The sequence below is a fragment of the Ligilactobacillus sp. LYQ135 genome, from assembly GCF_053711055.1.
Genome location: NZ_JBSJYT010000011.1, coordinates 1 through 57,671, shown reverse-complemented (window position 1 = coordinate 57,671; position 57,671 = coordinate 1). Strand labels below are relative to the sequence as shown.

General features: G+C 30.3%; 67 protein-coding genes and 1 pseudogene (1 of these 68 running past the window's edge). 38 read left to right on the top strand and 30 right to left on the bottom strand.

The genetic code is table 11. The features are described from left to right. The 21 genes and pseudogenes from ACWCL1_RS08360 to ACWCL1_RS08260 form a co-directional block, all read right to left on the bottom strand. A pseudogene (locus ACWCL1_RS08360) lies at nt 1–109 on the bottom strand (DNA-entry nuclease); its annotated part reaches 141 nt to the left of the window's first position; the annotation flags it as partial. Between the two features lie 71 nt (nt 110–180). Further along, the gene (locus ACWCL1_RS08355) at nt 181–408 is read right to left on the bottom strand and encodes a hypothetical protein (protein ID WP_454546459.1); all 228 of its coding nucleotides are present in this window, start codon (nt 406–408) and stop codon (nt 181–183) included. Nucleotides 409–413: 5 nt separating this feature from the next. Continuing rightward, nucleotides 414–989 carry a hypothetical protein gene (locus ACWCL1_RS08350; protein WP_454546458.1) on the bottom strand — a complete coding sequence of 192 codons (576 nt, stop codon included), beginning with the start codon at nt 987–989 and terminating at the stop codon, nt 414–416. After that, a complete protein-coding gene (locus ACWCL1_RS08345; protein WP_454546457.1) occupies nt 990–1,289 on the bottom strand; it encodes a hypothetical protein in 300 nt (99 codons plus the stop codon). Next, on the bottom strand, nt 1,286–3,832 hold the full coding sequence (locus ACWCL1_RS08340) for an FtsK/SpoIIIE domain-containing protein (RefSeq protein ID WP_454546456.1): 2,547 nt from the start codon (nt 3,830–3,832) through the stop codon (nt 1,286–1,288). The genes ACWCL1_RS08345 and ACWCL1_RS08340 overlap by 4 nt, the downstream gene beginning before the upstream one ends. Beyond that, nucleotides 3,832–4,566: a hypothetical protein gene (locus ACWCL1_RS08335; protein ID WP_454546455.1), complete on the bottom strand. Its 735-nt coding sequence runs from the start codon at nt 4,564–4,566 to the stop codon at nt 3,832–3,834. The genes ACWCL1_RS08340 and ACWCL1_RS08335 overlap by 1 nt, the downstream gene beginning before the upstream one ends. A 14-nt stretch (nt 4,567–4,580) precedes the next feature. Then, a complete protein-coding gene (locus ACWCL1_RS08330) occupies nt 4,581–5,108 on the bottom strand; it encodes a hypothetical protein (RefSeq protein ID WP_454546454.1) in 528 nt (175 codons plus the stop codon). Nucleotides 5,109–5,177: 69 nt separating this feature from the next. Next, nucleotides 5,178–5,471, bottom strand: a complete 294-nt coding sequence (locus ACWCL1_RS08325) for a hypothetical protein (RefSeq protein ID WP_454546453.1) — start codon at nt 5,469–5,471, stop codon at nt 5,178–5,180. Between the two features lie 27 nt (nt 5,472–5,498). Next, nucleotides 5,499–6,011, bottom strand: a complete 513-nt coding sequence (locus ACWCL1_RS08320; RefSeq protein WP_454546452.1) for a hypothetical protein — start codon at nt 6,009–6,011, stop codon at nt 5,499–5,501. Between the two features lies 1 nt (nt 6,012). Beyond that, nucleotides 6,013–6,309 carry an HU family DNA-binding protein gene (locus ACWCL1_RS08315; protein WP_454546451.1) on the bottom strand — a complete coding sequence of 99 codons (297 nt, stop codon included), beginning with the start codon at nt 6,307–6,309 and terminating at the stop codon, nt 6,013–6,015. 85 nt (nt 6,310–6,394) lie between these two features. Next, nucleotides 6,395–7,069, bottom strand: a complete 675-nt coding sequence (locus ACWCL1_RS08310; protein WP_454546450.1) for a class A sortase — start codon at nt 7,067–7,069, stop codon at nt 6,395–6,397. 74 nt (nt 7,070–7,143) lie between these two features. After that, the gene (locus ACWCL1_RS08305) at nt 7,144–7,425 is read right to left on the bottom strand and encodes a hypothetical protein (protein ID WP_454546449.1); all 282 of its coding nucleotides are present in this window, start codon (nt 7,423–7,425) and stop codon (nt 7,144–7,146) included. Between the two features lie 25 nt (nt 7,426–7,450). After that, the gene (locus tag ACWCL1_RS08300; protein ID WP_454546448.1) at nt 7,451–7,993 is read right to left on the bottom strand and encodes a hypothetical protein; all 543 of its coding nucleotides are present in this window, start codon (nt 7,991–7,993) and stop codon (nt 7,451–7,453) included. 5 nt (nt 7,994–7,998) lie between these two features. Beyond that, nucleotides 7,999–8,277 carry a hypothetical protein gene (locus tag ACWCL1_RS08295; RefSeq protein WP_454546447.1) on the bottom strand — a complete coding sequence of 93 codons (279 nt, stop codon included), beginning with the start codon at nt 8,275–8,277 and terminating at the stop codon, nt 7,999–8,001. A gap of 334 nt (nt 8,278–8,611) precedes the next feature. Next, nucleotides 8,612–8,866: a hypothetical protein gene (locus ACWCL1_RS08290; protein ID WP_454546446.1), complete on the bottom strand. Its 255-nt coding sequence runs from the start codon at nt 8,864–8,866 to the stop codon at nt 8,612–8,614. A 139-nt stretch (nt 8,867–9,005) separates the two neighbouring features. After that, nucleotides 9,006–9,425: a YopX family protein gene (locus ACWCL1_RS08285; protein ID WP_454546445.1), complete on the bottom strand. Its 420-nt coding sequence runs from the start codon at nt 9,423–9,425 to the stop codon at nt 9,006–9,008. A gap of 180 nt (nt 9,426–9,605) precedes the next feature. Beyond that, entirely contained in the window at nt 9,606–10,331 is a 726-nt protein-coding gene (gene apf, locus ACWCL1_RS08280; RefSeq protein ID WP_454546444.1) for an aggregation-promoting factor, read from the bottom strand. A gap of 236 nt (nt 10,332–10,567) precedes the next feature. Beyond that, nucleotides 10,568–11,101 (bottom strand): hypothetical protein, encoded by a 534-nt coding sequence (locus ACWCL1_RS08275; protein WP_454546443.1) that lies wholly within the window; start codon nt 11,099–11,101, stop codon nt 10,568–10,570. A gap of 24 nt (nt 11,102–11,125) precedes the next feature. Next, nucleotides 11,126–11,293: a hypothetical protein gene (locus ACWCL1_RS08270; protein WP_454546442.1), complete on the bottom strand. Its 168-nt coding sequence runs from the start codon at nt 11,291–11,293 to the stop codon at nt 11,126–11,128. Between the two features lie 162 nt (nt 11,294–11,455). After that, entirely contained in the window at nt 11,456–11,752 is a 297-nt protein-coding gene (locus ACWCL1_RS08265; protein ID WP_454546441.1) for a hypothetical protein, read from the bottom strand. 1 nt (nt 11,753) lies between these two features. Further along, nucleotides 11,754–12,671, bottom strand: a complete 918-nt coding sequence (locus ACWCL1_RS08260) for a ParA family protein (protein ID WP_454546440.1) — start codon at nt 12,669–12,671, stop codon at nt 11,754–11,756. Between the two features lie 377 nt (nt 12,672–13,048). On the opposite strand from ACWCL1_RS08260, the gene ACWCL1_RS08255 reads away from it, so the two are divergent. From ACWCL1_RS08255 to ACWCL1_RS08215, 9 genes are all read left to right on the top strand, one after another. After that, complete coding sequence (locus ACWCL1_RS08255) at nt 13,049–13,285, top strand: hypothetical protein (protein WP_454546439.1); 237 nt, start codon at nt 13,049–13,051, stop codon at nt 13,283–13,285. Nucleotides 13,286–13,305: 20 nt separating this feature from the next. Beyond that, on the top strand, nt 13,306–14,490 hold the full coding sequence (locus ACWCL1_RS08250; RefSeq protein WP_454546438.1) for an LPXTG cell wall anchor domain-containing protein: 1,185 nt from the start codon (nt 13,306–13,308) through the stop codon (nt 14,488–14,490). A gap of 68 nt (nt 14,491–14,558) precedes the next feature. Beyond that, nucleotides 14,559–15,563 (top strand): family 20 glycosylhydrolase, encoded by a 1,005-nt coding sequence (locus ACWCL1_RS08245; protein ID WP_454546437.1) that lies wholly within the window; start codon nt 14,559–14,561, stop codon nt 15,561–15,563. A 131-nt stretch (nt 15,564–15,694) separates the two neighbouring features. After that, complete coding sequence (locus ACWCL1_RS08240; protein WP_454546436.1) at nt 15,695–16,450, top strand: class A sortase; 756 nt, start codon at nt 15,695–15,697, stop codon at nt 16,448–16,450. Further along, nucleotides 16,447–17,274, top strand: a complete 828-nt coding sequence (locus ACWCL1_RS08235; protein WP_454546435.1) for a hypothetical protein — start codon at nt 16,447–16,449, stop codon at nt 17,272–17,274. The genes ACWCL1_RS08240 and ACWCL1_RS08235 overlap by 4 nt, the downstream gene beginning before the upstream one ends. Then, complete coding sequence (locus ACWCL1_RS08230) at nt 17,216–18,346, top strand: hypothetical protein (RefSeq protein ID WP_454546434.1); 1,131 nt, start codon at nt 17,216–17,218, stop codon at nt 18,344–18,346. The genes ACWCL1_RS08235 and ACWCL1_RS08230 overlap by 59 nt, the downstream gene beginning before the upstream one ends. Then, on the top strand, nt 18,336–18,608 hold the full coding sequence (locus tag ACWCL1_RS08225; protein ID WP_454546433.1) for a hypothetical protein: 273 nt from the start codon (nt 18,336–18,338) through the stop codon (nt 18,606–18,608). Before ACWCL1_RS08230 ends, ACWCL1_RS08225 begins: the two co-directional genes overlap by 11 nt. A 203-nt stretch (nt 18,609–18,811) precedes the next feature. Next, nucleotides 18,812–21,556, top strand: coding sequence for an AAA family ATPase (locus ACWCL1_RS08220; RefSeq protein WP_454546432.1), 2,745 nt, complete (start codon nt 18,812–18,814; stop codon nt 21,554–21,556). A gap of 296 nt (nt 21,557–21,852) precedes the next feature. After that, the gene (locus ACWCL1_RS08215) at nt 21,853–22,278 is read left to right on the top strand and encodes a hypothetical protein (RefSeq protein ID WP_454546431.1); all 426 of its coding nucleotides are present in this window, start codon (nt 21,853–21,855) and stop codon (nt 22,276–22,278) included. A gap of 65 nt (nt 22,279–22,343) precedes the next feature. Here ACWCL1_RS08215 and ACWCL1_RS08210 read toward each other — a convergent pair whose 3' ends face one another. The 7 genes from ACWCL1_RS08210 to ACWCL1_RS08180 are packed head-to-tail and all read right to left on the bottom strand — an operon-like array spanning nt 22,344 to nt 25,616. After that, nucleotides 22,344–22,703 carry a hypothetical protein gene (locus tag ACWCL1_RS08210; protein WP_454546430.1) on the bottom strand — a complete coding sequence of 120 codons (360 nt, stop codon included), beginning with the start codon at nt 22,701–22,703 and terminating at the stop codon, nt 22,344–22,346. 43 nt (nt 22,704–22,746) lie between these two features. Continuing rightward, nucleotides 22,747–22,959 carry a hypothetical protein gene (locus ACWCL1_RS08205; RefSeq protein ID WP_454546429.1) on the bottom strand — a complete coding sequence of 71 codons (213 nt, stop codon included), beginning with the start codon at nt 22,957–22,959 and terminating at the stop codon, nt 22,747–22,749. An 18-nt stretch (nt 22,960–22,977) separates the two neighbouring features. Further along, nucleotides 22,978–23,445: a hypothetical protein gene (locus ACWCL1_RS08200; protein WP_454546428.1), complete on the bottom strand. Its 468-nt coding sequence runs from the start codon at nt 23,443–23,445 to the stop codon at nt 22,978–22,980. 51 nt (nt 23,446–23,496) lie between these two features. Then, nucleotides 23,497–23,865 carry a hypothetical protein gene (locus ACWCL1_RS08195; protein WP_454546427.1) on the bottom strand — a complete coding sequence of 123 codons (369 nt, stop codon included), beginning with the start codon at nt 23,863–23,865 and terminating at the stop codon, nt 23,497–23,499. 19 nt (nt 23,866–23,884) lie between these two features. Beyond that, entirely contained in the window at nt 23,885–24,934 is a 1,050-nt protein-coding gene (locus ACWCL1_RS08190) for a hypothetical protein (protein WP_454546426.1), read from the bottom strand. 32 nt (nt 24,935–24,966) lie between these two features. Next, nucleotides 24,967–25,284: a hypothetical protein gene (locus ACWCL1_RS08185; protein WP_454546425.1), complete on the bottom strand. Its 318-nt coding sequence runs from the start codon at nt 25,282–25,284 to the stop codon at nt 24,967–24,969. 2 nt (nt 25,285–25,286) lie between these two features. Next, nucleotides 25,287–25,616 carry a hypothetical protein gene (locus tag ACWCL1_RS08180; RefSeq protein ID WP_454546424.1) on the bottom strand — a complete coding sequence of 110 codons (330 nt, stop codon included), beginning with the start codon at nt 25,614–25,616 and terminating at the stop codon, nt 25,287–25,289. 135 nt (nt 25,617–25,751) lie between these two features. Here ACWCL1_RS08180 and ACWCL1_RS08175 point away from each other — a divergent pair, with 135 nt between their 5' ends. From ACWCL1_RS08175 to ACWCL1_RS08130, 10 genes are all read left to right on the top strand, one after another. After that, a complete protein-coding gene (locus ACWCL1_RS08175) occupies nt 25,752–26,378 on the top strand; it encodes a helix-turn-helix domain-containing protein (RefSeq protein WP_454546423.1) in 627 nt (208 codons plus the stop codon). 127 nt (nt 26,379–26,505) lie between these two features. Then, nucleotides 26,506–27,585, top strand: a complete 1,080-nt coding sequence (locus tag ACWCL1_RS08170; RefSeq protein ID WP_454546422.1) for an abortive infection family protein — start codon at nt 26,506–26,508, stop codon at nt 27,583–27,585. Nucleotides 27,586–27,805: 220 nt separating this feature from the next. Then, a complete protein-coding gene (locus ACWCL1_RS08165) occupies nt 27,806–28,366 on the top strand; it encodes a hypothetical protein (RefSeq protein ID WP_454546421.1) in 561 nt (186 codons plus the stop codon). 1 nt (nt 28,367) lies between these two features. After that, nucleotides 28,368–28,919, top strand: coding sequence for a hypothetical protein (locus tag ACWCL1_RS08160; RefSeq protein ID WP_454546420.1), 552 nt, complete (start codon nt 28,368–28,370; stop codon nt 28,917–28,919). A 484-nt stretch (nt 28,920–29,403) separates the two neighbouring features. Beyond that, complete coding sequence (locus ACWCL1_RS08155; protein WP_454546419.1) at nt 29,404–29,616, top strand: helix-turn-helix domain-containing protein; 213 nt, start codon at nt 29,404–29,406, stop codon at nt 29,614–29,616. A 68-nt stretch (nt 29,617–29,684) separates the two neighbouring features. Beyond that, nucleotides 29,685–30,080 carry a hypothetical protein gene (locus ACWCL1_RS08150; RefSeq protein WP_454546418.1) on the top strand — a complete coding sequence of 132 codons (396 nt, stop codon included), beginning with the start codon at nt 29,685–29,687 and terminating at the stop codon, nt 30,078–30,080. A gap of 38 nt (nt 30,081–30,118) precedes the next feature. After that, nucleotides 30,119–30,466 carry a hypothetical protein gene (locus ACWCL1_RS08145; RefSeq protein ID WP_454546417.1) on the top strand — a complete coding sequence of 116 codons (348 nt, stop codon included), beginning with the start codon at nt 30,119–30,121 and terminating at the stop codon, nt 30,464–30,466. After that, the gene (locus ACWCL1_RS08140; RefSeq protein WP_454546416.1) at nt 30,450–31,616 is read left to right on the top strand and encodes an SNF2-related protein; all 1,167 of its coding nucleotides are present in this window, start codon (nt 30,450–30,452) and stop codon (nt 31,614–31,616) included. The genes ACWCL1_RS08145 and ACWCL1_RS08140 overlap by 17 nt, the downstream gene beginning before the upstream one ends. Further along, nucleotides 31,609–32,907: a DUF3440 domain-containing protein gene (locus tag ACWCL1_RS08135; protein WP_454546415.1), complete on the top strand. Its 1,299-nt coding sequence runs from the start codon at nt 31,609–31,611 to the stop codon at nt 32,905–32,907. The genes ACWCL1_RS08140 and ACWCL1_RS08135 overlap by 8 nt, the downstream gene beginning before the upstream one ends. Continuing rightward, nucleotides 32,882–33,400: an IbrB-like domain-containing protein gene (locus ACWCL1_RS08130; protein WP_454546414.1), complete on the top strand. Its 519-nt coding sequence runs from the start codon at nt 32,882–32,884 to the stop codon at nt 33,398–33,400. Before ACWCL1_RS08135 ends, ACWCL1_RS08130 begins: the two co-directional genes overlap by 26 nt. Before the next feature lie 226 nt (nt 33,401–33,626). On the opposite strand, the gene ACWCL1_RS08125 is transcribed toward ACWCL1_RS08130, so the two are convergent. Together ACWCL1_RS08125 and ACWCL1_RS08120 are read right to left on the bottom strand one after the other, a co-directional pair. Further along, nucleotides 33,627–35,225 carry a hypothetical protein gene (locus ACWCL1_RS08125; protein WP_454546413.1) on the bottom strand — a complete coding sequence of 533 codons (1,599 nt, stop codon included), beginning with the start codon at nt 35,223–35,225 and terminating at the stop codon, nt 33,627–33,629. Between the two features lie 38 nt (nt 35,226–35,263). Continuing rightward, on the bottom strand, nt 35,264–35,845 hold the full coding sequence (locus ACWCL1_RS08120; protein ID WP_454546412.1) for a hypothetical protein: 582 nt from the start codon (nt 35,843–35,845) through the stop codon (nt 35,264–35,266). A gap of 192 nt (nt 35,846–36,037) precedes the next feature. Between ACWCL1_RS08120 and ACWCL1_RS08115 the strand changes: the two genes are divergently transcribed. From ACWCL1_RS08115 to ACWCL1_RS08025, 19 genes are all read left to right on the top strand, one after another. Next, nucleotides 36,038–39,844 carry a hypothetical protein gene (locus tag ACWCL1_RS08115; RefSeq protein WP_454546411.1) on the top strand — a complete coding sequence of 1,269 codons (3,807 nt, stop codon included), beginning with the start codon at nt 36,038–36,040 and terminating at the stop codon, nt 39,842–39,844. Nucleotides 39,845–39,937: 93 nt separating this feature from the next. Further along, on the top strand, nt 39,938–40,315 hold the full coding sequence (locus ACWCL1_RS08110) for a hypothetical protein (protein WP_454546410.1): 378 nt from the start codon (nt 39,938–39,940) through the stop codon (nt 40,313–40,315). A gap of 113 nt (nt 40,316–40,428) precedes the next feature. Next, nucleotides 40,429–40,611: a type II toxin-antitoxin system RelB/DinJ family antitoxin gene (locus ACWCL1_RS08105; RefSeq protein WP_454546409.1), complete on the top strand. Its 183-nt coding sequence runs from the start codon at nt 40,429–40,431 to the stop codon at nt 40,609–40,611. A gap of 14 nt (nt 40,612–40,625) precedes the next feature. Further along, on the top strand, nt 40,626–42,695 hold the full coding sequence (locus tag ACWCL1_RS08100) for a hypothetical protein (protein WP_454546408.1): 2,070 nt from the start codon (nt 40,626–40,628) through the stop codon (nt 42,693–42,695). Between the two features lie 13 nt (nt 42,696–42,708). Continuing rightward, a complete protein-coding gene (locus tag ACWCL1_RS08095) occupies nt 42,709–42,954 on the top strand; it encodes an LPXTG cell wall anchor domain-containing protein (protein ID WP_454546407.1) in 246 nt (81 codons plus the stop codon). Then, complete coding sequence (locus ACWCL1_RS08090) at nt 42,954–43,823, top strand: hypothetical protein (protein ID WP_454546406.1); 870 nt, start codon at nt 42,954–42,956, stop codon at nt 43,821–43,823. The genes ACWCL1_RS08095 and ACWCL1_RS08090 overlap by 1 nt, the downstream gene beginning before the upstream one ends. 18 nt (nt 43,824–43,841) lie before the next feature. After that, complete coding sequence (locus tag ACWCL1_RS08085; RefSeq protein WP_454546405.1) at nt 43,842–45,812, top strand: hypothetical protein; 1,971 nt, start codon at nt 43,842–43,844, stop codon at nt 45,810–45,812. A gap of 41 nt (nt 45,813–45,853) precedes the next feature. Beyond that, nucleotides 45,854–47,179: a glucosaminidase domain-containing protein gene (locus tag ACWCL1_RS08080; RefSeq protein WP_454546404.1), complete on the top strand. Its 1,326-nt coding sequence runs from the start codon at nt 45,854–45,856 to the stop codon at nt 47,177–47,179. A gap of 14 nt (nt 47,180–47,193) precedes the next feature. Next, nucleotides 47,194–47,817 (top strand): hypothetical protein, encoded by a 624-nt coding sequence (locus tag ACWCL1_RS08075; RefSeq protein ID WP_454546403.1) that lies wholly within the window; start codon nt 47,194–47,196, stop codon nt 47,815–47,817. Then, complete coding sequence (locus tag ACWCL1_RS08070; protein ID WP_454546402.1) at nt 47,810–48,463, top strand: hypothetical protein; 654 nt, start codon at nt 47,810–47,812, stop codon at nt 48,461–48,463. The genes ACWCL1_RS08075 and ACWCL1_RS08070 overlap by 8 nt, the downstream gene beginning before the upstream one ends. A 99-nt stretch (nt 48,464–48,562) precedes the next feature. Further along, nucleotides 48,563–51,913, top strand: coding sequence for an LPXTG cell wall anchor domain-containing protein (locus ACWCL1_RS08065; RefSeq protein WP_454546401.1), 3,351 nt, complete (start codon nt 48,563–48,565; stop codon nt 51,911–51,913). A gap of 107 nt (nt 51,914–52,020) precedes the next feature. Beyond that, the gene (locus tag ACWCL1_RS08060; RefSeq protein ID WP_454546400.1) at nt 52,021–52,689 is read left to right on the top strand and encodes a hypothetical protein; all 669 of its coding nucleotides are present in this window, start codon (nt 52,021–52,023) and stop codon (nt 52,687–52,689) included. Between the two features lie 53 nt (nt 52,690–52,742). Then, a complete protein-coding gene (locus ACWCL1_RS08055) occupies nt 52,743–53,246 on the top strand; it encodes a hypothetical protein (RefSeq protein WP_454546399.1) in 504 nt (167 codons plus the stop codon). Between the two features lie 23 nt (nt 53,247–53,269). Next, nucleotides 53,270–53,920, top strand: a complete 651-nt coding sequence (locus ACWCL1_RS08050) for a hypothetical protein (RefSeq protein ID WP_454546398.1) — start codon at nt 53,270–53,272, stop codon at nt 53,918–53,920. 10 nt (nt 53,921–53,930) lie between these two features. Next, nucleotides 53,931–54,470, top strand: a complete 540-nt coding sequence (locus ACWCL1_RS08045) for a hypothetical protein (RefSeq protein ID WP_454546397.1) — start codon at nt 53,931–53,933, stop codon at nt 54,468–54,470. 30 nt (nt 54,471–54,500) lie between these two features. Then, nucleotides 54,501–55,073 carry a hypothetical protein gene (locus ACWCL1_RS08040; RefSeq protein ID WP_454546396.1) on the top strand — a complete coding sequence of 191 codons (573 nt, stop codon included), beginning with the start codon at nt 54,501–54,503 and terminating at the stop codon, nt 55,071–55,073. Nucleotides 55,074–55,084: 11 nt separating this feature from the next. Further along, complete coding sequence (locus ACWCL1_RS08035; protein ID WP_454546395.1) at nt 55,085–55,771, top strand: hypothetical protein; 687 nt, start codon at nt 55,085–55,087, stop codon at nt 55,769–55,771. Nucleotides 55,772–55,813: 42 nt separating this feature from the next. Further along, nucleotides 55,814–56,932, top strand: coding sequence for an ImmA/IrrE family metallo-endopeptidase (locus ACWCL1_RS08030; RefSeq protein WP_454546394.1), 1,119 nt, complete (start codon nt 55,814–55,816; stop codon nt 56,930–56,932). An 80-nt stretch (nt 56,933–57,012) separates the two neighbouring features. After that, nucleotides 57,013–57,666, top strand: coding sequence for a hypothetical protein (locus tag ACWCL1_RS08025; protein ID WP_454546393.1), 654 nt, complete (start codon nt 57,013–57,015; stop codon nt 57,664–57,666). Nucleotides 57,667–57,671: the final 5 nt, after the last annotated feature.

The following is a 57,671-nucleotide window of genomic DNA, read 5'->3' as shown; positions in this document are numbered from 1 at the left end:
ATTCTCGTTTGACATAGGTAGCTCGAGATTGCTTTGAACTAGTGCATCCTACTAGTCCTATTGCTGTTAAAATAGTAATTGCTAAAGTTAGTATTTTATTTTTCTTCATCTTTAAATTTCTCCTTCATATTTCATCGAAAAATAAAAAAGATACTACCTAAAGTATCTTTTTTATTTAGTTTACGCCAACATTTTCTTTAAATATTTATCATCACCATCCAAGAATTGATTAAACGCATCTAAAAATCTAATCTCTTGATTATCAAATGTATCATCTAAATATTTATCTAAACGCTTTGAATTTGCAACAAAATCCGTATTTTGATCGTTTAAATATTTAAGCAAGTCCTTTTTCACTGTTTTTTTAATACTATTTATATCATAGCCAGAGAAATCAATCCCTGCCATTTTTATCACTCCGTTTCTTCAAAAGAAGAATTATAATCTTGTGTATATTGAGAATAATCATTATCTTCTTCATCAAGACTATCATCAGTGGCTTCTGATAAAACTTCATTGTTGAAAACTTGAATTACTGACAATAAATGTTTTAAATTTTTAGTATCCACACGATCAAGTGGCTCTATTGAATTATCTTTTAATTCCAAAGCTAAAATATCCCCATCGGTTTTACTGTGCTTAACAATCTTAAAGCCTAACGTTTCAACGGAATTAAAATCTCTAAATCGAGGGACACCATTTTTCAATTCATAATGAATCTTGACGTGCATATATGAGCGTTCACCACTACGGACACTTAATATTTTTGCAGTTCCAACTAACCCCACAGGCGTATCATTTTCTACCCATTCCCCAAGGATATTATCATAATCTTTATCCATTGCTAATGGCATAATCTGATCATATGCCTCACTTCCTGTTTCTAAAACTTCTTCTTTAAATAATTTTGTGTCTTTATCATAATATGTTACCTTAAACCGATTTGTAATTTTTTTATTAGCTTTTTTTGCAATATCCATTAAACTCATCTAAATCACCTTTCTATTGTTACATTGATTAATTTGTTTGTTCCATTGTCTGTTAAATTTATCTATACCATAATTAGTTAGAAAATATTCTTTAATATTTAAATTTGGATTTTTTAAATAATATTGTTCATATCTACTAATTGCATCCGATAAATTATCCCTGATGAGTTGATTAACTTCATTCTTAATCGAGTGTACATTTTCTTGATACCATTTTTGAGAAATGTTATTTATCGTAAGCCATTTTATTAATGTATTATTTAAATGTGTCCTGAATAGCCATTGAAAATCATCTCTCATAAATCTTTTCCATCCTTTCCTCCTGAAATAGTATAAGCATATTTACCAGTGTGTTTATGATTTTTTGGATTACTATCTTCTGGATTATTTTTTTGAGAAGGCAAAACTGGGGATTTGTAAAATGACATAGGTTTATCTTTTGTTTCATCCCTTTGAACAAATCCTTCCTCCTCCATAACTTCTTCACGCGTTTTGACATAAGTTGCTTGACCAAACTTTTCAGTCAATTTATCATTAAGTTTTTCGCAAGTTTTAGGGCTAAGATAAGGGCTGTTTCCATGTTCAGCATTATTTGCACCGTTCATGATAGAATAAAATTCACCAGGTTGATTGATCTGATTAACTTTAATTCCTGTTTCTGGTAATGCAATTTCAGCCTCAATAGGTTCAGATACCCCTAATGAAACACGCCCTGTAATATTAGCTGCAATTTTCCCTGGGACTAACTCTTTTCTAGCTGATTGATTGGCTAGTAATAATCTAATACCAACACTACGAGCCATCTTAGCTAAATATTCAAATTTATCAACTGTACCTTTCTTTACAGCTTCACTAGCCTTTAAATTATCATCTAATTTAGTAATTGCACTAAATTCATCAACTACTGCTAGAATTTCTGGTAGAGGATCGTCAGAATGTTTTTCGTTATACTCTGATAATTTCGCAACTGCATCTTTTTTGAATAAATCGATCCGTCTACGACACTCAGACTCTAAATGAGATATTAAAGCCCGCGCATATTCTATATCTCCAGATGCATCAGCTGGTGGTGCATATAGATATGGATTAGGATGTTCTCCATCTAATTTCATAAATTCAAATGAGTTACCTTTACCATCAATGTATGCGATACGTAAATGTTTAGGATCAGTTGCACTCATAATTGAATATATAATTGTGAAAATAGTAACCGTTTTACCTGTACCAGTTTTACCAAATAAAATTGCATGAGGATTTTTATCACCCAATTCAAAATAAATCGGTCTCTGCATAGCATCTACGCCTGCCATACCAGATATAATACAAGATACTCCTTTCTTGCGTTCTTTAATCATATTGGTAAATGAAACAGGAATATTTACGCCATTATTCATAGATAATGTTAAAATCCCTGCTTTCATTTGAATGATCGGTTTATCATCAATTCGCAAAATATTTCCAATTTGCATTTCTACTCTGGTTAAATCGCTAGGAATTTTTGGATCTGGTGGCATTGCAAAACTGTAAATTGCATTATTACCACCCACTTTTACATCAAGCATCTGCCCAGTTAGATGAAAACCATTTAAAGCTTTCTTTACATCTTCAGCACGCGCATTGGCAACTTGTAAAGCTTTTTCGCGTGCATCTTTAATATTTAAATGTGTTTTTGGATCTTCAGGAACAGGAATAATAGATAAGTCCAAATTCTGTTGTACTTTATAATCAGCTTTTTCTACGCTATTATCATAGTAATATTTAGTATTTGCAATTTGTATAATACGATCACGTAAACCACGTGGTGTTAAGTGGGTAATGTATTTAATTAAGTTTTTAATATCATTCATAAAAACAGCAAATGCACCCATTCCACCTAATTCTAATCGCGTATGTTGCTCAAACGGATTGTCGAAAATTACTTTGAAAGAACCTAATTCTTCAGCTGGATTATAACTAACAACACTGTCAAAAATAAATCCTTTTTCATTGCTTGAATAATATGGATCAGCTGGGAAATAAACTGAATCTCCACTTAATCTTTCCCCTAATCCTTGTAAAGTTCTTTCAATAGATTTATCTGTTTCAGTTTCTCGACTTTGATGTACTAAAATATGTGCTTTTCTTTGACCGCCAGCTGTTAGCACTCTAACATCAGTTCTTCTGATTGCTACCGCAGTAGCTTTCTTAGTCTGTGTACTTGCTGTACCACCAGCGCCATTTTCAAATTTTTGTCCATTGTCACTGTAACCTTGTACGGCTGCCTCATAACTATCATTTAAGTTTTCACGAATTTTAGCTTTCAAAACCCCTTTTAATAATAGATCTTTTACAGGGGTTTGATGTCCAGTAAAGTATTGAAAACATAAATATGGAAACTTAACGACAACTGGAATAATAATATTTAGTGCGCGTGCAAAATTAACACGCCATTTTAAACCAGCTAGGGCAACTAATGATCCGAAGAAAAAGACTAAAACAAAAGCTTTTAAGTATGGCAAATACCAAGTGGCGATAAAATTAAATATCCAATTTTTCCAATTAATTAAAGTGCTAGCGATAACACCAATGGCTGGTAAATTTTGTAAGAAAAGCATTAGTTGGTGTACCATATTAGCAATCCAGATCCCAATGCTTATTTTTGTAAAAAACCAATTAAGGAACATCAACACACTAACAACAATTGATACATTAAAGATAATGGATATAATTTTTTTGGGGGCATCATCTTCATTAGCTTTGCGATAACGTTCTTGGATAAAATTTATTAATGCCATTAAACAGCCTAATGCAGTGGCATAAGGTAAAGCATAGTAAAATAATATATGTTTAAATACCGAAAACATTAATTTTCCCCTTCCATCAAAGATTTTTTAAATACGTCTTGTCCTTTATCTAAAGTAAATGATTGAATATTATGTTGAGATATTTTAACAATGGATGGAGAGGCAGCTTCTTCTAAAGCCATATCATCAGTGTTAATATATTCTTTCAACTTACTAAGTTGAGTGTTATTAAAAATAGGAATCCACAAATCATTATTCTGCTTAATAACAAATAAATTATTATGATCTCTTTCAGCCTTACGAATTAATTTACGAAATATCAAGGCTGTTTTAGCTTGATGATCATTGGCTAGGTCATTTAATTTTTGCCTTGAATCAGCGCTTAAATTAGGCGTTACCTTAGCCTCTTCCTCCAATTTTTTAGCCTCCAAAACTTTATATTCATGACGTTTCTTATAATAGTGGTAAAGACCTGATAAAGTTAAAAATACATAGGCAATTACTATTGGTATTAAAATATATCCTATAATACCTTTTGGAATGAACTTCCAAACATAGTTTAAAAACGTATTAATAATGTTAAAGACATATGGCATTTTTGTATTTATAACCTTGTAAATAGACAAAACTAATAATGTCCAAATAATATCAATTAAAGTTGTTGTCAATAACGGAGCTAGTCTTTTCCAACCCACATTATTTTGCCAAATATTGTAACCAATTTGAGTTATCGTCACTGTTATTAGTAGCCAAAAAAAACCAAATATAATAAATGTCCACGGAATTGCTATCACTCTATATCACTTCCTTATTTAAGAATAATCTGTAACATTTTCTTTAAATTTCCTTCATTTTCACAAGCATTAACATCCCATTGATGTTTTGAGATATTATAAGATACTTCAAAGACCGAAGGCATTGTTAAATATTCACGATTCAATAATGCCCCCTTAAAATGTTTTTTCATCCATTGAATTTGATTATGATCCATCTTTCCAACATCAAGGACAATTATTTGTTTGCCAGTAAAACGTGCATATTTAATTGCTGGGACAATTTCCTTTTCAACTTTTTGACACTCTGGACATCCTGTTTTGTCTAAAAAAATAGTTACAGATTGGTTCTTTTTATTATTCTTTAGAAATCGGATACTACTATTAATTGAAGAATTAATAGAATCATACGTTTTATTTTCATCCCAGTAATTACGACAAATTGTTAATAAACCAGAACAGATAACAATTATTAATACCGTTATCATTGTCCCTTTAGGACGTTTTTTGATAAATTCATCAAATTTGTCTATAACTTTAATAATTGAATTAATTATTTTCACCTTCTTAAAAAGTATGATGAAATAAAAAAGACAGATAATTTTATATCTGTCTTAGTTAATTTGTGCAGATTACTTCTTTTCTTTTTTATCAGTAATAGCTGTAGATTCACCAGTAATAGCTGTAGGATTAACGCCAACATCTAAACAATCATATAACGCTACTGTTTTTCCACCGCTAGTAATTTGCAAAGTAACTGGACGAATTTTCTTATTATCAATTGCACGTTGCATCTCAATGGCTTTTAATACAGGTGTACCATTTTCACAGTTTGCTTCTTCAAGAAAGCTAGATCCATATTTAATAGCTTCCTCTGCTGTAATTAAGTATTGTCCATCATTAACTTTTTTTATAACTCGTAACATAGTTTAAATTCCTCCATAATTAACATTTTAATTATCAACGCGATAGTAATGATTATTAACTTTAATAACTTTTCTATCTTCTATTTCTCGATCTAGAAGCCATTTAGCATATCCTTCATAATCAAAAAATAAAACATAAGGACGATTATTAATAATACTTGCATCACTATCGGCCAGTTTATTTTCAGCAATGATACCTAAATCACTATCAATTTCTGTAATTTGTTCATTTAATGCAGCTCGAACAAATTCTCCTTCTGATGCACCATATGCTGTAAAAATATTTTGCAAAGATTCTGAAAAACCGATTTCGGCGACTTCATCAACGTATTTTAATGCACAGTTTACAGCGGATAAACCGTCATCATTAAAAAGATTAATCCAATAATCAGGACTGGTATATTTTCCAAACAATTCATCCACATCATCACTTACATCACAATCAATCATTTGGAACTCATCATTATCAGAGAGCAAACCTTGATAACTACTTACTTTACACGTTTCACCTGTTTGTAAGTCTTTTAAGGTAAATATCACATTAATTCCCCCTAAATTTGAATTTAGCTCTGAGCGGTTTTCCTACATGGAAACAAACACGGTTATGTTTAGGTAATACTAATGTTTCTCCTGTGCTTGGATTTCTTCCTTTTCTTTCTTTAGTTGAACTAATTGAGAAAGTACCAAATCCTACCAGTTTTACCTTATTGGTTCGTTCTAAGCCCACTTCAATACTCTCTAAAACAGCATTAATAGCTGATGAGGCTTGACTTTTATTTTTGAATTTTTGCTTTTCAACCAAATACTGAGCCATGTCTCTTTTATTGAATGCTCTCAAAAAATCACCACCTTTTATAATTGTAATTGTTTTACGATTACAATTATAAAATATTTTTATTGATAAAACAACCGCAAATGTTGATTTAATTGTATTTAAAGAGATTTGAGTTAGTTGAATCATATTGATTAGTAGATTGCAATATACCTCTAATAATAATTCTCCTGGTTTCTCCTTCTTGGCCTGATGCACACGTTACTAAAGTGATCAAATGTTGATCAGAATTACTGTCTAGCCATTGTGTTTGATGTTCATCAACCACTGTTTTTGTTTCTATTTTATAGACAAAAACTTGCTTACCATCAGTTAAGTAAATTAATTGTCCCTTTTTTGCATTCTGTAAAGGCCCAAAAAGTAAGTTGTTATCTAACATATGATGTCCAGCCAGTGTATAATTACCTAACATCCCCATTTGTTCATCAGCTCTCATAGTACAAGCTCCTCGAACCATATTACTATTAGACATGCCATAAAAAATTGGTAACTTTAATCCTATATCTGGAATTGCTATTTTACCTATTGAATCGGAAACAGGTTGTGTTGCAGCTTTAGCAACATCTTTTGAACTTACTGCTCCAACCTTAGTAGCATCAAATTGGCCATTTTTAGGTTTCTTTTGATTAATAGGCTGTTCCAAAGCATTTTCCTGCATATGATGGACTATGTATGTTTTAATTTGTTCATTGAATATCAAAGCTAGTCCCAAACATACTAGAAAAATCATAAAAAAACTATATAAGAACTTTTTTATTTTAGACATAACTAAAACCTACTATTCTTTCATTAACCATAAAACACACCTGCTCATCTTCATTTTTATAATCATCCATTTTATTAATTATCCATTTCTTCAATCTCAAATTTATACCCATCTTCTGAAACATATACATTTTCTGATTCCTTTTCAAAATTATTTAAAAATTCAGGATTATCATTGAGACTCATTTCCAGATCATTTACAAACGCCGGTTTTAATAATTCAGAAAATTCTTTACATTCTTTCATAATAATTTCTTGTGATGATTTATAATCAAATTTATATGCTAAATTATCTCTAATTGATTCTTTTACCGCATTTTCAAAACCAATAAGTTTAACTATTTTATATTTTTTCATCTGTTAATCCTCCATTAACTCTACTTTATTTTTCATCAAGCAATCCTTGAACTTGTTTAATTTGTTCTTCTGTGCCACAAAGAAATTGTTTAGTAATTTTTGAATTATGATCTAATATTCCTAGAACTGATAAATCTTTATGTTCTCGGCAAAAATCCGCAATCATTGATAATACTTGCTGTTCAAAAGAGCGATGGTATCGTTTATTCTTTAATAGTCCAAACATAATAGTTTGTTCTTGTTTGTCATACCAAAAACCATAACGGCTTCCTTTATTGCTTTTAGCATAGTAACGAAAGTTATTTCCGTTTAAAAAATCATGCTCAATGTTTGTTAAATCAACATCATCAATTACGTGTGGAATAAGCCATAAAATCTTTCCATTACCGATGTTAAAATGATGTTTAACTTTATCTTGATAACAATCTACGAAGGCTTGCATGGCTTTATTAAATGGATTTAAATCAACCGTATTATTAGCATCCATAATTACTGACGGATTACCGTCTTTCACTAATGCATAATCTCCACTTAAACAACGTTTTACAATTTGATAATTATCGTACATCCTAATCAATCCTTTTCTTCAATAGTAAGTTTAACTCCGGTATTAGATATATATACTCCATTTCCTTCATTTTTAAAATTTTTCTTCAAAATTTCAGGATTTTTATTAAATTCTTCTTGTAATTCATTTTTAAAAATTGGTTCGATAAATTTAATGAACTGCGCTTTTCTATTCTCTAGCATTTTCTTTGAAGAATTGTAATCAAATTCATTAGCTAAATTTTCTAAACAATCGTTGATAACATCATCGTAATTTTCAATTTTTAAAATTTTAATTTTCTTCATTTTATAATCCTCCAGTTTTAAAAAATTAATACCATTTATTTATGGCTAATGACTCAACAGCCTCTGACAACTGCTAAGCCTAGATCCTGACTTATATACCGTGAAGTCTCAAAGTCAAATTGTAAAACCTTGTTCTGAATTAATTATGGAATATGTTTTCCAAATTATATCTACCAACAAATTTAATATTTTTTAGTTGGTAATAACTCAGTAGCCTTTGATAACTACTTAGTTGAAACATTAAACATATAATTACTATATTATTAATTATTTTTACGAATGATTTGTCATCAATTCATTTGAACGTTGAACATATTTTCTTCCGTTTTAATATTTATAAATCTAGTTCTCTTAGTAATTTTTGTCCAGACACATAAAACCGAATTACTGTACTTGATTTTTTAATAAAAGGAGGTAAATCTTTATAATACGCAATATTAAACCTATTCCCTTCAAAACCTAAGAAACGAGCTGGTGCCTTATCTTTATATATTAAAGTTAAATCGGTACAATCGTTAATCACCGATAAATCTTCATTTATTTTCTGCATTTCACTATTCAATGTTTTTACAATTTCATCTTTAGTCATTTTCTTCACTCTCTTTTCAAGAATATTAATTTATATCTACCAACAAATTTAATATTTTTTAGTTGGTAATAACTCAGTAGCCTTTGATAACTACTAAGTTGAAATATTAAAGATAATTACTATATTAATAATTATCTATCTAACTACTAGATTTTAATTTTTTAGGCTTTAGTCGTTGATTTCTCATCTTTATTTTTAATTCTTTAATTTGATGGATATTACCCAAAACCTTTAAATTATATGTAGCTAACTGTGATAAAATAGTTCCATTTTTTATTTTCACAGCAAAAAAATTATCCTTGCGAATAATTTGTCCTTTAAATTTAAAACTATTAAGGGCAATACCCTCAACAATATCCCCCTCATATATGTTTTTACTTTGAATATCTAATAAACCTATGGATTGTTCTACTATGTAATCATCGTTTTTTAAATAATCAAAGAAACACATCCTACACTGCCAAGAATTATCTGGTAGTGTAAGACACTGTTGTACATGATAAATATATCGCTCTTCACGTTTATCCCATGCACGATAATCATTTATTAATGCTACCATTTGATTAAACCTCTAATTTGTTTTTTGAAAAAACATTGATATTACAGTTCTTTCTGTCGAATTTACATTCATTATAAACCACATTTAACAAATTTGTAAATGCTATTAATTAACTATTTTGTTTATTGTGTAAATAAATTGTTATTGGCAATAAAAAAAGCCCCAAAAGGGGCTTTTTAATTAATACCAACCGTTAGCTTGCCAGTGAGCTTGTGCGTTTGTCCAAGAGCCATAACGTTCTTGAACATATTGATCTGCACACTTTTCTTGATTAGCAGGTGAGTAATCACCATTTAAATATGAAGAACTTAATTGATATTTGCCAATGTATTGACCGTTACGTGCATTATAGTTATTACTTGATTCGCGTTGTGCAATCCACGCTTTAGCGGCTGCATCACTACCTGAAACATTACTTGTGTAGTTGTTTGATGTAGTAGCTGTTTGTGGCTTAGATGTTACAGTTTGCGCACGTTGCGTAGTATTACTTGAAACGCTAGATTCTTGAGTTTGTGGCGCTTTAACCTGAGTATTTTCAACTGATGTAGAGCTCGTTGTTTTTACTGGCGTCTTAATAGATGGCTGTGAAGCCTGAGTAGATTGCGAAACTTGAACAACTGGAGCATTAGTTGAATTTACAGATGCAGTAGTTGTTACAACTTGCTGTGTACCATTATCTTTGCCATTAACTTCTAATTGTTGACCAACATAAATTAAATTAGGGTTTGATAGATTATTTGCTCTTTGAATATCACTAATTGTTGTATCATACTTTTTAGCAATTGCTGAAACTGTATCTCCTGCTTGTACTGTGACAGTGTCAGCATTAGCACTAATTGAACCCAACGCTAAAGTTCCTCCTACCACACCTAATGTTGTTAAAAGCATTTGTTGAATTTTTTTCATTGAATAAACCTCCGTATTAATAATATGTATTGTTTATACTACCAACATTGTTTAACAACAACATTATCTCTATATTAAAAACGAATTTGTAATCGTAATATAGTAACAAAAATGAAAAATTTATAGAGCAGAAGTATTATATATTCTCTATTTTCTCATGTAAGGACTTGAAAGTAATAAGTGACTAATCAATAGCTAATTGTAAAAAGTGTTCCATATACTCCACGCTCCTTTCTCTATTTAACCTCCCCAAAGAACAATTTTTCGTAGTGCAAATTACGTAATTTACGATAAGCTCTGTAAATATATGCACCTAAAGGGATAATTAAAAACAACATCATTACCGCTGCAAATGCAGAAATTATACAATTAATGTACATAAAATGAGCAAAGCAATAAGAAACTCCGCAAAATATGATAATCGCAAAACATGCAACCAAAAACGTTCCTATAACAGAGAGATTTATGTACTCTTTAGTCAAGTCCATAGTAATGATATGTTTTTCCTCATTCTTAACACTGACATTTAACTTTAATTTTCTTGAGATAAACACAACATATTCACTTAATTTAATAACATTTCCATTAACATCTTTTGGAAGTTTTACGTTCAGAGATTCAAGATTTACAGATATTTTCTTAACATTTTGACTTTCTTCTCTCTTTTTGATTATGTATTGTAATTTATTTACCAAATCATTTAATAAAGTTAGGTTCTTCTTTTTATTTATTAATTTTCTGCATTCCATTCTTAAATCTTTGCCTCTCATGTGTTATTTACCTCCTTAACATTTTTATTCCTCGAACTCTTGTAATTCATTTTCAAAAATTTGAAGATTTTTCTCAATTATAGCTAATGGTTTCCGTAAACTTGTATTCTCTCCAATAAATTCTTTCATAATTTCTAGATGATTACTAATTTCAACAGCATGTCGTTTAAGTAAAGCTTTATCAGTTATCATAGATTAATCAAACTCCTTCTAGCGTTAATTTAAACTGTAAATTCAATATCTACGTTGTGATCAACTTCTTATTTCCCTGTACAATTTATAACACTTTAGTGATTGTAAAATAATAACTACAAATCCAAAAATAATAGGCAAATCAATGCCCTTTATTTTACATTAAAGATATTTTTTCAATGTCTCATATTTTTTGCGATCTTCCACAGATAAGCCACTGACATACTTATCTACTAACAATTGAATTGCCTCATAATCAAATTTAAATTCTTCCATAGATTTAATTATGTTGAGCTCTTTTTTTAAATCTTTTGGAATTTTAATAGATGCACGAGTATCAGCAGATGATTGCGTATTTTTCTTGATTTTCTCCTCTTTATTACTTTCATTATGCAATTTTGCACTTTGAGTAGCAGGAACTTGTCCTTGCATTCTTCTTTCCAAAAAATTTCTTCCCATTTTAATTATCCTCTCTTTCCATATCTATTAAACGTTCAATCAGTTCATGCGTGATTTTCTTGTATACATCAATAACCTTCTTATCATAAAAATCACTATCAGTAATTCCTTTAATTGGAAATCGTTTAATGCGTGCCATTTGTGGAACTATTGTTTTAAATAAAATATCTTCTCCAAATTCTTCTGCCGCAGATTTCAAAATCAATTTATCAACTGGACTTCTTTTTTCGCTTAAAACTGCTAAAATACCAATAACTTCCACCGGCAAATTATATTGCTCTTTCAATTTAACCAAAGTATTAATGTAACTTTCTGCTCCACTCATAGAATCTTCTTGCGTTTGCAATGAAATTAAAACATAATCGGAACAAACCACTGCGTTTTTGGTAATTTCAATATTCAATGGCGGAACATCAAGTAAAATCACATCGTAGTTTGCTTTTAATGGTTCAAGCAAAGGTTCTATTAAATGAGTTTCTTCATATTCACTATTAGTATTTTTGTATAAATATTTAGTAAAGTTTTCAAAGTCAATATACGAAGGTAATAAATCTAAGTTCTCTTTAATATTAACTGGTAAATCTGTAAAATCTCTCTCTTCAACACCTCTCATAATAGTTTTATCAATTGCATCAACAGTATTTTGATTTTCAGATTTTGTTAGCATTAATGTTTTTGTCGAATTACTTTGCGGATCAAGATCTACAACTAATGTTTTAATACCAAACTTAGCTAATACATAACTAATTAAATATACATTGGTGGTTTTCCCTACTCCCCCCTTCTGATTTCCAATTGTAATAACAGTAGCTTGAGATTTATTTTCAAAAAAAGCTTTTTCTTTAGAAATCAATTTTTGTTCCTCACGATGTTTTTTCATATCAGTTGTCATTTTTTTTACGTTATTTTTATCAGGCATGCTGCCCACCCTTTCTAATATCTATTATCATTATTTCACATTGTCTTAATTTATACAAGTAGAAATGTAGACAAATATACAATTAATAAATGCTTATTTTTTATAAAAAGTAATACGTGAATTTCCACAGAGGTTGAAAGTATGGCTTTTAATAAAAAGCCCCTTCTTTCTGTCTACTACCATTATTCCACATTGTCTTAATTTATACAAGTAGAAATGTAGACAAATATACAATTATTTTTGTATATTTGTCTACATTCAATAAAGTATATTGATTTCTCCTATCATAAAGGGAACAAATTCATTATTTTGTAACTAAATATAAATAACAATGATATAATATATATAAATTAATGAAGAGGGGAGGGGGGAACACAATGTCATTATCATTAATGGCCAATGCTAGCTATGAGAAACGTCAACAACGTATTATGCAAACGAGACGATGGTTTGATGACCGTGAGGCTATAACCGTTGCTTCTGTTAGTCAAAAGACTGGGTATGCTGAGAGCACTGTTATTAAATGGGCTAAGGACGGGAATATTCCATTGTTTCTAAATAATGATGAAACTGTCGTTCCATTAACTGAAGAAAACAAACCCAAATGGTGGTAAAAAATTAGAGGTGATTAAATATGAATAAAACCATTTCACATAGTTTATTAGCAGCAATGAGTTGCGCAGCAGTGCTTGGTACAAGCACTATAATTAATCAAAATATCATCAACGCCAACGATGTGCCAAGTGTTGTATATACACAATCAAAAACAAAAATTACATTTGATCCTAATAATCAATTTGTAAAAAGTGCATTAAATACAACACATAATAATTCTGATATAAAAAAAGTGACGTTGATTACACAAAATAACGACAATCACATTAATAAACGTGACATGTCAAAAGACAGTAAGTCTAAAGTTTATCAAACTACTTTATCTGGGAATCAGAAGGGGACTAAGTATCAATTTATCGTCACATTTAAAGATGGAAAAACATTATCATTGAACAATCCTTTAGTTGAGAATAAAAAAGGACAACCATATTCAGTGATTCCCCCTAAAGAAGCAAATAATCCTACTACAAAATCTAATATTACAATCACAACTCCAGATGGTACACGTATTGATATTAGTGAAACTGAAGAGGGAAAGGTATCAACTGACACTACTAACCAAAGTGATACTAGTTCAGTAGTGGCTTCGGTAGTATCGAGCTCTAAAGTAGATAATCAATCTTCCACAGACAATATGGAAGAAGTACCTGCAAATAGCGAATCTTCATCAAATTCCGAAAATAAGGATTCAAGTATTGTTGTATCAAGTTCGAGTGTAGAATCTTCTTCTAAAGAAAATGGAATGGAGGAAGTGCCTGCAACTAGTGATAAAAGTTCATCTGATGTAAGTCAAAATTCCAGCATATCAGAAAATTCTAAAGATACTGATAAATCTGCTGACAGTGGAGAGGTAGAAGATGTACCTGCTAATGATGCTTCTGATGCTTCTAATGAAGATAATAAACAATCTCAATCTACGTCAACTACTGATAAAAAAGACGTTGATGAAGTGCCAGCAGCTACTAACACTGATAAAGCAACTTCTACTGATGCTTATACATCAAGCAGTAGTAAAAATGGAAATAATTCATCTAGCTCTTTAAATAGCAGTTTAAATAATTCTACTGATGCTTCCTCACAAAATGATAATTCAATGCCACAAACAGGCGAACAAATTGCTAAAGGTTTGAGTGTATTAGGTGTAGCTCTTTTAACTGGCATTGGTATTTTTGCATATCAAAAACGAAAGCATTCTAAAAAATAAGCATTAATTAAGTAAATAAAAAAGAGATAACTTAAACTAGTTATCTCTTTTTTAGAAAGGAAAATACTATGAAATTTCATAAAATCGTTGTAGCAACATTAATTGCTTTTTCTTTTTGTTCAGTACCTAATAAGATTTTAGCCAATAATGTTAGTCCATATACAGTTTATAGTCAAAAAAAATCAAATGACGTAACTCAAAATAATATTTTAATGTTAGATGTTGCACGTAGAAAAATGACTAAATCACAAATTCTACAAGTCATCAAAAACGTTGATCCTCATAAGTTTCAATTTATTCAACTACATTTAAATGACAATGAGGGTTTTGCGGTAAAAACTAATATTTTGCATAATACAACTAACAAAAACGCATTATCTCTAGAAGAAATTAAAGATATTGTTAATTATGCCAATCAAAAAGGCATTAATATAATTCCAGATATTGATGTTCCTGCGCATTGTCAAGCGATTATTAATCAATTAAATAACTGCAATAGTCCCTGGTTAGATAAAGATATTATAATGTCAGATGATACGTTAGATTATACTAATCCTGAAACACTGAATTTTGTTAAACAATTGTATGCTGAAATTTTACCAGCATTTAACAATCAAAAGCACACATATTGGATGATCGGTGGAGATGAAGTTGTAGGTAATGGAAATTGTGCAATACAATTTAGTAATTTTATAAATAAATTAAATGACTATCTTAATCGTAAAGGTTTCCAAACCATCGTTTGGAATGATTGTATCAACCCTAAAGTATTAGCTAATTTAAATGATAACATCACGGTTAATTACTGGACGACCAGTGATGCAAATACTAGTGCACAACAAATAGCCAATCATGGAAATCCAGTTCGTAATACAAACCACTATGCTAACTACTATAATACCGTTGATTTGCATAATACAACTTTAAGAAAACAGAAAGTCGAAGCTATGTCTCAGCAAAAAAATGCTAAGTCAACGTATTTATGGGGAAGCAATAGCCAACAAGAAAAACAGATTAGTAATAAAGACGTTATTAGTTATATTAAACAAGTACAAAATTCAATTGATAAATAGTTATTTTCAAGAGCACTAAATTTTTAGTGCTCTTTTTGATATTAAAAAACGTTTACTATGATGTTTTTGTGTAAGATAAATGTTATAATAAATATTGTTATTTCAATCTTTAAAGGAGGTTTAGCTTTTGAGTGAATAATAAAAATAAAAGATTAAATTTGCTGATCTTTTTAGATCTAGTAGTTTTACTAGTCTCAGGAAGTGTGATTTTATACCAGCAAAATATTGGTAATTTTAAGCAATTTATTGCTATAAAATGCAGACAAAAAATGTCATACAATAACACACCTACAACGCCTCAAAAAATTGATGGTATCGCAGAAGGTGTTATTGATAATACAACTGATTTTACTAAATTAGGAGAAATAGCAATTCCCAAATTAGGGATATTGTTACCAATCTACAACCGTCCGTATGATCAAACCGCTCTTAATAAAGGAGCTCAACAAATGCCAACTAACAGTGGGGACATTGATACATTAGGACATGGTAACTTGGTGATTGTGGGACATAACTACAATGATGGACATAGTGATTTTAGTGCTCTTCAAGAATATATTAATAACAATCAACCATATTTAAAAAATAATCAGTGTCATATAAATAACTGGATAAATGGTCAAAAAATATATATTGCTACCTCACAAAAAATTTTTGAATATAGCATATCTAAGCAATATTTAATTAAGGAGGATAATACTGATGTACTCAATGATTCTAATGATGCTCAGATTAATTTAATAACGTGTTTAGAGCCTAATGATCAATATCGCATCATTACTACTGGTACATTAGAAGCTCAATGGGATTGGAAAACCGCTCCTGTATCAATAATTAATTATTTTAATCATCAAAAATTTAAATATAACTTGAAAGTAGGTGCATGATTATTAAAAAGAAAAACTTTGCCAATAGCAAATTTATTAAATTTATCTCTAAAATTTTTTGGGGAATTATATTTATTTTAACAATAGGACTTGAAGGGTGGTTAATTTCATCATTAATTTCTCCTTTCTTTCAGAAGCTAGATGTTTCACAATCATTTACGTTACTCAGGAAACCTGATGATTGGGTCTTACTGATTATTACTAATATATCTATGCTTACTGGAATTTATTTAATCCGATTAATGATTAAGCATAAACAGGAAACAGAATTAACTAAAAATAAATACCATTTTTGGCCACTATTTTTCGGAATGTTTGGTTGTATGCTAACTAGCAGCTCTTTTCTTGGTTTATTAGCAGAAGCAACTTATATGAAGAGTGATAAAATCACTGCTAAATTTATTAAAAGCGTGGCTATGATTACTAATGTAAATTATGTTGTAGGTTACCTCACAATGATTGTTACTATTTGCTTAATGCTTTGGTTAGTTCGTAATTGGATCAAACAAAATTATTGGTATGCAGTCGCTGTAATCGTGCCACCATTAATTTATATTCGTCAACTTTTAATTTTACAGATAAACTGGCAAAAATTTTTAAATGCTAAATCAACCACATATGAAATGTTAGCTAAAATGTTTACTGCTGCTCATGATAGTGGCAATATTTCGATTGATGTTGCATTAATGAATGGTGCAGTAGAACCAGCTTTGATTACATCTTGGATTGGACTATTTATATTAATAATGATTGGGGGACTAATTCTTGTTATTAAAATCAAAACAAAAACACAACAAAGAATCAGAGAAAAAATCAAAAAATAAACAGAAAAAAAAGAAATTAACTTCTATGCGAGTTAAAGAAAAAGAACATTATTTTTCAGATGTGAGACTTTTTAAGTGGATGCCCTGGCTTTTCGGATTCGCACTCTTATTACTTTTTATTGCTGGAGGATGGAGTTATAGCAATAATCATCAATATAATGTCGCACAAACTCGAAAGTCTATGAAAGAGGGCACTCAACTTCCAATATTAAATAAGGGTGCAGCCGATAAAGGAACATTAACTTTAGGAAACTCTATTCTTAGTAAGGATCATAAACAAATGGCTGTTACTATCAAATATGATGATAAAGCTCATCAAGCTTTAAGTTCATTTGGTACTGGGTATAGACTTTGGTTAGTTGCTACTGATGGCTACCCTGTTGAAGATATTCATGTAAAATATGGCATATTTGGTACAGATGGAAGTGGTGTATTACAAATTACCTCAGATAAGCCATTCAAAAATGAAGCTTTTGTAATTATGATTGTAGATACAGCTAAATTAACCACTACCGAACAGGCAGCCAATGGCTCAACAGTAGACGATAGTACAATTAATAAATCCATTACTGCACAATTATCAAATGGTACGCTAGACGGATCTGATGATATGAGCGATTCTAGCTCTAGCACAGCAAATTCTAATGTTCCACCAATTTATTATATGCGTTTAAATCCATATTCGGCTAAACAGACTGATGTTAATTGGGACAACAACGAAGTAGAATTAGTCGATACTTTGTTCATTCACAATAATTTAGAAAAAATTAAAGATCAAGTTGAGAAAAATAAAAAACAACTTAAAGAAGCCAAGAATACACTAGAAGAATATAATAAGCGATTGAAAATTAATCCTGATGATCAAATTGCACAACAAGGAAAACAAGATCAAGAAGGACAAATTGAACAATTGCAACAGAATGTAGAAAGCGCTAATAAGAAATATCAAAAAATTAAAAATACACGTTTAAGTAATAATATTTTAGGTGAAGAACAAACTAAAAATAAAGTTAAAGTCGTATCTCAAGCCAAATTCGATACATTACAGGGAGGCGATACGAGTGGAAACTAAGGAAGAAGTATATCCACAAATGCTATCATTATTTGAAAATAACCCTTCATTAACTATTGAAGAAATTATTAAAATTGTTAATGATGCATATAAAGAAGCTCAATTAAATTCGATTAAACCATATGAACCTATTAAGGTCGATCCGCTTGATGATGATAACTCATCATATCATGCTAATGTAGAAAAACATGAAACAAGCGGATTCCAAGATGCTGATTTACATTCTCCAACATTTGTAGACAGCGAAACTGAGATATTGTAATTAAACAAAAGAACGTGGTAAATATCACGTTCTTTTTGTTATCGTTAAATAATAACAAGTGTTGTATGTGTTATAATATAACACGTACAAATATATTAAAGAGGTGAAAAGTTATCAATTCAGTTAAATTATTTATTCCTTCAGAATTAAATGAAAAATATAATTACTCACTGACACAATTAGATGATAGTTATAATTTACTAGTGGGTTATGAAAATCAATTAGAGTTACTAGATTCAGCTCTATATGGGCTCAATACCCCTTCGGCCATGATTATTGGCGACCCAGGAGTGGGGAAAACATCAATGGTTAAACAACTCGCACATAATCGTTATTCTGCTGATCGACCTCTATGTGTAGTTGAATTAAATATCGAAAAACTAGGTGAACTAAATGACAATGTGTTTGTTTCACGCTGTCGAGAAATTTTAACAGACATGAATAAAATTAAAGAATATACTGCTAAACAAAATGACATTGAAAATAATAGTTACCAAATGGCACTATTTATTGATGAAATTCATAAGTTAAATAACTATGGTAAAGCTCATCGTGGTAAAGAAGGATCATCAGGAGCTATGAATGCTTTAAAGAATGATTTAGCCGCTGGAGTTTTCCCTGTAATTGGAGCAACTACCAAAGATGAATTTCGTAACAATATTGAACCTGACAAGGCCTTTAGTAGACGATTAACAAAAATTGTCATGGAAGAGCCACCAAAAAAGGTCATTGAAGATATAGCTAAACATTGGTTGAAATCAAAAAGTAATAATAATTATATTCCCTTTATTGATGATCAAGATTTAAGTAGATTAATTGATTATTCAAATGCTTATGTCCGTGATTCAGCTCAACCAGCACGTACACTAGCAATGTTAGACAAATGTGTCGGTATTTGTCGTAAAGCATATTTAAATCATAAAAATACAGCAGGAGCTGTACCTGGATTAATTATTGATGAAAATGTAATTGCTAAGGCTTTTGAAATTGAAGGCCATACTATCAATACTGATCCTAAACATGTTCAACTGGTTATTCCTAAAAATTTGGATAAAAAATATAATCATGCTTTGCAAGCTATGAAACCTGGTAAAAATACTTTAATTGGCTATCAAGATCAATTAGAAATGTTAGAAGCATGTTTATATCGCGTTTCTGAACCTGATGCGTTATTACTAGGTGATGCTGGTGTTGGTAAAACTGCTTTAATTGAACAAGCTATCTATAATCGTAGCTTAACTGATCGGCCATTATGTGTTGTATCATTAAGTATCGAAAAACTAGGGGAATTAAATGAAAATATGATGATCAGTAGAATGCGTACATTACTAACCGATTTAAATGAGATTCAAAAAGTCACTCGTGAAGCCAATCCTGATAAGAATTTCCAAATGGCTCTTTTTATTGACGAAATTCATAAACTAAATCATTATGGTAAGGTTGATAGTCAAGAAGGATCATCAGCTGCTATGAATGCTTTAAAAGAAGGCTTAGCTAGAGATGAATTTGCTTTAATTGGTGCAACTACTGATTATGAATATAGGCGCGATATTGTAAAAGATACCGCTTTTGATCGTAGATTTGGCAAAATTATTATGAAACAACCTGGATTAGAAGATACCATCACAATCATGAAAAGACGTTTAGCTTCATATAGCGAACAAGGATTATCTAATATCCCTCAATGTAGTGATGCTATGTATCGCCAAATTATTATGTACTCAGATGCATTTATTAGGAATCTTGTTAATCCTGCTAAGTCACTAAGTATTTTAAACAACTGTGTTGGCTTTTGTCGAAAGGAACATAAAAATGAGATTGATCATGAAATCATCGCTAAAGCGTTCCTTTCAGAAGGATATACTATTGATACAACCACAAATCCTGAGCATATTATTGAAGTTGTTAATAAAAAAGTAATTGGCCAACCGTTAGCATTGGATCAATTAGCCAACGTAGTGCGAAATAGTTTATATACGAGACGTGATTATAAAAAGCCCTTAATGACAGCGCTTTTTGTGGGTTCAACTGGTGTTGGTAAAACCGAAACTGCCAAAGCATTGGCTGAGGCATTTTTTGGTCGTAGAGATGCAATTATCACACTAAATGGTGGTGACTATGCTACTAAAAAGGATGCAGCCAAAGCTCAACATTTTGTAGGCGATTCAATGCAGACTGATAAGCGAAAAATCATTTTGTTGGATGAAATTGAAAAATCCAATAAGCAAGTAATGGATGCATATATGCGGATGATTGATGAAGGAATCGCACGCGACAGTCATGGTATTGAACGTTCACTAAACAGTACCATCATCATTGCAACTTCAAACTTAGGAGCTGATGTTTTTGGTCAATTGAAGGAAACTTTAAAACTTGATCGAGAAAGTAATCCTAATAAGTTAAATACTCAATTATTAACAGAGTGGGAACGCAGAAAAGAATCTGTTAAAACTGCTCTTCTTTCTGGAAATAGTGGTCGTGATGATGGAATTAAGCCAGAATTTTTGCAAAGATTTAGTTTAATGATTCCATTTATGCCATTAGCAACTAAATCATATGCAATGATTGCGCGAATGCAGTTAGAGGATTTTGTTGAAGATATGAAAAATAATATTGAATATCCTATCACTATTCAATTACCACAAAAGGAATCTCATGCATATTGGACTAGACAAATGAGTTCAAGTACAACCCCATTTGATAATGATGATCCAATATCTGTCATGATTGCTAAAGATAAAATCTCAAAAGAAGCAAATAAAACAGGTGCTCGTGAAATCACTAACTATATTAATAATACTGTTAAAACAGATGTAATTAAACTACTTGATTATCGCGTATCTCATCATTTGCCAATTAATGGAGCTTTTAGATTGTCCGTTAGTCATGCTTCATTTTTTGATAACAGTGGAAAATTGTCTGATATTAAAGTTGACTACATTTCCTAATGTATCTAAGTAGAAATGTAGACATAAATTGAAGAAAATAAAAAAACCGCCTACAGTTTGGACTCTTAGGGCGGTAGTAATACTATTAGCTTTAGCAACAACCAACAAATAGCTGTTATTGAAGAGTTTCATGTTAACGCATGGAACTCTTTTCGTTTATTATAATAACTTTTAAATTTTAATTTGTCAACGAAAATATTTCAACAAATGTTGTAATATCAACGTCTTTAATAAAAAATATATATGCATTGAAATTTATCTTTATGTACTTATAATAAAAATAGGAGGTAAAAAATGTGAACAAATTAGAATGGAAAATGTTTTTATATATGATAGTACCAGCAACTATATGTTATGAATTTGGAATGGAATATTTTTATCTTTATATGGCTATTTTTTTTGCTGGAGTACAATTTATTTTTAGTAATGATTTTTTAGAAAAATATAATATAAAAGATAATGAGAATATAATGAAACTATCGCGGATGGAAATAACCAAGTTGTCAATTAGTGTCCTCATTTCTAAACTAATACTAACTCCTGTAATTAATTTGATGGATTATTTAGCAATAAAAAATACTATCAATATCTGGCAGTTAATCGCATCTAGAGCATTTCAAGTTTTATTTATATTTCTTTGTGCATTACTTATTCAAGGTTTTGTTTTAGGAACAATAGAACCATGGATGGCTCAAAAAATAAAACAAAAAATTCAAAATTAAATAAATAGAAAAATCCACTCTTAATAGAGTGGATTTTTCTATATGCTATTTTTTGTTTAATAACTTTATGGATGTATTTTGATCCCATAAAATTGATTCATAGATTGAATTATCGTTTGATGTATATCGCTACTATAAAATATATATGCCATGAATAAAAACAGTAGAGTGAAAAAAGCTGGGAAAAATTTTAATGCATCTATTATTACTGGTTTAATTTTTTTTAAAAACTTTTTTATATTTGAACGCTTTATTTTAATTGATTCTACCCACGTATGATTTGCATGACGCATAGTATAGATATGCATAATATAACCTATCAAAGCAGCTATTACAAAAACACTAATAAGACATACTATTAGCAGTATTAACGAAACTATAATAGCAGCTAATATGAATAGGTGATTAAATTGAGTTTCAGACATTGACATATATTTCTCCTTTCAATCATTTCAAATATTTTTCAAGCTAGGAAATTTCAATCAATTCTAAATCATTAATGGTACATGTTTTATCATCTGCTAACATATCTTCTAATAATTTTTTAGTTTCTTCTAAAGTTGTTCCTTTACTTGGTGACATACAAGAGGCTTCCTTAGGATCATCGACCCACGAAATTAATTCTTCAATAACTTTTAAATACATTTCATTTTTTGTGTTTTTAATTTTATAAACAGACATAATTAGATTATCCTTCTTTCAATTAAAAAATTTTTTATTTAAGCGGTAACGTTTAATAAAATTGTTCCGACCAAATGAATAAACTAAAAGTAAGTTACCTAAAAATCCAGATACCAACACCAATCCCATACAAACAAACGGATCTGCAACATTATCTACAAATACATACCCATAGGGATCAGTTGTTCCTATATATCCAAAAAAAATAAAATAAAAAGCCATTAATGCCCATCCTAAAAATAACGCACCATCAGCTAAAAATGTTTTTTTGCGATAATTTTTATGATTAAGATCAATTTTTATTCCCTCATTATCAACCTGCACAATTCTTCCTAATTGTTTTGATAATATAACCGCATATTCTTTTTTCGATGGAGGCTTGATGTTTCGATCATTTAAACTAACTCTATGAATATGTAGGTCATTAAAAGATATATAAACTATCCCATCTTTGCTTGTTGTATTTTTTTTCAATGTATTTTTCAATATTATTAACATCTTCTTGTAACCATTTTTGATTATTAGTAATTCTTTTTGTCATTTAATTTTCATCTCCTCATTAGTCTCAATAGGGTTAATTTCAATTAAATAACCTAAGTATTCTTTAGCAATATTAATCAATTCAAAACCAATCGTATTTACAGTAAGTTGATAATTTTTAGCAATCATGAACTCTAGACTGTTAAGTGTAAGTCCTGTTAGTGTAAGCTTAAAAAAGCCCATATACTGTTTGTTAGACGAATCAGTAAGGCTAAATTTTATAATAATAAATTCATCATCACAGTTATATTTAATTTTATTAATTTTAAAGATCATGTTATTGAATATACAGTTATTCAGCGTTCTTTTAATATCCTTGTTCATTTTTTGAATTTGATAATATTTTTTTAATTTACTATATTGCATCATAAGTACCCCCTTGATATTAAGCTAAAGTAGGGGTTTTCTGATTGATTTTAGTCATTAACCTTTGAATTTCATTCATGGCAGGTTCATTGTCAGTTTTATTTACTTTAATTGACTGAATATCGGATTCATTAGCATTTTTTTCAGTATACCAAGATGGCATTTTTTCTTGAAAATGACCTTTGCGAGCGTAATATACAGGTTTGGCCACTTTTGTAGGATTAATAATTTCATCAAAAAAGTTAATAAGAGCTTGTTTAATGTACTTAGATTTATTTTTAGCTACTTTTTGAGCTTTATTAAAAATATACTTAATACGTTCACCTAAAGAACCTTGAACTTTCCCTGATTGTTCAAAGCGTAAAGTAGTATTGTTTTTCTTAGCAGCAATTGCTTTTGCTTGTAATACTAGACTAACATTTGCCTTAATTTCGTTTTCTTGATTGTTGGACACTTCAAATAAAGCAGTAACTGCATCTATAGGTAAATTAACATGATGAATTAGACTGTATTTTAATCCATTCAATGCTACTTGCTGATTATTTTGAGAATCAGTTTCAGATTCAACTACAGTTGATTGATTTACATGTTGATGTGACTTAACAGTATCTAAATAGTTATTAGTCTGTTTATTATTATTCTGATTACGGGACAAATTTGAGCCCTGCGCAAGGTTAGATTTTGTCTGTGTAGTGGTATTATCACAGATTTTATCTATACTAGAACAATCTTCTGTAGATGTGTTATAATTATCTTCAGAGAAAAATTTAATTTGTTTATCAGGGCTGATAAAAATTAAATTATTTCTATGAAAAACACGTTTAATAATTAACCAACCTTTCTTGGTTAGTGATTTTAAAACGTTTTTAACTGTTGAAGGTGAGGTTTCTAAAACCTCACTTAATTCTTTTATAGTATAAATGACATAATAATCATTTTGTGATTTGTCAAAAAATTCCTTACGTTTACGTGAGGATAGCATACGATCAAAGATTTCCATTAGGGCTAATTTTTCAATTGCAGATAGTTTGTGGTTATTAAATCCCATATAATATTTTTTAAATTGCATTATTAAAGTTCCTCTCTATTTTTGAATAATTATTAATCTAAATTTTGTTTGTCAGGGCTGATGAAAATTTTATTATTTTGACATACAGCTCGTTTAATGATTAGCCAACCATTTAGGGTTAAGGTTTTAAGGGCATTTTTAATAGTTGAAGGAGATACCTCTACAACTTCACTTAATTCATTAATAGGGTAGACTACATAATAGTCACCACGTTCGCTATCAAAGAAATCTTTACTTTTACGTGCAGATTTCATACGATCGTAGATCTCAACTAAAACAAGTTTTTCAACAGCCGATAAGTTTTTATGATTAAATCCTGTATAAAATTTTTTATATGGAATGGTAGACATAATTAATTTTCCTCCTCAATTAATTTATATAAATCTACATAATCGAAATCACTATACATTGCTAGTGATTCTAGAAATTGACTATGAACTTTTATGAAATGATTAATTCCATCAATGGAGGTTGGAAATGTAGTTCCTTTAATCATTTCAGGTAAAGATTTGAATTGCTTTAAAACAGGTTCAGTTGTTTTATCAACTACCGCTTTTAAGGCAATTTTTTTATTTGTAATAATAAATTTTAGACAAGCCTTGTCATCAACTAAGATGTTATTCACACTGCAATATGTATACAAATCTGTTTTTAAATCATCTATAATGTTTCTAAGAGACATTGTTATTTCAACCTCTTTCGTATTATTTGTTCAAGTATGATTTTAAGACATGATTCTATTTTTGTAAAGTTTTAATTTACAAAAATAGAATGGATTTTGTTAAAAATAAATTTACAAAATATAGAAGGAATATTTATGGATTTAAGTAAAAAAATACTAAAATTAAGAATTAATGCAAAACTTTCACAAACTGATGCAGCGAAAGGTATTGGAATTAGTAGACAATTATTAAACCAATATGAGCATGGAAAAGTTTTTCCTAGAAGAAACAATTTACAAAAAATAAGTGATTTTTATAATGTTCCTATCTCAGAACTATTATCTGAAAGTAACTCAAAAAAGGAGCTACCTGACAATGCTGTACCATTAGCTACATGGATAAAAGTCCCTGTTTTAGGAGAAATAGCTTGTGGTCAACCACTTTTAGCAGAACAAAACATCGAAACATATCAATCAATTCCTGCTAATATGTTGTCAAAAAATTTAACAGGTGTTTTTGGATTATATTGTCATGGTGACAGTATGTCTCCTAATATTGAAGATGGTGATTTAGTAATCATCCACAAACAATCATTTGTTGAAGATGGCGAAGTTGCTGCAATATTGATTAATGATGAAGCAACGTTGAAACGTATTAAACATGTTGGTAGCCAAATACTACTAATGCCTGATAACAGTGATTATGATCCAATTATCTTAAATCAACAGGATGATAATCGTATTTTAGGTAAAGTAATATTAAAAATAAGTAAATCCATCTAGAAAAACATTTGTTATCGTTTAACGTTTACAACGACGTTATTATGTTAACATTTATTCAATATAAATAAAAAGTATATTAAGTAAATTAGTAGTAGTTATTTTAAATTTTTTAAGGGAGAGTTTACTGTTGGTAAAACTTAAAACTAATAACGATAAGGTCAAAAATTTGCATACAAATGCAAAATCTAGTTATGAAAAGAAAGATTATCTTAACGTAATAACTAAATCACGCACTATGTTAGAACAATTTTTTATAGATACCTTAAAAGAAAATGGACGCGAAGAAGATGCTAAAAAAGCAGATGGAAATATTAATAGGCAATTTAAATCATTAAAGGAATTGTATAAAGATAAACTTTCTGATGAGTTAGATGAGAATATAACAAATTTGATTGGATCATTTACTAACATAGTTAATACTATTGGTTATATACGTAATAATAATAGTGATGCACATGCAAGCCTTCATAAAATTTTACCTTCAGAAATGAATGAGAGCTTAGCTAGTTTAACACTTGATTCAGCAGTAATTATTATTAACTTTTTAGAGGAATTAAATGCTAAGGTGTTGGATGCTAAGAGGTATAATCCTGAAAATTTATTATTACCTTTTTCTAAAATTAATTTAAGTAAAACGCTTTTGGACAATAACTATGAAAAAATATCTATTCCATCAGACTTTTCAATCTCAAATGTTAATATTTCAAAATCAACGTTAGATTATTTATCTTTAGATTATTTATCTAAAGAAGAGAATACAGATAATGATATAAACTCAGATTATTATGGTTTATTTATTCAAAGTGGTAAAGATTTTAGCAAAAGTGGAAAAGCAGAAATGGAATGGGATAGATCATTTAGGACAAATGAATATACAGATGAGCGGTTATTGAAGATGATTTATACAGATGAGGGTTATATATCGAATGATATTATCAATATTCCAATGATCTTTGGAGATGAATACATTCCTAGTAAAAATAATCAAGAAAATAATCAATTGTTTTATTATGGTAGGTTAAGGAATATCGAGCAGAATAGTAAATATGTAAGTATAGAATACGATATTTTAGGTAATATTCCAGCTGAAAAAATGTTACATTTTAGTAATACGTTAGATATTTATGATTTGGAATTTCATCGAACTCATTGGGCACTAAAACACGTTAATGCTATTAAAACTTTGGGTTTAGATTTTTCTGATTAAAAAATTGACTTTTCTCTATAAAAAGTACAATAATAGGCACTGTCAAATTAATGATTGTTAAAAGCGCAATTTAATAGGCGCTTTTATTTTTTGTGAAAGGAAAATTTGCATAAAACATTGATTCTACAATGTTTTGTATGTTTACAAAGTTGAAATTAAAGGTTATTATGATATTATTTAGTTAAAGAATTATATCAAATAAGGCATTGGGAGATTTTTCATGAAGCCTAATGAATTAAAGTTTCAAAAGAATGTTATTGAGTATATAAATACTATAGAGAATCCACCTGTGGTGGAAGCCTTTAAAAGCAAAGCTAAGAGTGGAAAAGGATTGATGATATTAGATATTATTATTTTTGTTATTAATATTATATGTTTTGCACTTTTATTAGGGAAAAAGTCAGTTATTTTACAAATATTACCGCTAATTAATTCAGCAGTAATTTTATGTTTTCAATTCTTTTTAAAATTGAGTACCTATGAAGAAATTTCTAAAGTAAGTTCACAGATTAAATTTATAGAAGATAATCATACTAAAATAATAAAATGTGTTAAACTTATTAAATTTTTAGGTTGGACTTTAAGTGCATTAACATTTAGCATATTGCTTTTGGGTCAAAAGTTAAATGGAGCATACTACTACTGTTTAAGTATCAGTTTAATTATAGTTTCAGTAATATATGGAGTTATGGATAAACTAATATGGCAGTTTTTTAATTCCAATAACACTGACTTACGTAATTTATTAAAAAACTCTTTAAGGACGGAGAAGGGACAATAAAATGAATATAATATCAATGGTACTGATTTCAATATCTATTTGCTTATTAGCTTTAATAGTTGCTTATGGAACAGTTGTTTTTTTAATTGGAGAATTTAAACTAACTAATAATATCTTAAAAGAATTGTTTTTGATGAGTTTTAGTGAAAAATACCAAAATAAAATAGTAAAAGAAGTATCAGACGAATTAAATAAACAATTAAAAGCACAATTAAATCAAATAATTTCCACTAAAAATAAGGAACTGATAACTGAGTTGGGAGAAGATGTAACCAACGAAGATATTAATATATTTAAAGATGTTCTCAAAGAGATTACGTCAAAGGATAGTATAGTAACTGAAAAATATGTTATGAAATTTTGTAAAGAAAATGATTTGTTTTCATTTATTGATAACTTAAATGAATTTATCAAATTAGCACCATTACTAAATGAAACTAAATATAGTGATGATAATATGATTAGTAGTTTTATGGATGATAAAATCAAACCACTCCTTGCATTGATAAATGTTAATATGCAGGATTTTTATCGCTCAACTTTTATCGCGTAGTTTACACATAAGTTATTTTGATAATATTTATAAAAAGCGTAATATGGTTTACGCTTTTATTTTTTTGTAAAAATTATATAAAAGATTAAATCATTCCATTGTTTGTAACAGTAAAATAATAACTTTTTTATTAAATGTACTTGACTTTAACACGATAAAGAGTTATGATTAATAATGTGCTAAGGAGGTGAGTAGATGAGATACAAACCTAAGCACAAAAAAAGCACTAAAATTAATTCTTTAGACTTAATACAAACCATCGTTTCAATCATTGCCATGATTATAAGTTTGCTAAGTTGGCTAGGAATTAAACCTTAGTGCTAGGACAAGAAAGGGCGAAATTGAAAGATTAAGCCCTTCTTTTCCTATACTAACTTATATAGGAGGATATATCAATGAGTAGTCGTAAATTGAAAATTATAACAATAATTTGCTTAGGTTTTACTATTTTATTTACTATATTAAATATATTGGGGATTAAGCCATGAAAAATATTAATTTAGATGATAAAAATATAATGACCTCACAAGAGGCTGCTAAAATATGGGGTTTAAATGCAGCTTATGTTAGGACTTCAATCAAGCAATCGCCAAATAAGTGGCCAAAAGGTAGTTATCGAAAATTTGGAAAAACATTGGTTGTTACTACGTATGGTATGGAACAAGCCACAGGCATCTCTGATCCAAGAGAAAATTAATTGAAACGAAGTAACAACATAAGATTTAATTGAATTTAAAAAATTATAGAATATTGGAGGAATCAACAATGGAATTTAATGGAAAGAAATATATTAAGGTGTTCAATGATAAAGCTCATGAAAGTGGTTGGGCTTTTAAAGAAAATGGTAAATACATTTTGGATAATGACTTAGGAAAATTAACGGCAGGTACGATAATTGAGATTGATAAAAGCCATAACATTATCAGTCATGAAAAAACTGCTGTTGAAAGACTTGAAATAGAAAAAGCTGAGGAACATAAAAATAATGCTCGGATTGCTAAGGAATCGATTGGAAAAAAGGTTAAGTTTAAAACTCAAGGAGTAGGTGTAATTGATGGATATGATGAAAAATTGAATCAAGTTAATGTTGTTTTCGATAATGGTACTCACAAAGGATATTATTTTACACCTAGAGCTTTTGAGGGTCATTGGGTGGATTAAGTAACAATAATTAAATTATTGGAAGTAGAAGAGTGATTATGAAAGCTTACATTATGAATAATCAAATTAAATATGATACAGGTAAGGCCAGTTTAATTACGTTGCCTAGCACTAATGGACAAAAGTTTTGGATAAGTAATAACCTTATTTATGATAAGAATGAATATTCTAAAATTATTTACTTACCAGAAGGGTACACATTTAATGCAGTAAGTGGCGCACGAGATAAAAATAAATTTAAAATATCATCCGAAAGAGTATATGAACTATTATCTAAAACGACCGCTCCTAATAAAAAAATAAAGCCAAAAGTTCGTATTGAGAAACATATTCCAGAACGAATTAAACCTAAAAAAGCGGTGATAGATAATGAACTTAAACGTTAACCAAATAAATGCAATCCAAAAGCTGGGAAATTTGAGGGTTGGTGCTTTATTTATGGAACCAGGAACTGGAAAAACTAGAACCGCAATTGAGTTAATTAAATCATCTCAAACAGATTTAGTGTTATTTCTAGTTCCGTTTCAAACTAAGGATAACTTACGCAAGGAATTTAATAAGTGGAATTTTAACTATAATTATCGCATTGAAGGGATTGAAAGTTTAAGTAATTCAGATCGTTTATATTTGGATTTATTAAAAATAGTTTCTCATTATGAGAAACCTTTTATAGTAGTGGATGAAAGTTTAAAAATTAAAAACAGAAAGGCTAAGCGAACTCAAAGAATTTTAGAAATTGGCAAACATTGTTATTATCGTTTGATTTTAAATGGTACGCCATTATCTAAAAACATTCTTGATTTATGGTCACAAATGCAGTTTTTAAGTCCTAAAATACTTAAAATGGGATTTAATCAATTTAAAGAAACATTTGTTGAATATGTTGTATTTCGTACCCCAAAGGGAAAACAAGAACAGATTAAAACGTATGCTAATATGGATTATTTGTATTCATTAATTAAGCCATATGTTTTTGATTCTAAGTTAGATTTAGGAATTACTGAACAAGATATTAAAGTAGAGTATATTATAGCTAATAAAGATCAATATATTGAAGCTAAAGAATGTTTTTTGAATGCATTGGCTAGTTTTGATAATGATGTTGAATTTTTGGCACATACTACTAGAATGCAAATGACATACTCAATGGATATAAACAAGATTAATGTGGGAAAACAATTGATCAGTAATTTAAATCAACCGTCCATTATTTTTTGCAAATATGTTGAAACTCAAAAAGAATTAACTAAAAGATTTCCACAATGCTTGGTAATTACATATGGTAAGGGTTCACTTGGTCTTAATCTTCAAAAATATAAAAATATTATCTTTTGGGATAAAACATGGGATTATGCACAATTAGAACAAGCCAAGAGAAGGATTTATCGCATCGGACAATCTAAAGATGTTCGTTATTATCATCTTACAGGAGATGTTGGATTAGAAAAAATGATGGATAAATGCATTGATAATAAAATTAGTTTATTAAATATGTTCAAGAATGTAAGTATGAAGGAAGTTGATAAACTTGTCTAAAATTTACTTAAAAGAGAATGTATTAGAAGCATCTCAGGAACGTTTAAAAAATATATTCAAGGAATTTGATAACGTTTTGGTCGCTTTTTCTGGTGGTAAAGATAGTGGTCTATTGCTAAATTTAGCTTATGATTATGCAAAAAAACATAATCAATTAAATAAACTAGCAATGTATTTTTTAGATTATGAAGCACAATATGAATTAACTATTGATTACGTTAAGAGTGAATTTGAACGTTTAAATGATATTAAGCGTTATTGGATTTGTTTGCCTAATGATGTTCCAACTGCCACATCAATGGCTAATGGAGTATGGACACCGTGGGATGAAACTAAAAAAGACATTTGGGTACGAGATATGCCAAGTGCTGACTATGTTATTAATGAAAACAATGTCTCTTGGACATATGAACCACATACAAGAGACTATCAAGCTCAAGAAGATTTTACAAAATGGTTTAGTTCAAAAAATGGTAAAACAGGAGTATTAATTGCAATTCGTGCAGAAGAGTCATTAGATCGGTATAGAGCTATCAAATCGCAACGGAAAATCAACGGATATAAAGATTACAATTATATGATAAAGAAAGATATTAATACAGTTAATTGTTATCCGATCTATGATTGGAAAGCTCAAGACATTTGGATATGTAATGCTAAATACGGATATAGATATAATCACTTGTATGATATATTTTATCAGGCTGGCATTCCATTAGATAAAATGAGGATTGCTAGTCCATTTTTAGCTCAAGGGCTCGATAATCTTAAATATTATCAAGTAATTGAACCTGACACTTGGGGTAAAATGCTTGGGAGAGTTAATGGAGTGAATTTTGCTAGTATTTATGGCGGAACAACAGCTATGGGATGGAAAAACATTAGATTGCCTAGAGGGTACACTTGGAAAAGTTATCTGAAATTTTTATTATCAACTTTACCTAAGGAAACACGGAAGAATTATGAGCGCATTTTTAAAACGTCAATTGAGTTTTGGCGTTCCAAAGGCGGAGTGCTGGATAACGAAACTATTCAAGAATTAAAAGATGCTGGTATACCATTAAAAGTTGGAAATAAAACTAATTACAAAACAGATAAGAAACCTGTCACTTTTGCTGAATATCCAGATGATGCACCAATTAAAAATTTTAGGCTAGTTCCTAGTTACAAAAGAATGTGCATTACAATTATGAAAAATGATCATACAGCTAAATATATGGGATTTAGTGCTACAAAAGCACAAAGAGAAAAGAGGAAAAAAGCGATTGAAAAATACAAGAAACTTCTGTAGTCCAGTATATAATGTAAAGGCGATTCCAATTGAAAAGATTCAGGCAAACAGTTATAATCCCAATCATGTTGCGCCGCCAGAAATGAAATTACTTTATGAATCTATTAAATCTGATGGGTATACTATGCCGATAGTTGTATATAAATTACCAAATGAAGATAAATATGAAATTGTTGACGGTTATCATAGGTATACTACTATGTTAAAACATAAAGACATCTATGAGCGCGAAGATGGGATGTTACCATGTTCAATTATAGATAAACCAATTGAAAATCGAATTGCATCCACAATTCGTCATAATCGTGCGCGTGGAACTCATGATGTTGATTTAATGGTTAATATCGTAGCAGAGTTAAAAGAAGCTGGTATGTCTGACAAATGGATTATGAAGAATATAGGAATGGATGCAGATGAATTATTAAGATTAAAACAAATTAGTGGACTAGCAAGTTTATTTAGAGACAAAGATTTTAGTAATGCTTGGAGATAATAAAAAAGAAATTAAGTTGCAAAACATGGCCAAACATGTATAATTAGTATTGTAAATTCATCTAGTGATATGCTAGAAATAAAGAGTTGGGATGATTCTCAACTCTTTATTTGTTATAAAATAGAATAAGTTTCAAAGTATCAAAGATTAATAAATTTAGCACATCTATTTACTAAACTAACTATAATTAAAAGACACCACGTTTTACGTGATGTCTTTTAATTATCTATTTTTTTCTAAATGCTTCATATCCTACAATTCCTAACAATGTAATCAATGAAATTATTTGTCCTATGCGTGCAAGTGTTGAATATTCGCTTGTTATTGTAATTTCCCCTGAATTTACATTTTTTAATTCCAATGTCCCTCGATTTGAGCGATAAACTTTTAATTCTTGATTTGAAGAATTGAAAACTTTTGTACCAGCATAATACACAACCGGAATATTTAAATCTTTACCATCAGCTTGTTTAGGAACAGTAATTGTCATTTTATCGTCATTTACTTTATATTTAATGTTAATTTTTTTATTATTTGCATAAAATTCATGGTTAGAAATTGTATTAGCCATTTTTTCTGATTCTTTAGGAAAATAGTCTAAATTATTCCAATTCAATAATTGACCGATCTTATTTTCAGAAATAAAGTTCTCACTTTTAGCAGTTGATTTTAACGCTACTACACTAGACAATTGCAGTCCGATCGCTAACACCACTAAGAAAGGCGCGATAAATTTATATCGTTTTGCATCTAATGTTATCGATACTCCATATAGTAATAAAAACACTCCTGCAAAGGTCATAAAACGCCAAGGAAATTGTAATAACGCAACCGAATCATTAATCAATCTCCATGGGAATAATTTTGTAGTTAAAATCGCAAAAATCAACCCCAAAATAAAGAATAGTTGTTGATCTTTAGTCTTATTTAGATTGACTAAACCAATGAATAAAAATACTATACAAATCAACCCTAAATTAGCAACTGTGATTTGAGAATTCCCCAAAGTATTATTCAGAGAATTATTAATCAACTCTGATACAGGAAAAGCAGAATTTTCTAAATTACCTAAGAAAGGCGAAGCTATACCCAATCTAGCTTGTTGTAAATATGGTAAAATAAAACCTAAACTTAACATCATTGAAAGGAAAGCCGCTTTTAATACTTCAACAACACTTTTCTTTACATCTACTATCCGAGTTACACATGCAATTGTCATAATTATACATACAACTAACATCAATATTGCAGTTAATAAATGTGAATATAAAATTAAAGTCATTCCAATTGCTAATTGAATACCATGTTTTTCATTTTTAATTAAAATGCTATATAAAGCTGAAATTACCAATGGAACAAAAGCCATTGCGATTAATTCTCCAATATCAAAACGGCGATAAACATTTAATATACGATAATTCAAAAACATATATAGCACCGCAAAAACCGTTGACTTCAATTCCGATCTATGTGTATAAATTTGCTTTCCAGCGTAATACGCAATTAAACCAGTAACAACATTTAAGCAATATAAAAATGCTACATATCCAAATGTTACGGAATGGAATAGTTTCATTAATATTACAACTGGATATAAAGTTAACCAGGGATAAAAATAATTTATTCCATATCCAATTTGATTAAACGTTTTAAAATTAATTGGATGCGTCAACACATTATCTAATCCAATCATTCGATTAATATGGAAAACTAAATCTGAATTACGATAATTTATAAGCGGATTTCTACCATTCAGTATAAATACCGTAGCTGCCAATAATATTACTAAGATCGGCATATATGTATTTAAGTTTCGTTTTTTCACAATATTTCTTCTTTCATTATTATTTAAAAATATCTTTGTTAGTCATCACTAACTGTATTTAGATCTGAAGCATTAAATGTTTTGACATCTTTACTGTCTTTGCCATTATCAAAATCTACTTTTTTGCTATCTGTTACAAGGTATTCATCTGAATGTAACGTTGGTTCAGAACCAGATGGGGTTTCTACAGTTTTGAAACCTGTAAGGACTTTCCCATTAACTTTTACTGTCGTACCTGCATCTTTTAAAGCTGTAAAACAGTCATTAGAATCAGATTCCATAATAGCTTCTTCTACGCCTTTGTTGTCATTGTCGACATAAACGTTGTAATCAATATCATAGGTTGTTGATTCAATATCATATTTTTTGGCAATTTTTTTAATTTCTTTTTCATTTTTTCCAATCAATTTTGCGGTGTAATCAGCATCTACTCCATAATAGTCGGTTACTGTATTACCATGAAAAACTACAATATTATCAATATAACCATCATCAATAAGATACCAGACTTGACCTTCACTTTTAGCAGGTGCTTTTGTTCCTAAGTTGCATCCAGCTAAAAAGAGCGGAATGCATAATATCATTAACATAGGAATTACAATCTTTTTAACTTTTTTCATCTAAAAAACTTCCTTCTATGTAATATACTTTTATAATTTATCATAAATTGAATATGATTTAAATATTTCTACGTATTACATTATAATACATAAAAACAAAAAGTAAATAAATTTCAATATCTATGATGTAATTCATTTTAAAAAATAGTAAAATGAAATAGTAAATATGAAAAGAAAGGACTGATTTTTCAATTGGAAGTTACAAGTCAACGAAAAACGATTGCACAAAGATTGACAAATATTGTCAAAAGTAAAGTGCTAGTTGTTTTGTCTTTAATAATGATTAGCTTTGGATTATTTAGCAATATTGGAAAAGCTAAAGCTGATGATAACTATAATTTATCAACGGTTTATCAATACTTTTTGCTAGATAATCGAAATGGGTATACTCCTAAAAAAGATAAGAGCTTTAAGGATGCTATTTCTGGAGCATTGGGTTCTGGAGGTAATCAAGGTACTTTCAGTTACGATGACATCGTTAATGGTGCAGGATCTAAAAATCGTAATAGTGCTAAAAAATTCTGTGGAATTATGTCCACTTTAAGTGGATATGGTTATATCAGCACCACTAATCAAGGGATTTTTGGAATTGGAGAAAAAGTATCACATGTTATTAATGGTTCAATACTATTAATTTTTGGGGTCATCCAAGATTTATTGGATTTAATGTGGGCAGCATTTGTTTTGGTAGTAACTCAATTTAACTTTTACTCATTTATAGCAGGAATTTTTGGACAAACAAATGCAGCTGATAAATTATCAAGCGCTTTAGGTATTAGTAAAGGTACAGTTGAACAAATAGTAGCATTAGCATTTGGAGTTTTAACAATGTTTTTATTGGTATTGCTAATCTACGCTTTACGTAAAGGTAATGATGTTGATAAATCGGCTATGAAAAATTTGGTAACTAGATTTATTGGTGCAGCTGCAATGCCATTAACTATGATGTTTTGTGGGTTACTAATTAGTGATTTTATTCCAGCAGATATGGCCAAACCTAGTAGCAAACCAATTTTTGCTAACTACTTAATTGATCAGCAAACCTGGGCTGAAAAAGAAAATTTTGATATGACTGTTGGGGGAATAAATCAAATTAGCGGTAGCAATGCCGATGGTACTTATTTAAACACTTCGTATAATCCTTATGCACAAAACAGTAAGGCTTATGCGATTGGACAAAAGTTATACAAAGACAGTGGTGTTAATAATGGTGCATTTCCTAATACAGCGATTGCTATGAGATATTTAAGTGGTAAAACATTTAACGCTCAAGATTATTTAGCAAGTATCCAAGAACCTGGTAAAATTAACAGTATTAATACTAGAGTTGCTAATTTTTCAAAAGATAATTATAAGGCTCTATATACTTTTGATGAGGGATATACAAGCACAGGTACAAAGATGGATGGTTGGGCAAATGATAAATCCCCTATGTCTCAAGCTAAAGATGATTATTATACAGGAAAACCTGGTACAAAAGATTTTAAAGCTTTACAAAATCAAGAGCAAACATGGATTGACAGATACATCTATGGTGCTAAAGCAACAGGTAACATCAAAGATTACTATGAAGCAGGGCCAAGTAAGGAACAGGTATTTGCTGGTGCTGGTGGAAGTAATGATCGTTTTAGTGATGCATCCATGTATTTAATCTTATGCACACAATTTAGCGAAAAGGGTGGAACATTCTCTATTGCAACTCCAGCACAAGGAGCTTATGGATCAATTGCTCAATTTGCATATCAATCACCAGTCTGGAGTGAAGTAAGTATGGTAGGTACACCAGTATTTACCATTCCAGCAATGATTAGTAATACTACTGTAGCATTGCTTATTGGTTTGGCAATGATTGTAGCTATTTGGTCAATCGGTATTCTGGAAATGAACTTATTGCCATTAAGAGCCTGGTTTAAAATCATTACAGTAGGATCTTTAGAGTATACTTATGCATCAATAGTATATGCGACAGGAGTTGCTGGAACATTAATGACCATGAGTATTTTCCCACGTTTATTAATGAATATATTAAATGTAATTTTAACCACTGTATTTACGCCATTAACGCAAGGATTGACGAGTGCAGCAGGTGGTGTTCCGACTGCTTCAGGTACAGAAATGCTAGGAATTTCTAACTGGATCACTATGTTGATCGGTATAGCTGGTGTGCTTATGTTTTTGAAGAATGCTAAATTCAGAGATTCGTTAATTCAATTAATGTGTATTCCCTGGCTTTGGGCAAAATCAGTCGGTGAAAAATTTGAAAATCAAGCAAGTGGTGGAACAGGTTCTAAAGTTCGCAATCTTATGAAAGGTGATGCTCAACGCAGAGAAAAACATAGACAATTTACTAATGATGCATTAGAACATCTATCTAAAGGTGATACTACTGTTGGTAGATTGGCCAATAAATTCACCAATGGTGCAATTGGTCGAGCTGCAAGAGCAGGATTAGCAGCTCAAGCTATGACTGGATCATATGGCAAAGATAAGTTTGATAAACTTGATGGCGGCTTAGGTAAGCATGATAATATTAAACGTGCATTACATCAACAAGGTGTCAATGAACGTTTAGAGAATGCTTTGAGCAAGGCAACGCCTAAGAACTTGAAGTCTAACTTTGATAAAATTGCTAAAGATTTACCTAATGAAGATGATCAATTCAAACCAATTAATGAAAATGGCGAGTTTGATGAGAACGGTAAATTAAATGCAGATGATCCACGTTTAACTGAAGAAGAGCGTCAAGAGGCTCAAGAAATTAATGATCAACAAGAACAATTAGATCAAGAACAACAAGAGTTGGATGAAGCACAAAAACAATTAGATGCTGAAAAAGAAGAGTTAGAACGTGCTCATAAAGCTGGCGAAATTTCTGATGATGAATATGAAAAACGTAAAGCTGAATTAGAAAAACGCCAAGCTGAACATGATGCTAAACAAGAAGCTCATAATAATGCTCAAAACGTATTAAATGCTCGTAAACGTGCATTAATGGATAAAGTTAATGGCACAGCTTCACTTGATGAAAATGGCAAGTTCGATCCTAATAATCCAAACTTAACGCCAATTCAAGCTCAACAAGCAAAACAACTCAACAGTGAGCAAGATGATTTAGATAGTGTTATGAATGATCTTGAAAAAGCTAAAGCAGATGGTTCATTGAATGATAAAGAATATGAACGATTGAAGGGACGATTGGATCAAGATAGTCAAGAATTAGCACAAAAACATCGAAATGGTGAAGTTACTGGTGACGAATATCTACGACAAAAGAATGCGTTGGATAAGAAGTACAAGGAATTGGCTCGTCAACATGAAAATGGCGAATTAGGAACAGATCAACATTATGAAGAACGTAAACAAGAGCTCAATAAACAACAAAATGAACTTGATTTACGTAAGCAAAAACTAATTAGTGATGTTGCTCAAACTGCACAAGGTAGACCAATTTCTGTCAGTCAATTACGGAACAAAACTAATGAGTTAGTAGAAAATGCGCGTGGCGCGGTTTCAGTTTACAAAAAGAATCCAAATGCGCAAACTGCACAAAATGTGGTACAAACCTTCCAAGATATGCAGAAGCAAGCTAAGCGATTGGGGACAACTACTAAAGAACTCTACGGATTTGATGTTCAACAACGTATTAATGATGTCGTTGATACACAATATCTACCAGATAAGATGGGAACAACTTCTGTTCAAGTAACTACTGATGATGATGGTAGTCAAACAATAGAAATGCAACGACCATTAGGTAGAAACAGTTACTCAAACAACTCATCAAATACTGTTGCAAACTCACGTACATCTCAAACAAGAAACAAATACAGACGTCAAACAATGCATTTTAGTGACACTCAATCACGCCCAACATCTGTTGATCCAGCATCTACAGCACAAAAAAATGCAACAAGACGCCCAAAGGTAAATACTACTTTGAGTAAATCTCCAAGAGGATTAAGTAGGAAAAAAGTGCATCATCTAAGTAGAAGAAAATAAATTCAAAAGAACTAGCAATGCTAGTTCTTTTTTATAAAAGCTAAAAATGATAATGTTTTGCAATAACTTTAGCATTTTTATGGTATAATCTAAATGTATATTTTATTATTTATTTTGAAAGGAGATCTGATAGAATTGAATGTTCTAAGCGGATTAAGTGCTAGTGTATTTAAACTAGCGATTAAATATCCCTGGTTAGGGGCAATGTTAGGCGTTGGTGAGGGTGCTATTAACTGGGGAAACACTATTATCGGTGGTGTGAGAAATGTTTTAATGGTACTTGGTGGCGGAGTCCTAATTATCTTTGGTGGAAAAGGCTTTATAAAAGCATGGATACCAGATAATAAAGATATAAAAGGTATTATTATTTCAATCGTTACGATCATCGTAGGGTTTGCCTGCGCTATAGGTGGCGGTGCTGGTCTTGCTCATCTCGCACAAGTGGTCGGTTCAGATTGGAACATCTTCTAAATTTAATAACTAATATCTAAGAAAAGACGGATTTATTCCGTCTTTTTTGTAATTGTTATATGATAACAAACGTGTTATAATGTAACACGTTAGTTAAAGTGAGGTGAGGTTAATTGGTCAAAAGAAACCAATGTCGAACAGAATCAGTGGTCGGCAGAGTAGATAAAAAAACGAAAAAACAAGGAGAAATTGTTTTGAGAAAGTTAGGATTAACATCCTCAGAATATATCTACATGTGTTACAGATATTTAGTTAATCAAAAAGGACTACCATTTAATAATCAAAAAATAGATTGAAAGAAGGATAAATCATGGAAAATGAATTTGAATTTGCTGTGACAGTGCACAAACCTGGTGATAAAGTTATCAATGCTTTGAAGGGTATTAATTTAAAAGAAGATGAAGATGGTTCAATAACATTTGCATATAACAAAAAAGATATTGAAAAATATGAGGAAGCTGAAGATTTAGTTGATGATCCTAGTACCCTTGAAACTCGTTTAACTTTAGGCGTGATTAATTTAAGTGATGACACTGTTTATCCAAGCGAATTAATGACTAAACGCCTCGCAGAATTAGCTGATCAAACTGAAGATGATATTACACTTGACAACCTATCTTCAATTGATCCAGATGAATTTAAAGATCTTTTTAATCAAGAAGTGAAACGAATCAAAGAAACATATTATTTTGTTACAAATAATGATGAAAAAGATACTAATAAATCATCGAGTTCAGAATCTTCTTCAGATAAGAATCCAGTGGATAAAGAAGATGAAAACGAAAGCGCGTCTGAAATTACTGAAGTTAAAAAAGAACAACCATCAGCAGTATCTATCAATCAATCTGAAAAATCAATGATCCCTCAAGATGATCGAGTAGAAGGTATGATTGATCAGATTGAAGAAGATCCGTTATTAGCGTTGGCGATCGAACGTTTTAAGAACGAATGTAAGGTTGACCTACCTAAGTTTGATGAATTCACTCATAAGCAGTTGCAATCAGAAATTATCAATAGTGAAGCTGAAGTTAATATAGCTCAAAATGATGCAGTGTATGCAATTTATAAAAAATTAAAAGATCAACAACCTATTTTTGAGCGTGCTTTTGATGAAAAATATCATGAAAATGAGGTAAAACATCAAGAGACTATTGATACACTACAACAAAATGAAACTATTGAAATTAAACGTGTAACTGAAAAGATGACTAATGAGTATGAGGTTGCAAAAGATGACTATGTAAAAGGTCAAAAGGCAACCTTAGAAGCTCATTATGATAAAGAGCATAAAGCAGATTTAGATGCTAACTTAGAGCATGCTAAAAATCAAATTCATCAAAAAACAATGAGACAAATTGATGAAGAAAATCAAAGATATGAATCAGCTCGAGAAGAAGCAGAAGATAAATTCTTGGATGTACAAATGCATAAAGTAAATATTCAAGACATTATTGAACACTTTGATAAAGAAAATCAACGTCAAATTAGTATTATTAAAGAAGCAGCTTCTAAATTTGCAGATCAAGTAGCAGTTGTTACTAAAGGTGCAATGGATGAACGTGATGCGTGGAAAGAAAAGTGTCAACAAGCCGAAGCAAGTAAAAAAGCAATGCAAGATACTATGAAAGAAAGTATTGCAACTGGTATTGAAAAAGGTGTTGATAAAAGAACACAAGAATTTAAGGCTAAAGAAAATGAAATGAATAAGCGTGATAGCGAAAATATTCAAGCAATGCGTGACTTAACTGTGAAATTTTCATCAAAAATGGAATCTCAAGAACATAAACACAGTGCAGAACTAAGGCGTGCACGCCAAGAAGCAGAGAAAGACAAGCAAAAGGCAGTAGCACAAAATGATGATGAATGGCGAAAGAAATATGATAATTTAGAACAATCAAAAGAAAAAGATTATCAGAAATATCAAAAAGATATTCAACAAATTCAATCAAAGAATACAGATTTAGAAAAACGAAATGCGGAATTGGAAGAACAAAATGCAGATTTAAGATTATTAAAAGGTCAAACTGCCGTTCAATCACCAGTAGTGCAACCAGCAGAAAATATTTCAGAAAACAAGCGCTCTGAAAGAAAACACAGTGGATCTAAATGGACGATTGCAGGATTATCAATCGTTTGTGCAGTTTTAGGGATGAATGTAGTATACAATGCTGGGCAAAATAGTCAAGCGAAAAAAGTGGATAGTCAAGAAGCCACAGTTTCATCAGCTGTTAGTTCTTCTCAAGCATATAAAAAAGGAGACCAACGTATTTATCAAGATCCTAAAAATGATAAATCTTACGTTGTCACAATGGATTCACCATCAAGTGGACATTATGTTGATGATAAGGGCGTAAAACATACTCTCACATACCAAAATTAAAGAGGTGATATATATGAGTAAAGAAAATATTATTGTTGACACACCAGATACAAATACTAGTAGTCAATCAAATACGCAGCGAAAAACTAAAGAAAAGCAACATTCGCAGAAAGAAGCAACTTATCATGCTAGTGAACAAACTTTGCCACAAACAGGCGTTAATAATCATGCAGCGTCATTAGGGATGTTCACTATTAGTGGATTAATATTAATGGGATTATTAATTGGAAAAAAACTCATTAAAGGTGATGAGGATTAATGGCAAATCGTAAAAAATCTGATTTTTGTGCAGGTAATAAGCTTTCGTTACGTTCCACTGCAATGAAGCAAATTAAGCGAATTAATTCAATTTCTAAAACTTTAGGTGGTCTAGGCGATTTACTGACATCAACGTTTGAAAGTATTATTTTATCAATTGTAGTGTTAGCGGTACTGATCATTGCAGGATTTTATAGTATTTTTGGCTCAACTCATTTTGGAAATGTAAAATCTAATATTTTTCCTTTTATACTGCTATGTATTGCGGCTGTGATTATAGCGCTTAATGTTTTAATGATTAATCCATCACAAGGTTCACAAGCCATTGTTAGTTTTAAGTATTGGGCAAAAGAAATTAGCGGAGAAAAGCATATTCAAGAGCTTCAAAAAATTAGTCCTTATCGCTTCTATAAACATTCTTTAGATAAATCTATTTTAGAATCTAGATATAAAAAGCATCGGCATTATATTGCTATCTTTCGTGTTCAAGGTTCAGTCTCACGTACTAGTTTTGACGAAGATTTAATTGCATTGCGTAATTTAAATGAAAGTGCTTTAGAATCAATGGATAGGAATACTACGCGGACTACTATTAATCTAATTGAAACCCCAAAGATTCAACCTAAAAAAGTAGCTGATAATGCTACTCCTAGTATGATTACCAGGAACAATAGATTGAATCAGATTATAGATCAATTAGGGGATGTACAAACCTTAGAAAGTTATATCATTTTAGATAGTCGAAATGTACATCAACTAAAAAAAGAAATTAATAATCATTTAAGCTACTTCAGTCAAGGGTTAGTGGTTACTGCTAAATTACTTAAAGGTAACGAATTAAAGCAAACTATAAATAAACTTTTTGGATAATGGAAAGGAGGAAGGATCTTGTTTAAAAAAAGAAAAAATAAAGACGAAAAAATAAAATTGACACGTGAACAGAAAAAACAATTAAAGCAACGAAAAAAACGCTTGGATAAAAAACGCAATAATTTTAAAGGACAAGAAGGTTTTTTATCTAAATATGGCTATGTAGAATATGAAGGTTATATTCATGTTTTAGATAAAGAAAAACGAGCAACAGAAGTTGAACGAAATAAAGATGGATACTATTTAGCAGCTTATGATGTATTGATTCAGTATGGGACACATAATCCAGCGAAGATTGGATGGCTAACAGAACTCATTCCTTCAATTCCAATTGAAGATGGAAATGTTTTCTTTGCATTAAGGGAAAAGAAAATGAGTAAAAATACAGAGAATGACGTTTTAGGAAAACAGTTGCATTCAAAAATTGTTACTATGGAGAATAGCAAAGATGAAAAAGATGAACGATTAAATAGTAAACGAGATATGCAAATTCTAGATGCTCATCTAGCAAGACAATTAGCAGGTATGGAAAAATCTATAATTGATTCTGATTTAACGTTATTTGTAAAAAGTCCAACTGTCGAAAAACTGAAATTAACGATGCAAAAACTTAATCAAAACTATCTTGATAATAGTATCAAAGGGATAATGTTGGTGCGTAAAACAGGCCAACAACTCGCAACACTTGTTGATTTATTCCATGATACTTCATCCGATGCTTGGCATAACTCAGATATGTCAACAGTGGATGCTGGACGCCTATTTTTACCGAGTTCAGGTTTTTCTGATAAATATGGTGTTAATGTTGGCGAGGATGTTTACTCATATCTAGCTGGAACACCTTCCATTATTGATTTTAGTGGAATTCGTAATGCTATTATTCATACAGGACATATTACAGGAATAGCTTCTTGTGATGGCATGGAAGGGAGCGTTTTGCTTCCTAATGGAACATACGGGTCGGCAATTGCTCATGTAATAGCTGAAAGTAATTATTTATATCACGGAACACGTACGCACTATATTAATTTAGTAGACTTTGCCTACTATTTTCCTGATAGTCAAATTTTTGATATGAGCAGACATTCTATTAATGCTTTAGAAACATATGGATCTAAAGAAACGGTGGCAGAAGATGCTAATAATAATTTTAATAAAGTGACTGAAATAGTCATGATGTTGTTAGAAGATGAAAAAACAGATCCAGCTATTAAAGCTTTATTCCGTGAACGTTTAGTAGATTGGATAATTAATCGTGCGAATGGAAATGGAATGTATACCACTGATCCATATAATGATCCAACTAAAGCATGGCAAATTTTGGCTAATAGCAATCATGAAAATTATCCTACTCTTCAAGATTTTATAACTGAACTACAAAGTTTAGTCCAAGAATCCGAACAGCAAGGAGAACGTGCGCGTGAAAAGGCACAGATGGTATTAAATGCAGTCAAAACAGCTTCTCGCATGCATCCGTCACTTTTTAGTGAGGCAACTGATATTCCTGATAAGTTAGACGCTACTGATCGAAATATCTATTATGATTTATCTCATATTTCAGATAACCCCACTATTAAAGGAGCAACCTTTTTAAATGTAATTGCATATGTGGTTAATCGTGCTCAAATGGGAGATATGATTGTGGTTAATGGCTTAGATCAAATTAATATCAATCCTAAAGTTTTAACTAAATATCGCGATAAAATGGATCTCAAAGGGATTGGATTAATTGCTACTTTTGAAGATAGTAATAACGAACAAATGAATTTTAGAACCTTAGAGGGTTTTGTAAAACCATTGTCAGTTCAAGATATGGTAATTTTAGGAGGATTAGATGAACAAGTTTTGCCACGAATTAAAGAATCATGGCATAGAGAGCTTCCAGAACGAGTTCAAAAAGAATTGTTAAAAAATGAAGATAATAATTTTTATTTTTATCGGAAAAGTGACTATCAAAATGCGATTATAGACATGCATTTAATTTTATAGTAAATATATTATGATAACAAATGTATTAGAGGTGATTTTGGTTGAAAAGAAAGCACAATAAAATTTTGATAGTAACTGCAATTACTATATTAACAACTGTTACACCTACATCATTACTTCGTGCTTCCCCTTTAGAAAAGGGGTATAAAACGGTTTGTATTCCTGATGATAGTTCAGATGATGAAACAGCTAGTGATAGCGATAGTTCTGGTTCAGTAACCAAATCTAATGGTAAATTTAAGCCTACTGATTTTAAAATTCCAGATTTAGGTGATGACAAAATTCAAGAAGGTGTTCCTGCTTATGATCTGTGTAAGAAAATTGCTAAAGCAGTAGGTGATGCAACAGGCATTGATCCCAAAATAATTTTTGCTCAAATGGGGCATGAAACATCTTGGGGAAGTGCACCAGGAGCTAAAGCGGCTCGTGATGGAGAGCATAATTTGACAGGGATTGGATATGTTTCTGGTACTCCTGGAGTTCAACAAGGCTCAGGACATGGAGAAGGTGATGGCTCATATGGATCGTATGACAGCTGGCAACATTATGCAATGGCCTATGCATCTATTTTGGCCAATATGTTAAATGGTCATGATGATGCCAAAAAAGACCCTAAAGCCTTTGTTCATGTATTAAAGGAAAAGGGATATTACACTGACAGCGAATCAAATTATTTAGCTGGATTTATGTCATGCATGAGTAAATGGGATTCAAGTGGCGGATCTAATCAAGCACTAGACCTTGCTAATGAAGGCAATGCTTCAGACAATAATAATACTTCCAGTTCATCTAATAACAGTTTTGAACCTCCTTATTGCTCATCTAACAGTAATCAATCTTCTAATAATGTGAGTGAAGCTAGTGGTTCAATTGTAGACAACGCCAGAAAAATGAATGGCTGGTTTCATTATTCCCAAACTAATAGATATAACTTTATGAAAGATGGTAAAAACTATAAAGATTTAAAATCTATTGATCAACTTAATAAGGATGGGAACACTGACTGTTCAGGTTTTGTATGGATAGTATTAAAAGTTAGTGGTTATAAAGTCCCTGATACTCCGTGGACAACTCCTTTACAAGAATCAGATGCAACAGGAGCTCATCAATATTTAAAAAAGATTGATCCTAAAGATGCAAAAGCAGGAGATGTTATTATCGTCAACGTAGGTGGCGGTAGCGGTAGTATGGGACATACTGCTATTTTGACTGAAAATTGGCATGGATATGATACAAAATGTATTAATGAAGGTGGCGATGATGAAACTGTTTTTCATCATGACGGTGTTTGTGAAGATACTATCCAACGACAATTTGGTTCATTAGTTGATAATGGGCGTGTGACTATTGCTCGCCCTATTAAATAGAAAGAGGAAAAAACATGAAGAAAATTCTAATTGGAGGATTACTTATTTTAAATTTATTGGTGGGCTTTCAAGTCTTTAAAGAATTAAAGAAACTTCCTGATACAACTCAAATACGGACTGAGTACCAAACAACAGCTAAGCAAGTTAGTAATCTAAAAAGTAATAAGAAAAAAATAAATACGCAAACAGTAGAAAAAAAGATTGCCGACCAAAATATTAATTTAAATAATATAGAAAATCAGACTAAGCAAAATATTAGCGATGCATTAGATAAGGCTTATAATCAAACGCATAATAAGCAAGATTTTACAGACTTAAAAAACAAATTGCCTAAATTAGTAGGTCAAAGTTTAGCTGATAATATTATTGCGCAAAGCACCCCAACAGTTACTTCTAAAGGTGAGCAGTACCCTAATTCAAAAATGAATAGTTATACTATTAATTTTGGTAAATATGATTTATTATCACAAACCATCCCAGTAGAAATAAATGTTGAATTTACAACTTTTGATAATAAAAGTGCATATGGTTTCTATACAGCGGTTTTAAATGCAAAAACTGGAAAAATCACTAATGCTAATTACATAGCGATGACTTCAGTTGAAGATTTAAATAAAGGAGCTCTCGATAATGGATAAGAAAAAAGAAAATATAGAGTTAGTTGTTTTAGGAGTGCTTTTGGTAATTTTGATCGTCACATGGTTAGGAGTAAGAATTTATAATGTGCAAGCTACCAATCAATTAAATACTATGCAAGATAAATTATCTGTTGAACAAGAAAAATATAATAATAAGCTAAAAAATGCTGAGAAGCAATATATTGTTAATTATGCAAATGATGATAATCATAAAGATCCTAATATATTAAGCATTAGTGATCAAATCAATAACTATAACACTTTAAATCAAGCTAATAACTCATTTTTTAAAGTTTATTTTAAATATGATAGTCAAAAAGAATATACACAACGCAAAGATAAATTATCTTATATGCTTACAGATAATGTAAAAAATGATACTAAAATATTTGATTCAGGCAAGACAAGTGGATTTAATACAGTTGATATATTAAATCAAGAGGTTACTTTTAGTAATGTTAATACGTATCTTACATCTGTAAATAACAATTCTATTCAAGGAGTTGCTAATGTTACATTTAAGGTAAATGGTAAAGATTGTTTGCGTGTTTATCAGGTAACCTATGATAAAACTATTCAGAAATTTACAGAAATAAAATTACTTCAAGTTTCAGGCCAAAACACAAATTTAAGTAATTATGATTAAAAAATATTGAAATAAAAACATTTGTAATCAAAAAACATTTACATATTTTTAGTAAATGTTATATAATAACAGTTGTATTAAATATCTAGGAGGATTTATATGTCTAAAGAAAATAAAGTAACTAAAATGACTATTGTTCATAAAAATGACTCTAAACAATCGGCTGTCCATTTGAACCCTTTTGCAGAAAATGGAAATAAAACAGTAGTTACAAAAAAACGAAGTAACATGTCAAAGAAATTCAAGCAATGTAAGTTTATCAAAGCTACTTCAACTGAAAAAGAACATTATAACTTGTATAAAGATGGTAAGCATTGGGTTGCTGCCAAGATTACAACTGGAGTAGCTGGAGCAGCATTATTTTCAACAATGATTTTAGGAGGAGCGGTTGGTGGAACTGCTAATGCTGATACTGTTCAATCAGCTAATGATTCGCCTACAGCTACAGTTCAATTAGCTACACAAAATTCTACAAATACTCAAGCAAATCAAACTGCTACCTCAACAACTAATAATGAAAATGCAAAAGCTACAAATACACAAAATGTAGCCCAAAATACTGAACAAGCTAAAGTTGGAACAGCTACACCAAATACACAAAATTCAACAAATGAACAAGTTAAGGCTGAAACTCCAACAACAAATAGTCAAACAGGTAGCACTGCTAATACTAGCTCAACTAATTCAGCTGCTACTAAAACAGCTGAACAAAGTTCAACAAATCAAAATGCTAAGTCTGCCGATAGTTCAAATTCAAATGGTGGGAATTCAACAGCTGCTCAATCTCAAGGGACAGATAATGGAATTAAAGTAGATGTTCCTCATCAAGATTTAACCAGCGCTGTTGACAAGGCTGAACAAGCTGGTGTGGAAGTTACTCAAGATCCAACACAACACGAAACCACTACGGCCGATAAGTCGAATGAAGTTCAAAATCAAATTAAACAAGATTATGCTGATCAAACTTCAAAAGTTGAAGATGCAACTAAAAAGCAAGAGGCTGTTAATGATGCCAAAGATACAGCCAACGATCATTCTAAGTTAGATCAAGCAGTTGAAGATGCTAAAAAGAATGGCGTTAATGTTGTAAAAGATGATGATAAAGTTATTAGTGGTTCAACAGATGATGCTGGTAAAGTAAAGGATGAAATCAATAAAGATTATCAATCTCAAATTGATGAAATCAATAAAGCTAATGAAGATTTCAAAGCAGCGCTTGATAAATATAATAAAGACATGGAGAAATACAATAATCAAGGTTTGGCCATGAATGGTGTTGATTCAAGTACCATTAAACAAAACTTGATTCTTAATAAGTCTCCAAATGCTGAAATCACTTACGAAAAATTAACAAATGATGGCAGTTTCGTTTATGATGACACTCCATATAAAGCTAATGGTACAGATTCAAAAGGTGCATTGATTGTTGTTGCCAATAACAAAAATGGTATTTCTGGAAACATTGCTAAAGTTACTTACACCAACATTAACGGATCATACAATGGTGTTAAGATCGGTAAAATTGTAGCAACATATTCTAATTTACAAAGCGGTTCAGGATTATTAACTACTGATACATCAGAAAATTCTAATGGAAATCCATTTTTAAGAATTTATACTGATCCAACAGACGGTTTTTGGTATAACAACAGTAATGGTGTAACTGTTACTTATCAATACTATGATGAAAATGGCAACTTAATCACATTAAATCCAGATGATGCTTATATGACAGTTGGTTCATTAAATAACAGTAACGGTAGCACACAAGCCAAAGAACACCAAGAAGAAGCTACTTTAGATTCTGATGGTAAAGCCATTGCCTTAAAAGGTTCATCAGTATCAGCTCATGATAAAACGTTATATTCTGACAAAAATAATGATGCTAACAAGAATGAGTGGGATACAACAGGTTCAGACAAAGCCTACTATGGATCAGGAGTATTTGCTTTAGGCGGAAATTCAGTAACAATGACATTTAGCACAAAAAATCAAGATAGTAAAAATCCTGATGTTTGGGTTCAAATGTCAACAACTATTCCACAAACACCAGAAAAGCCAAAAGCTCCAACTGTACATTATCACTACGATGTAGCTGATGTAGAAAATGCTAAGGTTAATTATCATTTAACAGATCTATCTGTTACTCCACAAAACCATAAAGACGTTGAAGCTGGAACGGTTGATGGAGATACAGATGCATCTATTAATGGTGGTACTGTAGTTGCTGGTGACAAAGTAACATTCCCTGTTACAAACTCTAAATTACCTGCTAATCGAACAGATGATATTAAATCCTATGTCATCACAGATACTTTAGATTCGGACTTTAAATATACTGGTTTTAAAGCTGTTTTAGATGGTAAGGACGTAAGTGATCAATTTATTCCTGAACTTACTCAAAATAGCGATGGCTCTTGGACTATTAAATTATCTGCTAGTCAAAGTCTTTTAGACCAGATGAACAAAGATAAGTCTAAAGAATTTGAAGTGCCAACAATTGATATTTACGGTGAAGCATTGAATGATAATGCTGAAATCGACAATAAAGTAACAACGTCAATCAATGGACATGATATTGTAAGTAATACGGTTGCAATTAAAACACCAGCAATGAATCCATCTAAAGATGTAGTTATTTCTATTGGCAACCAACACTCCATTAACAATCAAGATATTACTCTTGGTCAAGAGTATTATTACGAGTTAAATTCGCCAGAACGTCCTGCTGATTATAAAGGAACTACTACTCAATGGGGTGGGTCAGATAAATTAGATACTAGTCATGTTGAATTTACTGGTAACTGGCAAGTGTTCACTGACCATGATTTCCAACTAGCAGATGGAACAGTTGTTAAAAAGGGATCAGATATTACTAAATATTTCACTATGAATTACAATAGTGAAACTGGTGAGGTATCTATTGAAGCTAATAAAGACTTCTTGGATATTATGAATTTAGAAGTCAATAAAAAGACTGCTCAAAGTTGGTCAGCTTACATTCAATGTAAGGCTATTAAAGATGGTAAAGTAGTTAATACTTGGGTAGCAACTTACAATGGTAAAGCTCGCAAGAGTAACACAGTTGTAAATAAAATTGTAAGTCCTAAGAAAGAAACTCCTAAACAAGAGACTCCTCAAAAGGAAGCTCCTAAAGCAGTTACACAAAAAGAAACAGCTCCTCAAAAAGAAGCTCAACCTGTAACTCCTGCTCCTACAGTTGTTAAACAAGATGTGGCTACACCAGCTCCAGAAAAAGCTGTATCACCACAACCTGTTTTAGCTGTAGCTGCACCAGTTAAAGAAGCTGCGCCAGTTCGCACTGAAAAACAAACGATGCCTCAAACTGGTGAAAAAGCGAGTGATGAAGCTGCTCTTATTGGTTTAGCTATGTTAGGTGTGGTTGGAACTATGGGAATCGGTATGCGAAGAAAACGTTACGGTAAATAAAGACATTGAAAAAAGAGCCTTTTTTAAGGCTCTTTTTTGATATTGTAAAACAATTACAAGTATATTTTTGTTATAATAAAAGAGAGGTTATAGAAAGGATAAAATTTATGGAAAGACAAAAAAATGTAAGAAGAACCATCATTTTAAAAACGCCTAGTAATAATAATTATTTATCTATAGATCAAACAGTTACTTTCATTAAGGTAGATAATAAATATTTGCCTGTTAGTGAACCAGAATGGGAAGAATATCAAGCTCCTAAACTGGACAATTTAGAAGCGGATCAAACCACAATATCCGCACAAAAAGTTAATGCAGATACTAAAAATCAAACAATTATTATCGAATATCATTCAAAACAAGATCAAACTTCACAAATTAAGGATGCAACTAAAGAACAAGAAGCTGTAAATCATGCAAAAGATACCTCAAAAGACCATTCCGTGTTAGAGAGAACTAGTGAAGATGTTAAAAATAACGGTGCTCATGTTATAAAAGACGAAGATAAAGTTATTAGTGAATTAACAGATGAAGTTAATAAATTATCAGTTAAAAGTAATTTTAAAGAACAAAGAAGTTTAAAGCCACAGAAGAAAAATCATAAGGAAGAAAAAATTAAGTATAAGAGATGTATACCTTTAGATGCTAGTTTGGCTTATTTAGAAACAATACCGGAAGTTAAAGAGAAAACTAAGCAATTAAAACTAGTGGGTAATATTGAACTAGTAGATAATCAGTGGAAAGGATATTTTTATCCCGAAAAGAATATTTTGTAAATGAAAAACAATAATTTATTTAAATTTAATAATTTGAGGAAGGTGAAACTAAAATGAATCCAAATTTAAGTGAAACAATAACTTTTCCAATTGTTTTTGAAAATGGCAATCTTATTACCACGAAAGAATATTTTATTACTATGCTTTCTAAAAAAGATACAGGTGATATTGCTATGGCTTGTTATGTACTAGATAGTAATAAAGCTATTAGTGATATTAATAATTTGATAGAAAAATTTATTGATAAATATGCTAGTGAAATTTATGAGCAAGTGAAGCAAGAACATTCCCAAAATTCAAAAGAATATATCAGTTGTAAAATTCCCTCTGATGAGGATTATGCTAAATGGATTAAAAATCAGCTAGATTATGAAAAATATTTAGACGATTTTATTGAATTAAAATGGGATAATGTTGCAGAACAACTACCAGACAAGCCAGATGATATAAAAAAAGCATTAATTAATATCTATAAAAAAGATCCACAAAAAGCTTGGAAAAGTACCTGGTTATCCGATGAAGAAATCATTATTTCTGTAAAAAACATTTTGTATTAAAAATATAGAAAGAAGGTATATAAATGTTATATACGTGTAAATATGCAAAGTTTAATGATGCGATGAATGAACAAGAATTAGTAGATTATACTAAACAAATTATTAAGGATAAGATTTCTAATCAACAAATAGATGATAATCTGATTGATGAATTGGATAGAATTACTAATGTAAATTCTGCAAATGAAGCGTTAGAAAAGTATACTAATGAACATTGGCATCCAGTTTCCACTGATCAGGAAATTAAAAATATTATCCAGGAAGACTTAGAACTAGATGCTTATGAAGCGTTTGAAAATTTATTAGAAATTAATGGTTTAGTTGGAAAATTGGATGAAAATGTTATTTCTGATGCTGAAATGGTTAAATTTGCAAATGTTTATACTGAGCCTGTATTAAGCGAATATATGGCTTCAAATAATAGTAGCAGTAGCGTTGTTAATTTTGTTGACAATTACGTTCGCACAAACGCTATTGATATGGCTGAAAAAGTTTTTAGCTTTGATAAATATTGGAATAAATTAGTAGAAAATGCTGTAGATAACTTAGTATTAGTTGGTGTTGATCAAGCAACCGCTAGAAGTTATTGTACATTACAACATCGAAAAGAAGTTCAAATGGCCTCATATAGTGAATCAGAAGCTGAACAAGTTGCTGATGAAATTAGAGAATAGGAGATAAGGTATGTGTCAATTATTAACTTTGGATAAAAAACTGGAAATTATTGAAAGTTTTAATAATTATACTAGTTGGATAGATGATGAGAAGATGGGAATGAGCATTGTAAATGATATTAATTATCAGAAAGCAAGACAACATCTTATTCCAAATACCGCTGATATACTTTCTCTTTTTTGGGACAGTGAGCCTTTTGCCACCGAATCTACTACAGCATTAAATTTTTTAAGAGAAAAATATTGTATGAGAATGCAAAAAGCATTTCGTGATAATATTGTAACTAACATAAGAGAATATGATGCTTTTGTTGAAAAAGAAAAACAATATTTTATCCAAGACTGGAATGCAAAGGTGGATAATTTTGATTGGGAACAGGTACAAGATAATGCTATTAATAAGCTATTAAGTGATGTTGCTTCAAATTATCAAAATTTAGACATTAGTACATTGAGACGAACTTTGATTAAATTATATCCTGGTTGCTCTTCTTATGAAGTAACTAGTGATGAAGCTATTATTAAGTTGGAAGATATGACGGTAAGGTAAACTTAGTTAAAAGAATAGGAGTATCTACTTATGGAACGCCAATTTGTTAATTATACATCCAAAGATATTGCTGAAGAATTAATATATGATTACAACAAAGATATTGATGATGAAACCATTCGTAATTTGGTTATAAATAAAGCAAACGAATTTTATAATTATAAAATTAACGGTAACTATAACGATTCTGTAAGAGAAATTTTTAGAAATAAAATTAAAAAAACGGTTCATACAATTAAATGTGCTGGACGTGATAGTTTAGAAAAAATTATCTCTGATCCTTCTTTTGTTCAAGAGGTTGAAGCAGACAGTGAAGGCTATCCATTAATTGATAAATATTTAGAAAAGTTATTGTCTCCAAATGGAGCAATTAATAAAAAAATTCAAGAATTAATTAATAATATTGATTTTACAGATATTGTCGATGAAGTACGTGCTGCATATATTGATTATTTAAGCCAAACTAATTGGGAAGATGGTCAAATTACAAGAGAGGAAGCAAAAACAGCATTAGATACATCTTATCCAGGGATTAAAATTTTGAGTATAGATGATGGTTATGTAGATGATTTAGTGACAGAATTAACGTTTAGAAGAAGGTGAGAGAAATTTATTTGAAAACAGCTCAAAGTATATTTAATCGAATTAGGATGCAAAAAATAACTAGTGTGCATCAAGTAAAAACCTGTCCTTTAACAGATTTATCGAATTTGAAATTAAAGCTTAAAGAAGTAGATGATAACTCTGTCATTTGGCAGCATAATCGTCAATACCATATGGTAGCTATGTATATTAAAAAAGGTACAGGATATAGCTATAATCGAGATATATATGATTTATATTATAGTGGCGTAAATACTTTGGCTAAATTCAGAAAACAATGGGAAAAGACAAATCATAATCTAAGATTAGAGTATGATGGGAAAATACCTAAAACCACTAAGAGTAAATCTTCAAATGACCGTAGAAAACAAAAATCATACATTGTAGCAGAGCAAACTGCACAGACTTTAGTAGATAGAACTCACTTGATTCCAGTATCAGTTACAGGAATTGAATATCATCGTGGCTTGCTAATAGATTATGATAGAGAAGCTAATCGAGGTGGGATGAATGATTTTGAGCGACAAGTATTAAAAATTAATACAGAAAAAGATATTATTTGGACAACAAGCGTTTTCCCCTCAAAAAAGAAAAAGGGTTTAGTTTTAAGGTATATTATCTTCAATCACGATTGGAAAATAATAAAAAAGAAAGATTTTATTGATACTAAAAATATCTACAACTGGTATGTAGATTAACAACAAACATTCTTTACAAGATAAATGGAGAAGAATAGCTATATGACTAATATACAAAGATTGATTGATTTAAGAGAAATGAATGGACTTTCAAGAAAGGATTTGGCAAATAAACTATCAATTACAGAACAGAATGTTTGGCAATATGAAAATGGATTAATTGATCTTAGTTTTGTAGTTTTAAGAAAATTAACGGACTTATTTGCAGTTAATCCTGATTATTTTTTTAATATTGGTAGCATTTCACATGTAGCTGTGAAGGAAAATTTAACATATCGAACAAAAAGAAATCAGCCTACTAAGCCAGATAAATATGAATTAAGATATATTGATTTTGTGCATTACTATATTGGATATTTTGAACAGTTTTTAGCTATTAAAAATCGTGATTTAATGTCTATTCAAAAAAATGTTCATCGAAAATATAATATGCTTATGACATATGAGGAACACATGAAAATTATAGATGATTTAGCGTCTGATGTTAGAGAAAGTTTAAGCATAAAAGATAACAAGGAAATAATGTATATCCTTGAACAATATGGTATTTATATTTTAGAAAGGAAATTACCAAATAAGCAAGATGCTTACAGTATTTGGGTAAAAGATACTCCCTACATTGTTTTAAATAATAGTGGGCAATCAGAAACAAGGCGTACTTATAGCTTAGCACATGAATTAGGTCATTTATTGATGCATCGCAGTATAGACATTTCAGAATTAACATTAACTGAATATAATAATTTAGAACGAGAAGCAGATGAATTTGCTATTTGTTTTTTATTGCGAAAAGGAGAAATAGATAAAGCATTTGTGGCAATTAATAATCCTAGCGATCCTAAGGAATATTTGTTTTTAGAGAAGCAATATCATTTGCCTGTTTCAACAATAGAAAATCGTTGCTATAGATTAGGTTTATTAAACCATTATCAACATATTACCTTTTGCAAGTCACTTAATGATTTAATAAATTTTAGCAATAAAAATTTAAATGGCAATTCAACATTAACTATACCAGCGAAAATATTATATCTTGTTAATTTCGTGTTAAAAAATTGTATTTCTTTAGATAAAGTCTTAGCAGCGAATGGAATTAAAGTTGAATTTTTGAATAAATTATTTGGCTTTAGGAAACCATTTTTAATTAATAAATATAAGTAAGAGGATGAAAAATTTGGAAATAATGGGAATATTAGAACAAATTAGCTTATTAACCATTTTTTGAGGGGGAAGTGCTAAAAATGTTTATGATTTCTAATAAAAAATTTAAATTTGGATATTTTGTGTCAGCGATTTTTCCGATAAATATAATATTAATGATTTCGATTGTATTTAACTTTCCATGGAGTAAATTAAATTTATTAAAAAGTGATTGGTGCATTTTAAAATTGCTTGTTATAGTGGATATTACATTAGTATTAATATTATTAGTATTTACTATTTTGGGAATAGCATTCGGTATATATATCAAAAATATACTTAACAATATACCTAAATCCAAAGAATCAATGAATATTTATAAAGTTAAATTTTTTAAAAGTTATAATTCCGGATATGACGATTTTATTTTAAGTAGTATTTTGCCCATCCTCTCAACTTTTACATTGAATGATAAAACACTTTATTCATTAATAATGATTATTTTATTTGAAATTTTGATATATTTTTTCTTTTTAAAATCATCAGATTTTTTTCCAAATATTTTATTAGCTTTATTGGGATATTCAGTGGTAAAAGGAGAGGTAGTAGAGAAAAAAATATCAGGTTATAGTGATGTAGAAACGGAACAACCTGGCAATAAAGTATACATTTTTGTAAAAAATAAATATGTTTCAAATGTTTTATATCAATCAGCGGATGCTATACATTTTGAAAGTGGACTATATTTGTATTAGAAGGG

What these genes read in the sequence shown, in the direction of transcription:
- ACWCL1_RS08355 (WP_454546459.1), bottom strand. Translation starts at nt 408, where the DNA reads ATGGCAGGGATTGATTTCTCTGGCTATGATATAAATAGTATTAAAAAA.
- ACWCL1_RS08350 (WP_454546458.1), bottom strand. Translation starts at nt 989, where the DNA reads ATGAGTTTAATGGATATTGCAAAAAAAGCTAATAAAAAAATTACAAAT.
- ACWCL1_RS08345 (WP_454546457.1), bottom strand. Translation starts at nt 1,289, where the DNA reads ATGAGAGATGATTTTCAATGGCTATTCAGGACACATTTAAATAATACA.
- ACWCL1_RS08340 (WP_454546456.1), bottom strand. Translation starts at nt 3,832, where the DNA reads ATGTTTTCGGTATTTAAACATATATTATTTTACTATGCTTTACCTTAT.
- ACWCL1_RS08325 (WP_454546453.1), bottom strand. Translation starts at nt 5,471, where the DNA reads ATGTTACGAGTTATAAAAAAAGTTAATGATGGACAATACTTAATTACA.
- ACWCL1_RS08310 (WP_454546450.1), bottom strand. Translation starts at nt 7,069, where the DNA reads ATGTCTAAAATAAAAAAGTTCTTATATAGTTTTTTTATGATTTTTCTA.
- ACWCL1_RS08305 (WP_454546449.1), bottom strand. Translation starts at nt 7,425, where the DNA reads ATGAAAAAATATAAAATAGTTAAACTTATTGGTTTTGAAAATGCGGTA.
- ACWCL1_RS08300 (WP_454546448.1), bottom strand. Translation starts at nt 7,993, where the DNA reads ATGTACGATAATTATCAAATTGTAAAACGTTGTTTAAGTGGAGATTAT.
- ACWCL1_RS08295 (WP_454546447.1), bottom strand. Translation starts at nt 8,277, where the DNA reads ATGAAGAAAATTAAAATTTTAAAAATTGAAAATTACGATGATGTTATC.
- ACWCL1_RS08290 (WP_454546446.1), bottom strand. Translation starts at nt 8,866, where the DNA reads ATGACTAAAGATGAAATTGTAAAAACATTGAATAGTGAAATGCAGAAA.
- ACWCL1_RS08285 (WP_454546445.1), bottom strand. Translation starts at nt 9,425, where the DNA reads ATGGTAGCATTAATAAATGATTATCGTGCATGGGATAAACGTGAAGAG.
- apf (WP_454546444.1), bottom strand. Translation starts at nt 10,331, where the DNA reads ATGAAAAAAATTCAACAAATGCTTTTAACAACATTAGGTGTGGTAGGA.
- ACWCL1_RS08275 (WP_454546443.1), bottom strand. Translation starts at nt 11,101, where the DNA reads ATGAGAGGCAAAGATTTAAGAATGGAATGCAGAAAATTAATAAATAAA.
- ACWCL1_RS08270 (WP_454546442.1), bottom strand. Translation starts at nt 11,293, where the DNA reads ATGATAACTGATAAAGCTTTACTTAAACGACATGCTGTTGAAATTAGT.
- ACWCL1_RS08265 (WP_454546441.1), bottom strand. Translation starts at nt 11,752, where the DNA reads ATGGGAAGAAATTTTTTGGAAAGAAGAATGCAAGGACAAGTTCCTGCT.
- ACWCL1_RS08260 (WP_454546440.1), bottom strand. Translation starts at nt 12,671, where the DNA reads ATGCCTGATAAAAATAACGTAAAAAAAATGACAACTGATATGAAAAAA.
- ACWCL1_RS08255 (WP_454546439.1), top strand. Translation starts at nt 13,049, where the DNA reads ATGTCATTATCATTAATGGCCAATGCTAGCTATGAGAAACGTCAACAA.
- ACWCL1_RS08250 (WP_454546438.1), top strand. Translation starts at nt 13,306, where the DNA reads ATGAATAAAACCATTTCACATAGTTTATTAGCAGCAATGAGTTGCGCA.
- ACWCL1_RS08245 (WP_454546437.1), top strand. Translation starts at nt 14,559, where the DNA reads ATGAAATTTCATAAAATCGTTGTAGCAACATTAATTGCTTTTTCTTTT.
- ACWCL1_RS08235 (WP_454546435.1), top strand. Translation starts at nt 16,447, where the DNA reads ATGATTATTAAAAAGAAAAACTTTGCCAATAGCAAATTTATTAAATTT.
- ACWCL1_RS08210 (WP_454546430.1), bottom strand. Translation starts at nt 22,703, where the DNA reads ATGTCTGAAACTCAATTTAATCACCTATTCATATTAGCTGCTATTATA.
- ACWCL1_RS08205 (WP_454546429.1), bottom strand. Translation starts at nt 22,959, where the DNA reads ATGTCTGTTTATAAAATTAAAAACACAAAAAATGAAATGTATTTAAAA.
- ACWCL1_RS08195 (WP_454546427.1), bottom strand. Translation starts at nt 23,865, where the DNA reads ATGCAATATAGTAAATTAAAAAAATATTATCAAATTCAAAAAATGAAC.
- ACWCL1_RS08190 (WP_454546426.1), bottom strand. Translation starts at nt 24,934, where the DNA reads ATGCAATTTAAAAAATATTATATGGGATTTAATAACCACAAACTATCT.
- ACWCL1_RS08185 (WP_454546425.1), bottom strand. Translation starts at nt 25,284, where the DNA reads ATGTCTACCATTCCATATAAAAAATTTTATACAGGATTTAATCATAAA.
- ACWCL1_RS08180 (WP_454546424.1), bottom strand. Translation starts at nt 25,616, where the DNA reads ATGTCTCTTAGAAACATTATAGATGATTTAAAAACAGATTTGTATACA.
- ACWCL1_RS08175 (WP_454546423.1), top strand. Translation starts at nt 25,752, where the DNA reads ATGGATTTAAGTAAAAAAATACTAAAATTAAGAATTAATGCAAAACTT.
- ACWCL1_RS08165 (WP_454546421.1), top strand. Translation starts at nt 27,806, where the DNA reads ATGAAGCCTAATGAATTAAAGTTTCAAAAGAATGTTATTGAGTATATA.
- ACWCL1_RS08160 (WP_454546420.1), top strand. Translation starts at nt 28,368, where the DNA reads ATGAATATAATATCAATGGTACTGATTTCAATATCTATTTGCTTATTA.
- ACWCL1_RS08155 (WP_454546419.1), top strand. Translation starts at nt 29,404, where the DNA reads ATGAAAAATATTAATTTAGATGATAAAAATATAATGACCTCACAAGAG.
- ACWCL1_RS08150 (WP_454546418.1), top strand. Translation starts at nt 29,685, where the DNA reads ATGGAATTTAATGGAAAGAAATATATTAAGGTGTTCAATGATAAAGCT.
- ACWCL1_RS08145 (WP_454546417.1), top strand. Translation starts at nt 30,119, where the DNA reads ATGAAAGCTTACATTATGAATAATCAAATTAAATATGATACAGGTAAG.
- ACWCL1_RS08140 (WP_454546416.1), top strand. Translation starts at nt 30,450, where the DNA reads ATGAACTTAAACGTTAACCAAATAAATGCAATCCAAAAGCTGGGAAAT.
- ACWCL1_RS08120 (WP_454546412.1), bottom strand. Translation starts at nt 35,845, where the DNA reads ATGAAAAAAGTTAAAAAGATTGTAATTCCTATGTTAATGATATTATGC.
- ACWCL1_RS08110 (WP_454546410.1), top strand. Translation starts at nt 39,938, where the DNA reads ATGTATATTTTATTATTTATTTTGAAAGGAGATCTGATAGAATTGAAT.
- ACWCL1_RS08100 (WP_454546408.1), top strand. Translation starts at nt 40,626, where the DNA reads ATGGAAAATGAATTTGAATTTGCTGTGACAGTGCACAAACCTGGTGAT.
- ACWCL1_RS08095 (WP_454546407.1), top strand. Translation starts at nt 42,709, where the DNA reads ATGAGTAAAGAAAATATTATTGTTGACACACCAGATACAAATACTAGT.
- ACWCL1_RS08090 (WP_454546406.1), top strand. Translation starts at nt 42,954, where the DNA reads ATGGCAAATCGTAAAAAATCTGATTTTTGTGCAGGTAATAAGCTTTCG.
- ACWCL1_RS08075 (WP_454546403.1), top strand. Translation starts at nt 47,194, where the DNA reads ATGAAGAAAATTCTAATTGGAGGATTACTTATTTTAAATTTATTGGTG.
- ACWCL1_RS08070 (WP_454546402.1), top strand. Translation starts at nt 47,810, where the DNA reads ATGGATAAGAAAAAAGAAAATATAGAGTTAGTTGTTTTAGGAGTGCTT.
- ACWCL1_RS08065 (WP_454546401.1), top strand. Translation starts at nt 48,563, where the DNA reads ATGTCTAAAGAAAATAAAGTAACTAAAATGACTATTGTTCATAAAAAT.
- ACWCL1_RS08060 (WP_454546400.1), top strand. Translation starts at nt 52,021, where the DNA reads ATGGAAAGACAAAAAAATGTAAGAAGAACCATCATTTTAAAAACGCCT.
- ACWCL1_RS08055 (WP_454546399.1), top strand. Translation starts at nt 52,743, where the DNA reads ATGAATCCAAATTTAAGTGAAACAATAACTTTTCCAATTGTTTTTGAA.
- ACWCL1_RS08050 (WP_454546398.1), top strand. Translation starts at nt 53,270, where the DNA reads ATGTTATATACGTGTAAATATGCAAAGTTTAATGATGCGATGAATGAA.
- ACWCL1_RS08045 (WP_454546397.1), top strand. Translation starts at nt 53,931, where the DNA reads ATGTGTCAATTATTAACTTTGGATAAAAAACTGGAAATTATTGAAAGT.
- ACWCL1_RS08040 (WP_454546396.1), top strand. Translation starts at nt 54,501, where the DNA reads ATGGAACGCCAATTTGTTAATTATACATCCAAAGATATTGCTGAAGAA.
- ACWCL1_RS08030 (WP_454546394.1), top strand. Translation starts at nt 55,814, where the DNA reads ATGACTAATATACAAAGATTGATTGATTTAAGAGAAATGAATGGACTT.
- ACWCL1_RS08025 (WP_454546393.1), top strand. Translation starts at nt 57,013, where the DNA reads ATGTTTATGATTTCTAATAAAAAATTTAAATTTGGATATTTTGTGTCA.